Genomic DNA, 57,671 nt, shown 5'->3' with positions numbered 1-57,671 from the left:
TGACGCATCATGAAAAAGGCAATAAGACCTGCAATGGCATAACCTAGAATTACAGATGGGCCAGCAAGTTTAATGGTTTGTGAAATACCGAGAAAGAGCCCAGTACCAATAGAACCACCTAAGGCAATCAGCTGAATATGTCGATTGCTTAGCCCGTGTTTAAGTTGGCTTTGCTGTTGAGTAGACATCAATAATCCATGTATTTTGCAAAAAGATAAAAAGGTGTAAATGTACTTGTCGTTGGCATTAGTCGAATTACAATAAAACGGCAAAATTTAAACGCTATAACTATAATTATTTTTTATGGAATAATGAAATTTTATTTATGAATAAAAAATGACTGTTTGTATTTTGAGCGCAATATGCGGTTTAAAACTGCATTAGAAATAAACATTCATTTACCGTGGGTAAATTTGTCTTTTACTCGTGTGCCGATTAACATAATGGCTTAGAAAAAATAAAAGCATGGCACATGAGATTGACCGTTTGGTATACCCTCCGTAAATTTGTTTATGACAATCTACATGATGAAGAAAATGAAACGCTATTTAGTCGTTGTATCAACTATGCGTTGATTGGTTTGATCATTGGTAATGTCATTGCGGTCTTACTTGAGTCAGTTAATCAAATTTATAAAGATTATCAATGGTATTTTGATATTTTTGAAAATATTTCTATCCTGATTTTTACAGTGGAATATATCTTACGTTTTTGGAGTGTGGTCGAGAAAGATCCATTCGATTCGGAATGGCATCAACGCTGGAAATATATCACGAGTGGAGCCGCGATTATTGATTTACTGGCTATTTTACCCGCATATATCAATTTCTTTGTACAAATAGATTTACGATTCTTAAGAACACTGCGTCTATTACGCTTGTTAAAGCTCACTCGTTATTTTGTGTCCCTACAAATTTTGTTGCGTGTCATTGAGCGTGAAAAAGGTTCATTTCAAGCGGTTATTTTTATTCTTGGTATTATGATTGTGATGGCGGCAGCAGGTATTTACGTGGTTGAAAGTCGGGCACAACCTGAAGTTTTTAGCTCGATTCCTGCGTCTATGTGGTGGGCTGTGGTGACATTGACCACAGTTGGATATGGCGATGTGACACCCATTACACCTGCGGGGCGATTTTTAGGTGCGCTAATTACTATTCTTGGGGTTGGTTTAGCCGCTTTACCTGCAGGTATTCTGGCAAGTGGTTTAGCGAGTGAGTTAGAGCAACGTAAACAACAATTGGAAATACGCTTTCGTGATTTATTATTAAATTGTGAAATCGATATTATTGATGATTCACAAAAGATTGATCAAATTCGTAAAGATGTTGGCCTATCTGTTGATCAGACTAAAGAAATTGTTTTACAACTGATCAATGAACGTAAAGAAAAAGAACTTTTAAAGGAGAAAAGCAAATTTTGTTTTTGTCCTAATTGTGGTTATAAATTACCTGATTAGCTTTTGTAAAATAATGAAAGCATTAATTCTATATTGGTATTTGTTTAAGCCAATAATTAATCAAAAAAGATTTTATTGATTATATGAAGTGAAATTTTTAAATGTATGGCAAGAAATTTCGCCAAATAAGCACATTATTGGGAAAAATTAATAAATTGAACAAGGTGATAATTTAAATGAAATTTTTTTAGATGCAATATTTTGATAGTTGAGTTCTCTTTATGAATCTTTAAAAAGTATTGTAGATATCAATGTTTTTATCTTTAAAGAAAATTGCCGTCATATCTAATTCTTGATTCAAAATATTTTCAGATATTATTGTTTTGACTTTTAGATAAAAATTATTCATGTATTTTATGAAATTGTTGAAAAATGTTCACCTGTAATTTTGTTCATTAAATTCATGTCATACTGAATATTATTTACTTTGTTGTTTAGTTAATTGGATCTCACTGAAGACTTAGTTCGATAATTCACTTGAAGTATTTTACTTCATCGAGACATTCAAAGTATTGCTTTGAATTTTTACTCAGATAAAGCTTTGCTTTATGGACTCCCTCGCTCATGCTAGAAATTCGTCACCTTAAAACCTTAACTGCCTTACGTGAGCATGGCTCACTTGTTGCTGCTGCCAATGATCTATGCTTAACGCCATCAGCAATTTCTCATCAACTCAAAGAGTTAGATCATTGGTATGGGGTAGAGGTGGTCAATCGCCGTTCACGTCCTGTGACATTTTCCAATGTTGGACAACGTTTACTGAAACTCGCTGATGATGTTTTGCCACAAATTCATATTACACAATCAGATATTACTCGGATTGTGCATGGGCAAACGGGACGTATTATTTTTTCATCAGAATGTCATAGTTGTTTTGATTGGTTGATGCCATTGTTGAATCAATATCGCCATCAATATCCTGATGTAGATCTCGATTTTGCTTCAGGTTTTGAGGCAAACCCGCATGAATTATTACAAAACGGTGAGTTTGATTTACTCATTACCGCAGATCCTATTGCCTTAAAAGGTATTGAATATTTTCCAATTTTTGAATATGAATCACGTTTGGTTTTGTCAAATACCCATCCTTTGGTACGTGCTGAACAAATTACCGTACAAGAACTTGCAGAAGAAACCCTCATTACATATCCTGTCGATAAACATCGTCTAGATATTATGGCGAAACTTTTTCTTCCTGCGAACATTCAACCGAAACATATTCGTACAACCGATTTGACGCAAATGCTGATTCAATTGGTTGCAAGTGGGCGAGGAATTGCTGCATTGCCTGATTGGGTAGTCAATGAATATGAGCAGAAGGGTTGGGTAACATCACGACGTTTGCACTGCGTTGGAAAAACAGGATTACGCCGTACTTTATATGCAGGTTATCGTATTGAAGAGATGGAAAAGAGCTATTTTGAAGGATTTTTAAAACAACTAGATAAATTTGCACAAAAACGTCATCAATATTACAGTGCTTAAATATTCAATAAAAAGCCTTTTCCTTTAAAACGGAGAGGGCTTTTTATTATGAATTTGTTTTTGTTTAAAATAACTATTTTAAAAAATTTAATAATATTTGACTAGATTTAGAGTTGTAGTATTAAGAATGACTTTACCTGCGATATTTGGGTTATTTAATCTCTAACCGTGATAATAGTTAAAAAGTGGATATACTTTAAACAATAACCATTTTAAAATATCACATGAAATCTAACTCATTTTTAGATTTTAATTTTAAATCGATCAGATGTATTTAGGATGATCTATGTCTACGCAACCAAGCTCGCAACAATTAATGACCGTGATTCAAACCCAAACTGCCATTGCTAAATTGGGTTTAGACCTTAATGCGGTAATGACACTTGTTGCTGAGCAAGTTCAAGATATGACACAAGCCAAAGGTGCGATTGTTGAGCTTGCTGAAGATGGTGATATGGTTTATCGAGCAGTGTCGAATGGTGCAGATCAGTTTTTGGGCTTACGTTTAGGCATGCATAATAGTCTGTCAGGGTTGTGCATTGAACAAAATAAAACGCTGTATTGTCAGGACAGTGAACATGATGTTCGCGTAGACCGTGAAGCATGTCGCCGTGTCGGGTTACGTTCCATGGCAGTTGTACCTTTGATTCATGCAGGCGAACCTATCGGCGTATTGAAAATCTATTCAGAACGGGTTGATGCTTTTCAAGAAAGTGATATGAATTTATTGGGGCTTATGTCTGAACTAATTGCAGCAGCCATGTATCACGCTACTCGTTTTGGAGAGCAAGAACTTTATAAACTTGCGACACAAGATCATTTAACAGGGCTTGCCAATCGTGCATTATTCCTAGATTGCTTGCGACAAGGAGTTGAGAAAGCGAAACAAGCAGGTAAAGTCTTGGGCATTTTAATGATTGATATGGATGGGTTAAAACCAATTAATGATCAATATGGACATCGGCTTGGCGATGAGGCTCTCAAAGAAATTGCCCGTAGAATTGTTAATAATACTCGTCAAAATGACTTGGTTGCCCGTCTAGGCGGAGATGAGTTTGCTGTGATTTTAAGTTCAGTTGCCGATCAAGAATTAGCAACATCTGTGATGAATCGGGTTGCACAAGTATGTGGCTTACCCTTTGTGTTTGAAAATATTAAATTAACCATTGGTGCGAGTGTTGGCTTGGCATTTTACCCTGTGGATGCAGCTGAACTTAACCAACTGATTGAATGTGCAGATCAAAAAATGTATGCGCACAAACGACAGAAAAAATCTTTGAGTTTAAGTATTTAAGTTTAGGGATGTATTATTCCTTTCTTTCTCTTAAGAAAGTCATGGCACAAGATTTTCAACCAAGAAAAATTTAAAATTACAGTGCTTTTTCATATATAGTGTAAAAATCATGTGAAAAGATTGTGTAAATGTTCGGTCGCTCTAAGGATATATGGATTATTTGTGCAGGCTTTATTGCTGCAATGCATATTGGAAAATTACCGCCAGTTGTACCTGTTTTACAACAAGAATTACAGATTAGCTTTTTTCAAGCAGGTTTGCTGTTGTCCTTGGTACAAGGTGCAGGGATGTGTTTTGCCTTACTTTTTGGTAGTTATGTAGAAAAATTGGGGTTACGCCGTTGTATTGTTACAGGATTAATGCTGCTGACGAGTGCAAGTATTTTGGGCAGTATAAGCCAAAGTGTAAGTGCATTACTTTTCTTAAGAGTTATTGAGGGTTTTGGGTTTCTATTAGTGACGACAAGTGCGCCTGCATTGATCCGTCAAATTACATTACCTGAGCAAATTAATAAAAAAATGGGGCTCTGGAGTGCCTATATGGGCGGTGGTATGGGAATCGCTTTATTGTGTACGCCCTATTTATTTTTGTTTATGGGATGGCAGGGGGTATGGTTGTTCTTTGCAATGCTGTCCGGACTGATTGCATTCATTATTTATATTCAAATTCCTGAAACGCCTCGACATAGACAAACTGTAGATATTCAAAAACTCATTGCTATGACCTTAAAACATTCTCCTGCATGGTTGTTAGCACTGATGTTTGGTACTTATGCAGGACAGTGGTTGGGTTTGGTCGGATTTTTACCGACTATTTATCAACAGAATCAAATTTCATTACAAATGGCAGGTGTGCTGACGGCTGTTGTTGCCATGAGTAATGCTGTAGGCACTGCATGGTGTGGCGTGTTACTACAACGAGGTATACAGGCAAAATTGTTGATGCAATTTGCTTATGTGGTCTTGATGGTCTGTGCGATTGCTTTTTATTGCTTTAAGCAATTTTTACCTTTTATCGTACAATATGTTTTAGTGTTGAGCTTTTCGTTATTCGGAGGCTATATTGCTGCGATTATTTTCTCTCAGGCAATTCATTTTGCAGCTAAGCCAATTGCCATCAGTACGACAATTGGTTTGGTTTTACAGTTTTCATCTATTTCTCAGTTCATTTTACCCCCAGTAATTGCATTCATTGTTTCAATTTCCGCAGACTCTTGGTTTTGGGTTGGAATCTTAATGGCGACACTATCAGGTTTCGGTATGATTTTATGTCAAAGACTATTTCATCCCAAAACGCTAAATCTTCAACGTGATGCAATTGTTGAGTAAAATTACTTAATTAGTATATAAATACAATGAGTCAATTAAGGCTGGGGTGCTAAGACTAGATTCTTAATATAGGGGTTAAGCTAGATCTATTAAGACTGTCCAATCAATAAAGAGAGTAATCCTGCTGCAATGAGTGGACCAACAGGCACGCCACGTAACAACGCAACGCCTGCAACTGTACCAATCAATAAGCCTGCGACTACATTAGGCTGATTACTCATCAATTTAACACCACGTCCACCAAGCCATGCCACTAAAAGTCCAATGGCAATCGCAAGTAATGACTTCCAACTTAAAAAGGATTTGAGAATTTCCTCTCCTGGGATTTTACCACTTGCAATAGGTGTGAGTACGCCAATGGTTAAAATAATAATACCGACTTCAAGTCCATGAGTTTGTAGTAATGGGAAAAATTGACTCAGTGGTGTGATTCTGAAGACAATCAGCACACCTGCGGCAATGGTGACAGCCGTATTGTGACTGAAAATTCCACAGCCAAGCAACACTAATAAAACAATTAAATTTAAATCGAGATGGGACATATCAACTTCGATAACAAGGACAGCATATTATTGTAACGCTTTTTACTCGCTAGATTGAATTTGAGTTGAGTAAAATGATTAAGACTGAGCATAAAGATTGAAGTTAAGTTGCTAGGGATAGTGGTGTTCAATACTGCGTATAAGATTCTACACGAGGTCATGCCCTAGATCGGGTACACTACCCAGATTCAGAATGTATAGATTCAAAGGATTATGCCGTGTTACTCGAAAAAATGTTGCAATCACAGGGTTTTGGCTCTCGTAAACACTGTCAGCAATTGATTAAAAACGGTGCTGTGACTATCCATGGTGAGGTGATCAGTGATCCTAAGTTTAAACTGGATTTAAATGAATTGACTTATTCGGTCTATGGTCAGACGTGGCAATATCGTGAAAAGGTTTATATTGCGCTAAATAAACCACAAGGTTATGAATGTTCACACCAGTCGACGCATCATTTTAGTGTATTTGATTTATTTGATGATGTATTACTTAACCGAGGTTTACAGTGTGTGGGGCGACTTGACCAAGACACTACAGGTTTATTAATTTTGACTGATGATGGCCAATTTTTACAAGCTTTAACCCATCCTAAAAAGCATGTGCCTAAAGTCTATCAAATGCAAACAGCTGATCTCATAAACACAGAACAGATGGCTCAACTTGAAAGTGGGGTTGAGTTACGCAATGAAAAAGGTATTTTTGCTGCAACAGATGTTAAAGCATTGGCAGAAAGTAAATTACAAATGACTGTACATCAAGGGGTTTATCATCAAGTGAAGCGTATGCTTGCTGCCGTAGGCAATAAAGTTGAAAGTTTACATCGTGCACAAGTTGGTCAACTTAGACTTTCACAATTGGCAGAAGGTGAATGGACGTATTTAACGGAAGCACAAATACTTGCAGCTAAAAACACACTTGAGACATTGGTAGACATTTAGTCGTTTATTTTAGGAAGCAGTGATAGGTCTGAAACTCACTGTCTCTAACAAATCCCATCTGTTCATATAATTGGTGGGATTGATGGTTATTTTTTTGTGTTTCAAGGCTAATGCGCATAGCATTTTGCTGTTGTGCAAATAAAATTGCAGTATCAATCAATTGTTTTGCAGAACCTTGTCGGCGATATATAGGTGTTACGTAAACATCATCTAAAATATAATACGTTGAACAAGCAACTGAAGAAAATCCAAGATATAACAGCACAAAACCTGTAAAGGTTTCATCTTTTACATGAATAAAAATGACACTTTGTTGATTATCAAAACGTTGTTTTAGAAATTGATGAGATTGTTTAATATTGGATGACGAACCATAAAATTGACGGTATTCATCGAAAAGAACAGCGAGTTGATTTAAATCTTCTTGAACAGCACGACGAACAATCATTTAAATGCTCCTTGCAGTTAATTTTAAACTCTGCATTGAGCATAACCAAAAGTGAACGCTAGAAATTTAAAAAATTGTTTAAAAATGCAACACTGTTAAGTTTTGTCGCTTTCATTCAAAATTGCATTCAACTCTGCAAAAATATCATCATCAATTGTAGTATCATCCATTGTTTCTGATGAAAGGGCAGTGGATTGTTCAAGCTTTATTTTTTTTAATTTAAGTAATTGTTCCATATTGATACTTTGATTTTCAATTGCAAATGGAATCGATTTTGTCAGTACGACTTGTTTGAAAAACAATCTGACTGCTTGAGCAGGTGTAATTCCCAACTGCTTAAAAACAGCAAAAGCCTGTTTTTTTTCTTGTGAATCAAGTCGTACTTGGTAGACTTCAGTTTTTCTCATAATTACAGCCAAACAGATTTAAATTCTCAGCCTATTTTAATCAAATTTGCTGTAATTTCAATCGAAAATAGATAAAAAGTATACTTACTGTCATTACAATGGAATCACAATGTCAATTCTTTATTGGAGTGGAAGTGCATAGGTTGTTGTGTGATTGGATCTAAAAAGTATATTTCTTTAGCAAGCAGTTGTAGCGGCGCACTAAAATCGGCTGCATCTTTATGAATGACTTCAGGGTAAAACGGGTCATTCTGAATCGGAATATTCAAGGAATTGAGATGGACTCTAAGTTGATGTTGTTTACCTGTGATCGGTTTAAGTTGATATTTTGCCCAAGATTGATTGTGTTCAAGTAGATTAATTTCAGTGCTTGAATTTACCTGACCGCTAACAATTTTCATCGTATAAAAAGGTTCGCCTTTTTCCATACGTAATTCAACAGTTTGAGGGAACATTAATTCAGCATAATAAGGTGCAATTGCATGATAAATTTTTTGCACTTTTTTTTCTGCAAATAATTGTTGATAGATACCACGGCTACTTGGCTTTTTAGAAAATAAAACCACACCTGCTGTTTCTCGATCGAGTCGATGAATGGGGGTTAAGTCAGGGTTATTGATGGTTTTTTTAAGTCGAACCAATAGTGTTTCCTGAACATATTGCCCCGTTGGACTTATAGTTAAAAAGTGAGGTTTATCAACCACCAATAAGTCCTCATTTTCAAATAGAATTTTTTCTTGAAAGGGCACAAAAATTTCATGTGCTAAAAAGCGATAATAATAAATATGGGTATTGGCTTGAAAGGCACTCTCTAATGTTAAAACATTGCCTTTTAAGTCAAAAATTAGTTGATCATTGAAGCGTTGTTGCCACTCTGTGACTGTAATATGTGGAAATTGTTCACACAGATAGTTAAAAATAGTATTGAAATATTGTGTAGTTTCAGCCAAAAAAACTTTAGATGCAGTGACACCATTCAGCATTGGGGGAGTAAAATCGATGGTTTCTTGCACAGTTTAATGTTCCAAAGATTGAGCAGTTGGATGAAATTTTGGCGTAAAGCCATGACGAAAGGCATTCACTAGAGAAATAGGGGTAAGTACTTTAACCATCGTAGTTGAATCAAATTCAATTGTTGTTTGATAGCCTGTAAATGACCATGTTTGATAAAGTTGATTAGCGACAATCATCACTGCTTGGTCATGCCATTCAAAACAAGTGCCAATCGGAAGTTCTGCCAAAGTTGTTTGAAATGTCACTTTTTCGTGTGCAGAATTTATGCGTTCAAGGTGAAGCTGTTGATCGATGTCTGAAAGCTTAAATTTTTGACCTGAGGCATTGGCATTGACCCAAGCTATTTTAAATTGATTACTACGTTCACGTTGACATTCTGCACATGGGCGATGTCCTGCTGAAAAAGCAGTCGCTTCATCTAAAAAGAAGAGTTCTGAATAGCGTCCTTCACTGAAAATTTTTCGTGTATTACCTTTAAAAGACAATACACAGCTAATCCAAGCCTTGAGCTTCCAAGGGCGAACAATTTGCTGAGATTTATTGTGTAATACGCCTCGATTTCCCATTCGTGTTGCTGTTTTTACAGGATTTTGGTTAAGCCTTGACCACGGATCTACTCTGTTTTGTAAAGTCATGATCAATCCTAAAAGTTGTAAAGAAAATACGAGTTATAATGCGCATTTTACCACGAATAGCATAGTGAGTTATTCATACAGCTATACGCAAATAAGAAACATTATCTTAGGCATTATCTTGGGTATTTGGCATGTGTAATGCTATCATATTGCCGAGTTCAAATCATGTTGTTAGTACAATGCAATATTCATGTAAATTAAGTCTAAGCAATGAGCAAGATACACAAAAAATGGCGGCTATATTGGCGCAGTCCATTGCAAAGGGCGTGATTTATCTTATCGGTGATTTAGGTGCAGGAAAAACCACACTGACCCGTTATTGGTTGCAAGGACTTGGGCACAAAGGTACAGTAAAAAGTCCTACCTATACCTTGGTTGAGCCTTACAATATACAGGGTACAGACGTTTTCCATTTCGATTTATATCGTTTAAATGATCCTTATGAAATGGAATTGATGGGCATCCGTGATTATTTGGATGTGCCAAATGCTTTATTTTTATTTGAATGGCCGTCTAAAGGTGGCGATGAAATTCCGCAAGCAGACCATATTATTGAAATCCTAAAAACAGAGGATGAAATGGGGCGTGAAGTTCAAATAAGCAGTATTTCTGAAGATTTAATCAGTGCCTTAAAGGTGCTTTAAAAGTCTATTAAAAATCTCAGTGAATAAAGTATTCTGCTTTTAAAAGAGATGATCGTTTATTTATTATGCCGTCCATTCGAAATTGAGGTTAATGCATGCAGCGTGAAGAAATCAGTGTCAGACGAATTCATACGCTCAATGCAGCACTTGCGAACCAAATTGCTGCAGGTGAGGTGATTGAGCGTCCGTCATCCGTGGTGAAAGAATTACTTGAAAATTCGATTGATGCGGGCGCAACAGAACTGATTATTCGGATTGCACAGGGTGGCAGTACGCTGATTGAAATCATTGACAATGGTCGTGGTATTCATGCCGAAGATTTAGCGTTGTCCGTGACTCGGCACGCAACGAGTAAAATTCAAACGGCAAATGATTTACACGCTATTATGAGTTTAGGTTTTCGTGGTGAGGCATTGGCATCGATTGCTGCGGTTTCACGTTTGACTTTAACGAGTAGTCAAGATGATTCAGGTGTAGGTTATCAGTTAGAAGTAAATGGTACAGCTTTTGATGGGCAGGATATTCAAGCAGTAGCGACACAGCAGGGTACGCATATCCGCATTCAAGATTTATTTTTTAATGTGCCTGCTCGTCGTAAATTCTTAAAAAAACCCACCACAGAATTTGGTCATATCGAAGAAATTGTGCGTCGTATGGCATTGACACACTTTGATATTCGCTTTGTTTTGGAACATAACGATAGTATTCGCCTTAATTTACCCATTGCAGACAGTGGTGAATTACGTTTTCAACGTGTTCAACAATTGCTTGGGCGAGCATTTACTGAAAACGCATATTGGATTGATGCTGATAGTATTAGTATGCGTTTGTCAGGGTGGCTAGGGCATCCTTCTGATGCACGCTCGCAGGCAGATTTACAATATGTGTATGTCAATGGACGCATCGTAAAAGATAAAACCATTTCACATGCTTTACGTATGGCGTATGACGGTATTTTGCATGGACATCAACATGCAGCATATCTGTTATTTTTAGAAGTTGAACCTGAAAATATTGATGTCAATGTGCATCCAACAAAACATGAAATTCGTTTTTTAAATCAACGTGAAGTACATGAGTTTGTACGCCATTTTGCCAAAAATACGTTGTCTCAATTTCAAACAGCAACGGCTGATTTGTCAAGTGCAATGAAACAGTCTGAAGATGCTTCTGTGCATTGGCAGCCACAGCCACGAATTCAAGAACAATTTGCTTTGCATCGCAATGTGGAATCACAAAATACAGTTAATATACAAGATATAAATAGCCTAAGTAGCACTAACGGTCATGCTTGGCAAGCAGATTCTTCTGAGTCAGCAGAACGTCAAGCGGCATCTCAAGATGGACTCACTGAATTTCGTAGGAATGTACCCATGTCTACAGGTGTGCAACCAGTATCGTATGCGTCTCAATCAGATTCACGAGCGAATTATCAAGGTTCTCAACAACTTAATAATGCACTTAAAAGTTATTTAGCTCCTTTGAGAGAACAATCGAGTTATTCGCCTGAAAATTCTAGTGAAGATTCACCAACGCAATTAAAGCAAAATCGTGTGGATGAGTTTCCGCTTGGGATTGCAATTGCACAATTACATGGCATTTATATTTTAGCGCAGAATACAGAAGGGCTGATCATTGTCGATATGCATGCTGCACATGAGCGAATTTTGCTACAGCAAATGAAAATGGCATGGGATAAACCTGATTTTTGGATATCACAACAATTACTCATTCCTAAAGTCATCAGTATTACGCGCATGCAAGCGACTCGTATCGATGAATTAAAGCCACAATTAGAACGACTTGGACTCGATATCGACCAATATGGCGATGAACAAGTCATTGTTCGAGGTGTACCTGCCATTTTACATAAAGCAGATTTTGGCTCGCTCGTGCCTGAGTTGCTGAATGATCTTGACCCCAATGATGAAGCACAGGCATTGCAACAAAAACGTGATCATTTACTTGCAGGCATGGCATGCCATGGTGCAGTGAGGGCACACCGAATGCTGAGTCTATCTGAAATGAATGCTTTACTGCGTCAGATGGAACAAACTGAATTTGCGAGTCAATGCAATCATGGTCGTCCGACATGGAGAGCTTTTCCATTGTCACAGCTTGATAAATTATTTGCTCGAGGAGAGTAGTTTTACATGTCAAATCAATTGCCCGTCATCAATTTAATGGGACCGACAGCCAGCGGTAAAACGGCTTTGGCTTGCGAACTGTATGAGCGTGGTAATTATGAGTTGATCTCTGTCGATTCAGCGCTTGTTTATCAAGATATGGATATTGGCACCGCAAAGCCAAGCAAAGAAGAACAGGCGCTTTATCCGCATCATCTAATCGATATTATTACGCCACTTGAAGTGTATTCGGCTGCAGAATTTGTGGAAGATGCATGTAAATTAATTGATGAAATTCATGGCCGTGGTAAAACACCGATTTTAGTTGGTGGCACAATGCTGTATTTTAAAGCACTGCTTGAGGGACTTTCGAGTAATTTGCCGAGTGCGGATTATCAAATTCGTGATGAGATTGTAGCAAAAGCAGATCGAGAGGGTTGGCAAGCGATTTATGAAGAGTTAAAAAGCGTTGATCCTTTGGCAGGTGAAAAATTTAAAGTCAGCGATAAGCAACGTATCATTCGTGCTTTAGAAGTTTTTAAAATTACAGGGCAGCCAATTACAAAATTACAATCAGAGCAACCTCGAAATGTACCCTACAGATACAGTTTTCATAATTACGCGCTATTGCCAGATCGCTTAGAATTACATAGTCGTATTGAGCTTCGACTGAAAAACATGTGGGAAATCGGATTTTTAAATGAAGTTGAAGAACTTATGATAAAATACGATCTAAATGAAAATCTTCCTTCAGCTCGATCAGTTGGTTACAGGCAAGCAATCGATTTTTTACTAAAGAGTGACAGGAGTCACAAAAGTAAGTTGGAGATGGAAGACAAATCATTGTTTGCGACACGACAATTGGCTAAACGTCAATACACATGGTTACGTTCTTTGCAAGAAGCACACCAATTTATAACTTTTTCAACAACAAGGCAGGCTCAAGAAGACTTGCGAAACTTACATAGATAAAGCAAAATTTACACACTGTCTTTTTTATAAATTTTAATTGAAAAAACAAAGGCAGTTTTTGCGCTGATTTTAAATTTTTTGGAGTATAAAATGTCTAAAGGTCAAACTTTACAAGATCCGTTCTTAAATTCTCTCCGTAAAGAACGCATCCCAGTTTCCATCTTCCTTGTAAACGGTATTAAATTGCAAGGTCATATTGAATCTTTTGACCAATATGTTGTTTTATTAAAGAATACTGTAAGCCAAATGGTTTACAAACATGCAATTTCTACGGTTGTTCCTGCACGTAACCCTCGTCCTGCTGGCGCACCTGCTGGTGCTCCGGGCGCTGGTGCTCCAGGTGGCTTTGGCGGTCAACAAGGTGGCTTCGGTGGTCAAGGTGGCTTTGGTGGCGGTCAACAAGGCGGCTTCGGCGGTCAAGGTGGCTTCGGCGGTCAACAAGGTGGCTTCGGTGGTCAAGGTGGCTTCGGTGGTCAAGGTGGTTTTGGTCAACAAGGCGGTTTTGGTCAACAGGGTGGTTTTGGTCAACAAGGTGGTTTTGGTGGTCAAACTTCTGACTTCGGTACTGAAACAAAATTTGAAGATTCTCAAGATGACGAAAACAATCGTTAATTTGTGAGATATATTTACACCTTATGTTAAGGGTGTATGAATTCTCGAAAAACACCCGATAAATTTATCGGGTGTTTTTTTATGCATTCATTTTGAAAAAATATAGTTTTACGGTTTATATAGACCATGATCAGTTAGGTGAAGTTTTAAAATACGACGTAATTCCAATACGGCTTCAGGTGTTTCCTGAATAGAGTGTCCGCCTTTAATAATTTTTTCAGACACAGCACCATCTAAATGCGAACTCCGATAAGGCACGATACCATCAGTCATGATGTCAGGATCATTGCTGTTAGTAATGTTGCCCATAATTGAATGATAAATCATGCCTTTTTTCGGCATGACATTCTCAGTTAACTGTGTGAATTTTGAATTATGACTTAAATCACTTGGACCATTTTGAATAAGACCACCATCAATATCTTTGAGAATTTTTTTAGGATTAAGATTTTTTTCATCTATCGAGTCTGCTAAAGCACCTAAGAATGCCCCTGGTAGTTTAATGACTTTACGTGCAGCACGTGTAAACCAACGGTCTGCATAGTCTGTACCCCGATGCGGTGTTGAAATAAAGATTGCACGATTAAAATTGGGAACAGATTGAATATTCAAACGAGCATTAAAAACGGGATCATCTTTAAAACGATTGAATTGTCTGTTTTTTAACATTTTTTGAGCATTATTTGAAAGGTTTTGGTCACTGACCAATAAGCGAGCGATGATTCCACCCATGCTATGACCAATTAACACAGCATCTTTTGCCGAAGCTGATTTTTGATCAATACTTTCAAAGCCTTGATTAATAATCGTATTAATTTGGAAGCGACTTTCTAAGATTGGCATATTAGTAGAATAGAAAATTTGCCAGACTTGATAATGCTCACGTAAAGCATTATCCCCCATAATATCATTGGTTAAACGAATCCATGCTTCTGGACTGCTTGCGAGACCATGAACCAATACAATGACTTTTTTATTCGGGTTATAGGGTTCAAGCATATATAAATGTGGCATGGTTAAGCGCTTATCACGATCAATCAGGCTTAAATAGGCTGCTGCCCCCAAATTGTTTTCTGCTAACCAAAGCCCATAAGGTGCAGAAAAATTGGCTGCTAGAGGATAACTTTTTCCACTGACATCAATTTTTTCAGTGCTGTAAGGGTCAAAAACTTTTAACTTGAAATTAGGGTTGTGTAAGATGCTGTCAACTGACTCATTTCCTTCAGGCTGTGCAGTGATGGAAACTGCCAAGTAGCGAGGCTTGTGAATATTGGGGTTCATGCCGTTACTGTATTTATGGTGTACAGGATCGACAATATATTTATCTTCTTCAGCTTTTGTTGGCTCTTTTAAGATGGTGACAAATTCAGCACCAAAACCATCACGTCTATTGATAGAGCGTAGACCTGAAAAGTTCATATTGTATGTAGATAATAATGCTTCTGGAATATTTTTTTCTAATTCGGGATAGTGAGAAAAATCAAATGTATATGTACTATTTCCTGCTTTAATCACGGATGGTGATTTTGTATTTTGAACTTCAAGAGCAATAAATTTTGCTAAAGCCTGATTGTAGAAATCTCGAATTTGAACCTGACGGTTATTAAAAATACGGTCTTGAGGTTGTCGTTCAGTTTTAAATAAATAAGCATAGCTGTAGCGAATGCTTTTATCGAGCATAGAAAGCTGTTGTGCTTGGCAATCATCATAATTTTTTTGGATGATTTTTTGTTTTTCTTCGGACTTATGTTTGGCGACTAAACTAATTTTACAATTTGAAGACGATGCCAAGGTTAAAGCTTTCGTGAGATAAATTTCACTTGCTGTGGAGAATAGTTGTTCATCTTGAATTTCTTTAATTTCATCGAGTTCATCAATGCAACGATCAGGTGCTTCAGTACAACTTTTCGCTTCACGACCTGTCATCGATAATACATTAAGGCTTGCTTCACTCATTTTTGAGCGTGTCAAAATACTGTCGCGCTCATTAGCAATCGTGACATTAATTTTTTGATTTTTGACGCTAACGACTTGACAGCCACTGAGTAAAAGTGGGCTAAAAACAAGAAGTGTGAGCAGTATATTTTTTTTAGAATGCCGCATATATATGATCTGACAGATAGTACTTTCAGATCATACGATATTTATAAGAGATTTCAATTTTATTCTAAAGAATTTTGCTAAAAAAAATAGACTGATTAATCAGTCTATTTTATAGAAAAATTTTACTTATTTTGATAGAGCTGGGTTTTTCATAATTTGCCAAACATTGTAACGATTTTGTTTGTCAATTTCTAAAATTAAACGATCAGCAACTTCTGCTTCTTCAGGGTATTTAACTTTATAGTTTTTAAGAGCTTGGATCGCATTTTTTTTCTGTTCCATACCCAAGTAAGTATTTACAGTAGAAAGATAAGCTTCTTGAACACCTGCTTTGGTTGCTTTATCTAAATAAGGCATTGCTTCACGCTGACCACCACCTTCAGACAATGAAAAACCAAACCAAAGATTTGCTTCTGGATCGTCTTTGTTGATTTTTAAAATACGCTGTGCATAGTTTAATGATTTTGTAGTGTAGCTTGAACCTAAGTCGAGATTACGACCCATGACACTTGCCTTAAATGCGCGAATGAGAATGTCAAAAGAAGCATTATCATGTGAAGCTAGGGTATCGAGTTGTGTTGAAACTTCTTTTAATTTGCTTTCAAAACCACGACGTTCTTGACGGTCGGTAAATTGTGGTGGGTAATGACGTGCTTTACCTTCAACCATCTGTAAAAAATCATCAATTGCAGTGATATCAATTTCATTTTCACCTGCAAGAACAGCATATTTCATGCCACGCTTTGAGCTGTTTACTGTTGGTACAATGAGCTTGTTGCTGTCTAGAATTAATTTTTTATTTGGGTTATTTGGATCAGTGACTTCAAGTTTTTGGACAGGTTCTGCCGCTGCTTTTTTCAGCTCAAGTTCAAACACAGGAGGCTGTGCATAGTTAAATGGATTTAGTGCATAAAAAGGTGGAGTAATATCGGGTTCTGTATAAATAATCGGTTCGTTATTGACTTTATTTTGTGATTTAACAGGAGCAGTGCCGCAAGCGGAGAGTAATGAGGCGGTGACGAGTACCAATGCCAAAGGCTTAAGAGTCATATCTTTCTTCCAATGATTTGTTGTATAAGTTAAAAATTACATGTTGGTCAGTCTAAGAAAAGAATGGGCAACATGCAACTTCAAAATGATTACGTTATTAAAATTTATACATTAAGCTTTAGATTCATTGTTTTGTGCTTCGCATTCACGGCGCACATCTTCAATAATTTTAAGTTCCTCTTCACTATACGGCTGTTCAGCATCTTGCTGCGGTTTAAAGGTGGGATCAATAAGAGATAAACGCTGACATAAATTATTCATGCGTTTTTCATTTTGAGCCAAGCGTTCAAGTAATACACGCATACCTTCAAGCATTGGATCGGTCACATCTTGCGTTGCAGCATAGGCTTGGAATGCAGGATTTTGATCTGTATTGTCTAAGCGAATATCTGTCTTTTCAGGACATGGCGCATTTTGTGTTTTTGGTTGATCCTTATTGATGAAGCGAGCAGGGTTACCAACCGCGGTCGTATCTGCAGGAACAGCTTTGGTCACTACGGCATTGGAGCCGACTTTAGCATTTTTACCGACTGTAAAAGGACCTAGAATTTTCGCACCAGCACCGACTACTACGCCATCTTCAAGCGTTGGATGACGTTTGCCAGTATTCCATGTTGTACCGCCCAATGTCACACCATGATATAGCGTAACATCATCACCAATTTCGGCAGTTTCACCAATCACTACACCCATGCCGTGATCAATAAAAAAACGTTTACCAATTTTAGCACCGGGATGGATTTCAATACCTGTAGTGAAGCGACTAAAAGAAGACAATAAACGTGCTGAAGTTTTACATTCCTTGACCCATAGCTCATGTGCAACGCGATGCATAATAAGAGCATGAATGCCAGGATATGTAGTTAGAACTTCAAATGTATTGCGTGCTGCAGGATCTCTCGCAAATACAGCTTGGATATCTTCTTTAAGCCATTTCAGCATTATTTTTGATCCTCTTGAGGTTTACTTTTCCATGTACCATTATTAAGGGCTTGTACACGGGTAAAAATACCTCGTAGTAAGTGGTATTCCATTTTATCTAATTGTATACGTCCGAAAAGACGACGCAAGCGTAAAGGCAATAATCTTGGGTTCTTTGGGTCCATAAATTCGATTTCTGCGAGCATTTTTTCGATATGTGGATAAAATTGCTCCATTTGCTCATGAGTAACCAAAGGTTCATCCCAATGCATGTCTTCTGAATCAGTCACATGCATGACTGCTTTGGTATCTTCTTGTTTATCTGCAAGCTCAATTGCTGCTATACGCATTTCATAGCAAATGACTTGAATGGCTTGTGCAACATTGAGAACGCCATAGTCTGTATTGACAGGAATGGTGACATGATAATTCGCCATTGCCAATTCTTCGTTGGTCAAGCCACGATCTTCACGACCAAAAACAATCGCAATTTCTTGTTGCTCATGAATCACCGATTGCATTGATTTTTGTGCAGCAGGGCGAGCATCTAACAGTGGCCAAGGGATGGTGCGGCTACGAGCACTTGTACCAAAAACCAAATGGCAATCTTTAATCGCATCTTCGAGCGTATCGACAATTTCAATCTGTTCAATGAGATCAGCCGCACCCGCAGCTAAAGCATCAATATCAGGATGAGGGTAAGTCTTTGGTGCAACAAGGACGAGTTTTGATAGCCCCATGGTTTTCATTGCACGTAAAGCACTGCCTATATTGGCAGGAAGTGTTGTGTTGACCATGACGATGCGTACATGGCTTAAATGCTGAGAAATTTCAGCATTGTCGATAATATCCATTGTAATTCCACAAAAATAAATCAGGCGGTTAATGTCTGAAGAATGTATCGGGTTTAAATTGATGGGAGAGATCAATTTAAGAATAATTAAATTTTAAAATAAAGATTTAAGTGCCATATTTTAGATGGTGTTGTTAAGAGATTTAAAGAATATTCATCAAGAATACTGACTCAGATCTTCATTGTACTGATCCATTGCATCATCCATGCTGATATTTGTCGCAGGTGGTGGGCTTACCACACGAGCAGGAGGTTGATACGCTGCGACTTTAGCAGCTTTAGATTTCACTTGATATTCAACATGCAGTGATTCTTTACCAAAATAATCACGCATTTTCGATAAAAGTTCATCGAGTGGTGCAACTTTCCATTGCTGTCCGAAATGAAACTCAGCAGTGGCATAATCATAATCAAGCATGATGTGTACAGGAATGTGTTGACACATATCCACATTACAATAAGGTTGTAAAATCTTTTGTAAATCAGATGTCAGTGTTTTTGTTAGTACTTCAGGACTGAGTTTAATTGCAATGTGATTGGCACGTTTTTGACGAATTTCATTGAGATTAAAGGCTTTGGTTAAGCGTCCCATTGGACGATCAAAACCTTCACGTTCATAAATTTCACCCTCAATCACCACGACTTTTTCATTTTGAATGATGTCTTTAAAACGGTTAAAGCGTTCATGGTTGGCAGAGACTTCAATACGTGCTGTACCATCATCCAAAGTCACCATCATGCGGTTCGGAAAATTGGCAATATCGACAACAAGACCTGCAAAAACAGTGGTAACACCACGGCGAGTAGGCGTAAGTTCATTAATACGCTGTGAAATAAAGGCTTTTAACTCAGGGCGGTACACATCAATTGGATGTCCTGTGAGGTATAAACCAAGCGTGTCTTTTTCACCTTTGAGACGAACTTCATCTGACCATGGCTTAGTGGGTTTGGCAGGTTTCCGCTGAACTTCTTCAACTTCACCAAACAAATCCATAATGCCAGTTTCACGGTTTGAACGTGCTTGCTCTGCTGCTTGAACTGCTTCAGGCAGTTGTATCATGAGGCTTGCACGATCAATACCTAAACAGTCTAATGCACCTGAACGAATTAGGGCTTCAAGAGTACGTTTGTTGATTTTCTTTAAATCGACACGATGGCAAAAATCAAATAAATCTTTATACACACCATCATGCAAACGTGAATCAATCACAGATTGCATGGCTTGTTCACCGACACCTTTAATGGCACCTAAGCCATAAATAATAGTTTCAGCATCACTTGCATGAAATTGATAGAACGACATATTAATAGATGGTGGTAATACATTTAAACCATTGATTCGACAGTCATCAATTAAGAATACAATACTGTCGGTATTTTGCATTTCTGATGATAATACCGCAGCCATAAATTCAGATGGGTAATGCGCTTTGAGCCATGCCGTTTGATAGGCAACAAGGGCGTAGGCGGCCGCATGTGATTTGTTAAAACCATAGCCTGCAAATTTTTCCATATAGTCGAAAATATGGTTTGCAGTTTTTTCATCAATATCCTTTTTCGCAGCACCTTCAATAAAGATTTGGCGCTGTTTGACCATTTCTTCGGGTTTCTTTTTACCCATTGCACGGCGCAAAATGTCCGCGCCACCAAGAGAATAGCCTGCGCAGAATTGTGCAGCCTGCATCACCTGTTCTTGATACACCATAATGCCGTAAGTCGGTTCAAGTACGCCTTCAAGTAAAGGATGTAGATATTCAAATTCGCCACCATGCATACGGTAGATAAAGTCAGGAATAAGATCCATCGGACCTGGACGATACAAAGATACAAAGGCAATAATTTCTTCAAATTTGCTCGGACGTGCTTCCTTGAGCATTTTCTTCATGCCGACGGATTCAAACTGGAACACCGCCGTAGTATTGGCATCAGCAAATACGGTGTAGGCTTTAGCATCATCTAAAGGGATATATGTGATATCGAGAGGCTTTTCAGATTGGATGCGTTTATTGATATTTTGTACGGCATCTTCAATTACAGTGAGATTACGCAGTCCTAAAAAGTCGAATTTAACCAAACCTGCGGCTTCAACATCATCTTTATCGAACTGTGCAACACGACCTGTACCATCGGCTTCACATAGAACAGCAGAGTAGTCGGTGATTTTGGTCGGTGCAATCACTACACCACCCGCATGCTTACCTGTATTTCGGGTAATACCTTCAAGTTTGAGCGCCATTTCCCAAATTTCAGCAGCATCATCATTGTCAGGATTTGATGGATTGGTGACGATATCTTTGAGTTGTGGTTCAGCTTCAATTGATTCTTCCAAGGTTAAACCTAAAGGTTTTGTTGGAATCATTTTTGAAATGCGGTCAGCTAAACCATAAGATTTACCCAAAACTCGTGCAACGTCACGAATCGCACCTTTAGCAGCCATTGTACCGAACGTTGCAATTTGTGAAACGGCATCTCGACCATAATGACGTGCCACATAATCAATAACTTTATCTCGGCCTGCGATACAAAAGTCAATATCGAAGTCGGGCATTGAAACACGTTCAGGATTCAGGAAGCGTTCAAAAAGGAGTTCATAACGTAGTGGATCGAGATCGGTAATTTTAAGACTATAGGCAACCAATGAACCTGCACCTGAACCACGCCCTGGGCCTACAGGAACTCCATTGTTTTTAGACCATTGAATGAAGTCCATGACAATCAGGAAGTAACCAGGGAAGCCCATTTTGTTGATGATATCTAACTCATATTTTAGACGTTCATCATAAGGCTGACGAATTTTAGCCCAGTCCTCATCACGCTTTTCAAGTGGATACAGGACATCTAAGCGTTCTTCAAGCCCTACTTCGGATAAATGCTCGAAGTAGGTCTCAATGGTGTGACCTTCAGGAATTGGGTAGTCAGGTAAGTCATTGAAACCTAAACGAAGTGAAACGGTACAACGCTTGGCAATTTGTATAGTATTTTCAATGGCACTTGGAATATCTGAAAACAGCTCAATCATTTCAGCCGAGGTTTTAAAGTATTGCTCAGGCGTATAATTTTTAGGACGTTTGCTATCACCAAGGACATAACCATCGGCAATACAAACACGAGCTTCATGAGCTTCATAGTCTTCAGTACGAATAAAATGCACATCGTTAAGCGCAACGACACCAATGTTGTATTTTGCTGCCAGTTTGACCGCTTCTTGAATAAAGTCTTCTTCCATCGGGCGTTGTGTTCGCGTTAATGCAAGATAAACACGGTTACCAAATTTTTCAATCCACTGTTCAAGCAGAGGTTCAGCTTTTTCAGGATAAGCTGACACCAACATTTCACCGACATCACTGTGCAAACCAAGTAAAACAATAAGGTCTTGTGATTGTTCAAGCACCCATTCTTTTTGAACACATGGGATACTGAGTTGCTGACCTTCAATATAGCCACGAGACACGATTTCAGTTAGTCCACGCCAACCTTTTTTAGTCATGGCTAATAAAGTGGCTCTATGTGAAGCATCATTTAAACGAATCGTACTGCCCAAAATTGGCTTGATGCCTTTGGCTAAAGTCTTGTTATAAAATTTGACCGCAGCATGCAGGTTAGACAAATCGGTAATTGCCAATGCAGGCATTTCATCACTTGCAGCAGCCTTCACTAAATCAGGGATCCGTACGATCGACTCTGTGATCGAAAACTCTGTATGAATACCAAGATGTACAAACTGCATAAAAAGATCCTGTGCTGAAGCAGGCAATATTTTAGCACGCTCTGTGTCTGATATGCTGTTCAAAACTTGAAAAACGTGTTGATGTTATCAAGAACTTGTCATGTTTGAGCATTTTAATTTGCCAAAGAAATCATTTATGATGGTGCACTAGAATAATTTTTAAGTATCTTTTTATACAACTGAAAAATCATAGACTGGGAAAAATTAAAGTTATGAAAATTAAAGCACTCGCATTGTCATTATTTTTAGCATGTTCTATTGTCCCAAATGTTTATGCTGACGAAGCTGTTGAATATAGCGCTGCATTGGTTAAAAAAGCTGAAAAAGGTGATGCTCAAGCGCAGTATGATTTAGGCGAAGCTTATTACCAAGGTAACAATGTTGAACAAGATTACGAACAAGCTTTTGAATGGTATAAAAAGTCAGCGGCAAAAGGAAATTTAGACGGCATTTTTTCAGTGGGTTATATGTATGACAACGGCGAATTTGTCGAAGAAAATAATCCTGAAGCGATGAAGTGGTATTTGAAAGCAGCCAATAAAGGGCATGCATTTTCACAATATTATATTGGTTCAATGCTTGAAGAAGGTGAAGATGGTGTTGAAGCCAATCCTAAAAAATCAATTGAATGGATAAAAAAAGCAGCAGATGGTGGTTATGCACAGGCACAAAATCATTTGGGCTATAATTATGCCAATGGTATTAATGTTGACGAAGACAAAGCTTTAGCGGTCAAATATTATCGTTTAGCTGCAGCTCAGGACTATGATGAAGCACAGAACAACTTAGGTACGATGTATCACTTAGGGGAAGGTGTAGAACAAAATTATGCTGAAGCAATGCGTTTATATAATCTTGCTTATGATCAGGGTAATGAACTCGCAGCTTCAAACATTGGCTTGCTGTATGAAAATGGCGAAGGTGTGAAAAAGGATTATAAAAAGGCAGCAGAATATTATGAGCAAGCCGTTGAATTAGGTGATTCAAGCTCACTAGAAAATTTGGCCGATTTGTATGAAGAAGGTGGTTTTGGTTTGAAAAAAGACATTCGTAAATCAAAAGAATACCGCGCACGGTATGCAGATTAATAAAGACGACAGCATGATATTGATGTGAATATCATATTATTACTTTGAATCGTATAAATAAAAAGTGCCTGAATTTTCAGGCACTTTTTATTTTCAAGGTTTATTTGTGATTAGATTTAACAGGTCTTAATCCTAATAATCCCAAAATATACGCTGAATTTCTTTTGCATCGATAGTTTTAGTCAGCGCAAGTGCAGCAAGCAGTTTAGCTTTTTGTGGATTGAGGTCATGTGCGACAACCCAACCATATTTATCATCGGGTTGTTCTGCGTTACGTAGGACAAAGCCTTGTGGAACACGAGATGAGCGAATGATTTGAACGCCTTGTTTTTGGAGTTCATTCAAGGTCGGTACAATATAATTTGCTACAGAACCATTGCCTGTTCCTGCATTGATAATCGCTTTTACACCTGCTTTAGCAAAAGCATTATAGGCATCAGGGAGCATATTGCCTGAGCCATAAACAATTTGTACTGGAGGGAGGTTGTCGCCTTTGATATTTTCAATATTAAATTCTGAACTGTTGTTATGGCGTTTTACTGTATTACGGAACCAATAGGGCTTGCCTTCAACAAGCATACCAAGCGAACCCCATTGGCTTGTAAAAGCATTGGTGTGAATATTGATCGATTTTGTTACATCTCTAGCTGCAAAAATATCATCATTCATGAGAACAAAAGTACCTTTGCCTTTTGCACTGTCATCAGCAGCGAGCGCAACTGCACTATAAAGGTTCAATGGACCATCAGCAGAGAGTGCAGTTCCGGGGCGCATTGACCCAACTACCACAATAGGTTTGTCAGAATGAATGACTAAATTAAGAAAAAATGCAGTTTCCTCAAGAGTATCTGTACCATGTGTAATGACGACACCATTTACATCGGGTTTTTTCAATAAATCATTAACTTGACGAGCAAGAGACAATAATTCCTTGTCGGTAATACTTTCAGATGCGACTTGCATCGCCTGCACGCCTGTGACATTGGCAAGGTTTTGTATTTGTGGAACAGCATTGAGTAATGCATCAACAGGGACTTTTGCCGCTGTGTAAGTCGCACTATTTGTAGAGCTAGCACCTGCCCCCGCAATTGTACCGCCCGTTGCAACGACAACGACATTATTTTTGGCAAAAACCATACATGGAAGTAATAGGCTTAAACTAAGTGTAAGTGCTGAAATTGTTCTTTTCATAAAGATTCCTTTAAAATTCTGTCCATGTTCTAAGCATTTTTTGTACCAACTTTTAAATTAATACAGATGAGTTGTATTTGCCTATACTGATTTTAAAATGTGAAGTTTTAAATGATCATTCAAATTTATAGTGTATGTATTTATTGTTGAATATTGGATAAATAAATTGCTTTATAACGCTATTTTAAAAATAAAATAAAAGGTATATATGATTTTTTAGACAAAAAAGGCACTCAACTGAGTGCCTTTTTGATCATTCTTATTTAACTTAATATTAACATTAACGCAATTTTGCCAAGAAGCGACCTAAACGAGTCATTGCTTCACGAAGTTCATTTTCAGCAGGTAAGAACACCACACGGAAATGATCAGGTGTAGGCCAATTAAAACCAGTTCCTTGAACTAAAAGTACTTTTTCTGCACGTAAAAAATCGAGCATAAATTTTTCGTCATCCTGAATTGGATAAATTTCAGGATCTAGTTTAGGGAAGCAATACATTGCACCTTCAGGTTTTACACAACTTACACCAGGAATTTCATTGAGCATTTCCCAAGCAATATTACGTTGCTCATATAAACGACCGCCGGGACGAATCAAGTCATTAATGGACTGATAACCACCTAAAGCAGTTTGAATAGCATATTGAGCTTGATGATTAGCACATAAACGCATAGATGCGAGCATATCTAAACCTTCAATATAATCTGTAGCACGTGATTTATCACCAGTAATAGCCATCCAACCCGAACGATAGCCTGCAATACGGTAAGCTTTAGATAAACCATTAAACGATACGCACAATTGATCTCCTGCAAGCGCAGCAACAGCAACGTGTTCAATACCGTCATAAATAATTTTGTCGTAAATTTCATCAGCAAATAAAATTAAGTCGTATTTTTTTGCAAGTGCAACAATTTGTTCAAGTACATGGCGTGGGTACACAGAACCTGTTGGATTATTTGGATTAATAATCACAATACCACGCGTATTTGGCGTGATTTTACTTTCCATGTCTGCAATGTCAGGGTACCAATGGTTTTGGTCATCACATTTATAGTGAATTGCTGTACCACCTGATAAATTCACTGCAGCAGTCCATAGCGGATAGTCAGGCATTGGAATAAGCATTTCATCGCCATCATCAAGCAGACCTTGCATTGCCATCACAATCAGTTCAGACACACCATTGCCGATATACACGTCATTGACATGCATGTCTAAAATACCTTTTTGTTGATAGTACTGACAAATGGCTTTACGCGCAGGAAAAATTCCTTTTGAATCAGTATAACCAATCGCATTTGGTAAGTTTAAAGCGACATCTTTAATAATTTCTTGTGGTGCTTCAAAACCAAAAGGTGCAGGATTGCCGATATTGAGTTTAATAATTTTATGTCCGGCTTCTTCCATCTCATTGGCGGCTCTTAACACTGGCCCACGAATGTCGTAGCATACATGCTCGAGCTTTGACGATTTTTTGATTTCGCGTGGAGAAGTGTTACCTAAAACGGACATAATCCCATCCAATTATTTTGAGTTAGAAAAATAGATTACTGAAATATCACAATCTATGTTGAAATTTAGCTGGAATTTTTTTAAATGACAGCGTAAATATGGAAGTACGGAGAGCATGACATTGAATCTCGAAGAATTAAAGGAGTTTAATGATGGGAAAACTCAATAAGACAGACCGTGAATGGCAAAGAGAGTTATCACCAGAAGAGTTTAGGATCACTCGCCAAAAAGGAACGGAAGCTGCTTTTACGGGGAAATATTGGGACACTAAACAACAAGGAACTTACGTCTGTCGTTGTTGTGGAGAAGCACTATTTAGTTCAGATAATAAATACGATAGCGGCTGTGGTTGGCCGAGTTTTTATAAGGCACTTAATGGAACTGCGATAGAAGAGCACGATGACCATACACATGGTATGGAGCGTACAGAAATTGTGTGTCACCACTGTGATGCGCATTTGGGGCATGTCTTTGAAGATGGTCCAGAACCGACCGGATTGCGCTACTGTGTCAATTCCGCTTCACTTGAATTAAAAACACAAGAAAAAAATGATGAGGATACATATCCATGACCAGCATTTATCAATTTGAAGCTGAACTATTGGAAGGGCAAAATAAGTCACTGTCAGATTACGAAGGAAAAGTATTATTGATTGTGAATACGGCAAGCAAGTGTGGTTTTACACCACAGTTTGCTGGTCTTGAAAAATTATATGAACAATATAAAAATCAGGGTTTTGAAGTCTTAGGCTTTCCAAGTAATCAATTCGGAGGACAAGACCCAGGGAGCAATGAGCAAATTGGTGAGTTCTGTCAGCGCAATTATGGTGTGACGTTTCCTATGTTTGCCAAAGTTGATGTCAAAGGTCCTGAAGCCCATATTGTATTTCGCTATTTAACCAATAACAGTAAAGGTGTTTTGGGTAATGGTATTAAATGGAATTTCACTAAATTTTTAATCAATAAAAAAGGGCAAGTGGTGAATCGTTATGCACCGACAACAAAGCCTGAAACGCTAATAGCAGATATTGAACAGGAATTGGCGAAGTAAATTTAAATCATTAGAATACAATTATGAATTTTAGGCGATCAAAGAATCGCCTAATCTTAAAAATTAATCTGCTTGTAGTTAAAGTGAGTAGAGGTGTTGAGTTGATGCAATTCAATTGATGGACTTATTGGACTTATAAGTTATAGGTATTGTAATAAAATTTAATTTTTTTGTAATTTGCGTTATCATCAGACGAAGTAATTAAAACGCCGAACAGGGTCATACTTAGATAACAATGAAAACTAAAATTTTACTTATAATCGTATCAGTAATACTTGTACAAACTACTTTTGCTAGTCCTGAATCGGATAAAAGCAAGCAATTATTAAGTGTGTTAAATCAGAGTACGTTTATGGATGGTTATCCTGACATAAAAGATGATTTTAATGCGGATGAATACGTAAATCGTTATAAGCGGGGATGGGAAAAGGCACCTGTTTTTAATTTAAGTAACAATGAAGTTAAAGCAGGTAAAGAAAATATTGAAGTCAAAATTACCGCTTTTCCTGATGGGCGCATTCAGAATGTAGAACTTTTAGAATCAACAGGTAGTAGTAAAACGGATCAGAAAGTTGTCTCTGCAATTAAAAAAGCTAAATTAAAGGCAATGCCTTATCCTGATGAAAATTTGACTTATAATATTATTCAAAATGTTAAATTACAGTAATTGATGTAAAGACTTAGCTAATTACTAAGATGATATTGATGAAAATTTGTTTGAGCGAATAGTTGTGAATTTGTTTTATTATTTTGGGTGTCTCGGAAACCAATAGTATAGACAATCGTTTAATGAAGTCATTTGAAATTGGCAATATTAAAAATAAAGTTATGATAGGCGTCGATTATTATAAAAATAAAACTGATGGTGTGAATAATGGTTTTGCCCCACCGATAGACATGTTTAACCCAGTGCATCAATCTACACCGTATCATTTTAAATGGACTGCGTCTTGGGGGCTGGAATTCGTTATATCGGTAGTACGAATGATGAACAATATTATGAAGGATATAAGGTGGATCCTTATACGCTATATGATGCGATGCTTAGTTATCCGCTAAATGAGCAGTTTGATGTACAAGTTAATGCGACGAATTTGAGTAATAAGGAATAAGTAAGTGCATGTTCATTCTATTGTTACTATGGGGCTGAATGTGCAGTGGATATGCGTGTAACGTATAAATGGTAATTTGATGAGTATTTAAGTAAAAAATGGGCTGTGTAGCCCATTTTTATTGATCAAATCTAAATACTTAAAGAATAGATTTTAATCGTTTAACTACTTCTGCACATTGTTCAAGATCTGCAACGAGTGCAAGACGGACATGATTTTCACCAGGGTTCCCTTGCTCTGTTTCACGAGATAAATAACGACCTGGTAATACTTTAATGTGAGCTTTTTCCATGAGCATCTTGGCGAAATTTTCATCATTATCGACTTTGAGCCAATAGTAAAAGCCTGCATCAGGTTTTTTCAGTGGTAATAAATGTCCCAATTCTTTTTGGAAAAGATCAAATTTAGCGCGGTATTGAACACGGTTTTCTTCTACGTGGGTTTCATCATTCCATGCTGCAATTGAAGCAAGCTGATGTTGAACAGGCATTGCTGCACCGTGATAGGTGCGGAACTTTAAATATGGTTTCAATAAAGTTGCATCACCCGCAACAAAGCCTGAACGCATGCCTGGTAAGTTTGAGCGCTTAGACAATGAATGGAAAACGACACAATTTTTATAGTCATCACGTCCCATTTCAGCGCAAACTTCGAGTAAACCAACAGGTGCTTCATCGAACCAGAGTTCCGAATAGCATTCATCCGATGCAATTACAAAATTGTATTGGTCAGATAAAGCGATTAGTTTTTTAAATTGTCCTTTTGATAATACGGCACCTGTAGGATTTCCCGGTGTACAGACAAAGAGTAATGCTGTTTTTTCCCAAACTTCGGCAGGAACAGCATCAAAGTCACCTAGATAATCATTTTCTTCGGTGCAGTTGATAAAATAGGGTTGTGCGCCTGCAAGTAAAGTTGCGCCTTCATAAATTTGATAAAACGGATTTGGCATTACCACATAAGGTGCTTCATCACGGTTAATCAAGGCTTGAACAAAAGAAAAAATGCCTTCACGTGTACCAGTAACAGGAATGATGTGATCTTCTGCACTGATATTATTGAGTTTAAAGCGACGAGTTAACCAATTGGCAATACTTTGACGTAATTCAGGTAAACCTTTGCTGTTTGGATAAGTCGAAAGATGTTGGAAGTTATCAATAATTGCTTGTTTGACAAACTCAGGTGCAGGATGCTTTGGTTCACCAATCGACAGAGGAATCTGTGGCAGTGCAGCAGGTTGCACATCCTGAAAAAGTTTATTTAACTTTTCAAATGGATAGGGATGTAATAAAGACAAACTTGAGTTCATGAAACAATTACCAACTTTTGAATTTGAATGAAAAATAGTGAGTAAAATGAGGTGGAAGATTTACTACATATTATCAGGTTGAATACTCATGGTATGCTATTTTTCAAAATTTTATGAAAGATCTTAAATGAAATTTAGTTGTATTTTGATGCATAGATGGCATGAGTAAAAATATTTAAATTTCCTTCTCCTTTCGGGAGAAGGAGGATCTTTCAGAATATTAAAGAGCACATCATAAAGCGTGCACCATTAGAATCGATCTGCAACAGCTAAATTCCACATTCTGAAATAAAAGTTTTCATCATCTTTGTTTTCACAATTGAGCAATTCACCTTCTTTTAACCAAAAATGTAGCTGCGCATAGTTTTTGATTTCACGGTCGCTAATGCGCTGTGCAAGATGATGCGCTTTAATTTCATTTGGATGCTCTAAACCAGCGGCAGCAAGCATTTCTGCAAGTGCTTTCATTGTATTTTGTTGAAAATGAAATACCCGATCTGCTTTGGTCGGAACATCAAGTGCTTTTTGACGTTGAGCATCTTGTGTTGCAACCCCAACAGGACATTGGTTTGTATGGCAACTTTGCGCTTGCACACAACCTACGGCAAACATAAAGCCACGTGCAGAATTGACCCAATCGGCACCCATCGCCATGATGCTTGCAATATCAAAAGCACTGATGATTTTACCACTGGCACCAATTTTAATTTGATCTCTTAAGCCTGCACCAACCAGTGTATTGTGCACAAAAAGTAGGGCTTCACGTAATGGTGTTCCCATGTGATCAATCAGCTCAATTGGTGCTGCACCTGTACCACCTTCAGAACCATCTACTACAATAAAATCGGGTACAATTTTTGTTTCAAGCATAGCTTTGACAATGCTCATAAATTGCCATGGTTGCCCAATACATAGTTTAAAACCGACAGGTTTACCACCCGATAGTATGCGTAGTTTTTGGATAAATTGCATCATTTCAATTGGTGTACTAAATGCGGAATGACTTGCAGGTGATACACAGTCACGATCACGAGGAACACCACGAATCTGTGAAATTTCTTCTGTAATTTTATGTTTGGGTAAAATACCGCCGTGACCGGGTTTCGCCCCTTGTGAAAGTTTAATTTCAATCATTTTAATGACATCGTTGTTGATTGCCTGTTGTTGAAATTTATCAGGATCAAATTTGCCATCAAGTGTACGGCAGCCAAAATAACCACTACCGATTTCCCAAACAATATCACCACCATTTTCAAGATGATAAGGGCTTAAACTGCCTTCACCTGTATCATGGTAGAAATTGCCCATTTTGGCACCTTTATTCAAGGCACGAATCGCATTGGCGCTTAAGCTTCCGAAGCTCATTGCTGAGATATTCATAATCGCTGCACTATAGGGTTGTGAACATTGTTCATTACCAATTTGAATGCGGAAGGTTTTAAAGTCAGCAGGTGTGCGGGGCGCAAGGGAATGGGTTAAAAAGCGATAATCTTCTTGATAGACATCAATAATTGAACCAAATGGTTTATCGGCATTTTCATTTTTTGCACGTTGGTATACAAGGCTACGTTGTGAGCGTGAAAAGGGTAAAGCATCTTCATCAGATTCAATGAAATATTGACGAATCTCAGGTCTAAAACTTTCAAAAAAAAAGCGGAAATGTCCCATAATTGGGTAGTTGCGTAAAATGGCATGTTTGTCTTGGATCACGTCATAGAAGCCCACAACTGTGAGGAAAAGACTAATCACCCAGACAACATTAAGTAAAGTGTCTGAAAAAAAATAATAAATTAAATGAGATTGCTGAAATAAAATGACCCAAGATAAATAAATGGCGATAAAAATGCAGAGAAACCAGACCGAATTACGGGAAAAAAAAGTATTTAAAAGTTTACTTCTTATTGCTTGCGAAGGGCTTGCCATTGTTATTAAGAATCCTGCTAATTATATAGATGATTACGTTGCAATTTAAAAAGAGAATTCTCAAGTATATATTTGTTAGAGCTGAGAATCATTCTAACTTTTTGGCATTTAACAAGAGTTAAAATAAAAACCTGTGCAATCATTAATTGCACAGGTTTTTATGGATTTAGAACGAAAATTTAAGAGACTAATTTAGTCTAAATATAATCTATTCCTCAGTTGGGACTAGCATCATGATTGATTCATTGAGTAGACCTGCAATGTTTTCTAAAACCTCATCATCTGCCAATTCAATATTCAATTCTACGGCTTGACCATCTGCAATTTTTTTCAATGTTGGTGCAAATTGGGCTGAAATACAGATAGATTCACCATTTGCCCAAAACAGTAATACATTGTTTTGCTCAGTATAAATTAAGCGTGAAGCAGGCTCGATTTGCAGTAAATAGCCTTGCTCAAGCACTTCTTCCAAGTCACCTGTACCAATCGATTCTGCTTCAGGAATATTTTCAGGGTATTTAGACTCTGCCATTAGACTCATAATGGCATCTTCTAAAAGGGTAGAGTCATTCAGTTTTGCTAATAATTCAGCTTTGAGGTGGTCTAATTCTACTTGAGTCACTTGACCAATTGGATTTTGATGATTACGTAAGACATCGATCAATGGATTGCGCAGTGATTGATTTGACATAAATTTATCACTAACACGATCCATCATATCTGCAACATTGGGCATGCGGAAACCAAATGAGTAAGTGAGACATTCATCTTCAGCCACGCCAAAGTGTGATAAACCTGGGGGCACATAGAGTAAGTCACCTGGTGCAAGGACTTCATCAAAATGTACGTCTATTTCAGGGAGTAATTTGAGTGGTTGACCCTCGACAAATGCAGAGTCAGTATCACACATTTGACCCAACTGCCAACGACGATGTCCATAACCTTGAACAAGAAATACATCATAAAAGTCAAAATGTTTTCCGACAGAACCGCCTTGAGGTGCATATGACACCATAATGTCATCACGACGCCATTGTGGAATGAAGGGAAATTTTTTCCAAAGTTCAGCTAAATCAAATGAATAATGATCTACAGCTTGAACAAGAAGTGTCCAAAATTTTGGCATTTTTTGGAAATCACCTTTAACAAGTGGTGAATTTTTCACTGTCCACTGATTTGGGTCTTTGTCTTTTTGTTTAATTAAACGAGCAGTTGTATTTTCATCAAGGGCAAGTTCCATCACATCATCAGGAACTAAAATCTCTGAGATTTCTGGCAGGGCATTACGTACCAATAATGGTTTTTTTTGCCAATATTCTGAGAGAAATTGTTCTGCGGTAATTCCGCCTAAAACATCTAAAGGTTGGGACATGAAAATAGCCTAAGCAAAATTAAATCAATATTGAGTGTATTGTCTTATGATCAAAGGGGGTAGTGCAAGTTTTTACAAGTTTATTTAGATCATTGAAAAAAGATGAGATTGGTTTGAGCTTATTTAACTTTCAAGGTAATAAAATTCCGAGTGTTCTCAAAATCCCACACAACTGAATCATTGGCATACCCATCAATGTGGTTTGATCTTGCCCAATCATTTGTTCAAACAGACTAATTCCCAAACTTTCACACTTAAAACTTCCTGCACAGTGCAAAGGGCTATCCAACAGCACATAACGCTGAATTTCTTCAAGACTTAAATCGCGGAACTTGACATGATAATGTTCCGCTAAGGTTTGCTCAAAACCTGAAGCTAAATGTTGCACACTCAATGCTGTACTGAAATAAACATTCTTACCCGAATTTGCCTCCAATTGCTGAATGGCTTTTTCAACAGTCAAAGGTTTACCAATAAATTCTTGCGGTGAATGCTCACGCCAAGCCACTTGATCTGAGCCAATGACAATGGCATGAGGATGATCTTGTGCAATCACTTGTGCTTTTTCAAAAGCCAATCTTTTCGCTAAATCATCTGCATGAGTTTCACCTTGAGGTGACTCATCAATATCGGGAGAAATGCACAGATAATCTAAACGTAGGCGGTTCATCAAGTCTTTACGTGTTTGACTTGATGATGCCAAAATGATCTGAGTTCGGTTATTCATCGAAGATGCTGAATATGACATTAGACTGCATATTCCATAACAACATCTAAGGGTACATAAGATAAAACTGCTTGATGACAGGCTTCCGCTTTGACACGAGGTGCTTGACCATCTTGATAAGCTTGAACCCAACGTGTTACGCAAATGCACCAAAAATCACCAGGTTGTAATCCCGGGAAACCATGTTCAGGTAAAGGCGTGGTTAAATCATTACCAGTACTTAGCGAATAACTTAGAAATTCAGAGGTCATTTCAGCACACATGGTATGTTGACCCAGATCAGAAGGGGAAGTATGGCAAAAACCATTACGGAAATAGCCTGTAATAGGTAGGAAACAACAACTTGCCAATGGCTCACCAAAGACATTTAAACCATTGATTTTTGGATCAGGATGAAAAGACATAAATCACTAAAATAATGCAGAGATTGCTTATAATAATCAAAACTAACAATTTCTACAGCATTTCTACAGCATTTCTACAAAAGTCGCTAACCTTTTTTTCTCTAATCATTTAGAATCAACGCGATTTTAGACTATAAGAGAACGATGCATGAACTTTCAGCGTATGACTGACCTCGATTTAGCAGGCAAGCGTGTACTTATTCGAGAAGATTTAAACGTACCTGTTAAAAATGGCGTGATTACAAGTGATGCACGTTTACGTGCAGCTTTACCGACAATCAAACTTGCCCTTGAAAAAGGTGCAGCGGTAATGGTGTATTCACATTTAGGTCGTCCTGTTGAAGGTGAACCAAAAGCTGAACAATCTTTAGCACCAGTTGCTGCTTATTTGACTGAAGCTTTGGGTCAAGATGTAAAATTATTTACTGATTATTTAGATGGCGTTGAGGTAGCAGCAGGTCAAGTGGTACTACTTGAAAACTGTCGTTTTAACAAAGGTGAAAAGAAAAACAATCCTGAGCTTGCGGCAAAATATGCAGCACTTTGTGATGTATTTGTTATGGATGCTTTTGGTACAGCACATCGTGCAGAAGCATCAACAGAAGGCGTTGCACGTTTAGCGAAAGTTGCAGCAGCAGGTCCTTTACTCGCAGCAGAATTGGATGCTTTAGGTCGTGCGCTTCAAACTCCTGAAAAACCAATGGTTGCAATTGTTGCAGGTTCAAAAGTATCGACTAAGCTTGATGTCTTAACGTCACTTTCTGATTTATGTGATCAATTGATCGTGGGCGGTGGTATTGCCAATACATTCCTTGCTGCAGCAGGTTATAATGTCGGTAAATCATTGTGTGAACATGACTTAATTGACACAGCAAAAGCGATTGCTGCGAAAGTTTCTGTTCCACTTCCTACAGACGTTGTGGTTGCCGATGCTTCTGAAATTAACTTTGATGATTTCTTAGGTTCACTTGCTGTGGCAAAAGCTGTAGTTAAAAAAGTTGAAGATGTTACAGACAACGACATGATTTTAGATGTCGGTCCTGAAACTGCACAAGTATTCGCGGACATTCTAAAAACCTCTAAAACTATTCTTTGGAATGGTCCAGTTGGCGTATTTGAAGTTGATCAATTTGGTGAAGGCACTAAGGCACTTTCATTGGCAATTGCAGAATCCGCAGGCTTCTCAATCGCTGGCGGTGGTGATACTTTAGCTGCGATTGATAAATATGACGTTGCAGACAAAATTGGTTATATCTCTACTGGTGGTGGGGCTTTCCTTGAGTTTGTAGAAGGTAAAACATTGCCTGCTGTTGCTGTACTTATTGAACGTGCTTAAGCATATTCTTTAAAAGTAATATACAAATGATGTATTTAAAAGGTTGGCTTAGGCTGACCTTTTTTGTTTTTGAAGGTTTTGTGACACATTCGTTTGTCATTCATCATTAAGTCATCAAAATGAAATATTGCTGAAATAAAATACATTGTATTCAGTCAGCAATTATTGGAAAAATGTGATGAAATTTAAATTTGTACTTGCAGCATTGATTGCTCTACCTTTCGCTTTAACTGCATGTTCAAAACAAGAAAATGCACCTGCATCTGAACAGGTTGCAGTTTCTAGCGCAGCGACTACAGAATCTGAAACAATATCAGCAGAACAAAAAGCAGCAATTGATGCACTTGACCAACCCGTTTTAGATGAAAAAAATACAGATATTCCTGCTGAAAAAGCTAATGCACCTGCAGATGTGGCAACACATGCGACAGAAGAAGAAGCACCAAAAGCGCAATAATTTTAGTAAATACTATATTTTTAGAAAAAGTCCCTGCCAATGCAGGGACTTTTTTTTGAAATACTACATATTGTTGCTGAATTGAAATACTTCCGCATGTAGAATATGGGGCATTGCTTGGGAGGATATTATGGCTCTTATTTCATTGCGTCAGCTTTTGGATCATGCCGGTGAACACAATTACGGTGTTCCTGCGTTTAACGTAAACAACTTAGAACAAATGCGTGCAATCATGTTAGCCGCAGATGAAACAAATTCACCTGTCATCGTGCAAGCTTCGGCAGGCGCGCGTAAATATGCGGGTGCACCGTTTTTACGTCATTTGATTTTAGCGGCAATTGAAGAATGGCCACATATTCCAGTGGTTATGCACCAAGATCATGGTACTGATCCTGATGTTTGTCAGCGTTCAATTCAATTGGGTTTTTCATCAGTAATGATGGATGGTTCTTTGGCTGCTGATGGTAAAACACCAACGTCATACGAATATAACGTAGATGTCACTCGTCGTACAGTTGCAATGGCGCATGCATGTGGTGTTTCTGTAGAGGGCGAAATTGGCGTTTTAGGTAGTCTTGAAACAGGTATGGCAGGTGAAGAAGATGGTGTAGGCGCTGAAGGCGTACTTGACCATTCTCAACTAGTCACTTCTGTTGAAGAAGCACGTCAGTTTGTTGCTGATACAAACGTTGATGCCTTGGCAATTGCTGTTGGTACTTCACATGGTGCGTACAAATTTACACGTCCACCTACAGGAGACATTTTGGCAATTGAGCGTATTAAAGAAATTCACGCTGCAATTCCAAATACGCATCTTGTTATGCATGGTTCAAGTTCTGTTCCACAAGAATGGCTTGCAATCATTAACCAATATGGCGGAGACATCAAAGAAACTTATGGTGTTCCTGTTGAGCAATTGGTTGAAGCAATCAAACACGGTGTTCGTAAAATCAACATCGATACAGATTTACGTTTAGCATCTACAGGTGCGATGCGTCGTATGATGGCTGAAAAACCAAGTGAATTCGATCCACGTAAATTCTTTGCAGAAACTGTAATTGCAATGAAGCAAATCTGTGTAGATCGTTATACACAATTTGGTACAGCAGGTAATGCTGACAAAATTCGTCCAATTTCTTTAGAGAAAATGGTTGATCGTTATAAATAATTTTTAAAATTATTAAACGATTAGAATAAGAAAAAGCCCACAAAATGTGGGCTTTTTCTTGTAAAAAATGAGTGAATTCATATGGAACTTATCTTTACCGCAGCGACATGTAGTGTCATTGTGTCTATTCTTTTAAAATGGTTTAAAGCACAAAATTATGTGCCTATGCAGATGATTACTGCCAATTATGCGATTGCAAGCCTGCTAGCATATTTATGGTTTAAGCCTGATTTAGCGCATATTTCGGTATCGGAAACGCCATGGTGGCTTATTATTTTACTCGGTATTACACTTCCGAGCGTATTTTTGTGTTTATCGAAATCTTTACAGACAGCAGGTATCGTTAAAACTGAAATTGCACAACGACTAGCGGTAATTTTGTCACTCAGTGCAGCCTATTTTTTATTTCAAGAAAAATTCTCGACCTTAAAAATTATTGGAATTGTTTTGGGTTTAGGGGCTGTGGGTTGTATTTTATATTCACATCAGCAGCAATCCGAAAAATCCACAAAACAAGGCATGTATGCTTTACTCAGTGTATGGTTAGGCTATGCACTTATTGATATTCTACTCAAATATACCTCAAGTTTAGGTGTGCAATTTGCTGTTAGTTTAAATTTAATGTTTTTTATGTCATTGATTTTAAGCATCTTATATTTACTGATCAAAAAAACCAAATGGCATGCTAAAAGTTTATGTGCAGGTTTATTACTTGGATTGTTTAATTTTGCCAATATTGCATTGTATGTCAAAGCGCATATTTTGTTAAAAGATTCTCCTGCGGTTGTTTTTGCAGGGATGAATTTTATGGTGATTTTATTGGGTGTAATTGCAGGCTTATTTATATTTAAAGAAGAAATGAAAACATCAACAGTATTGGGCTTGGTGCTCGGATTAGGTGGAGTTATTTGTTTAGCGTTGGCAATTTAGTATTTTATTCATCACGGTGACCTGAAAGGTAGCAGATTATGCAGTCCAATTTGTTTATAGAAAATATCGAACTTGTTCTCAATAATATTCGTTTAGTTCCATTAAGTTATGAACATGAACAGGGTTTAGCTGAAGCCGTGAAAGATGGTGAATTGTGGAATTTACGGATAACCTCAACACCACATTTTTCAGTAGTCCGAAACTATATTGAAATAGCATTAATACAAAAGGAAAATGGCAGTCGTTATCCATTTACAGTGCTTGAAGAAAATACGGGAAAAATTTTAGGAACAACGAGTTATCACAATATTCTTGAAAATGTAAAACGCTATGAAATTGGTTATACGTGGTATGCGAAATCTGCGCAACGTACGCATGTGAATACGACTTGTAAATTATTGCTTCTCGAATATGCTTTTGAACAATTGAATGTAAATACAGTAGGGTTACGAACGGATCAATTTAATTTTAAAAGTCAGCGAGCGATTGAGCGTCTAGGTGCGAAAAAAGATGGCGTTATTCGTGGAGATACAATGCGAAAAGATGCTACGATCCGAGATACCATCATGTACAGTATTGTGAAAGGCGAGTGGGGTAATGTAAAAGAACATCTGCACTCGTTATTAGCGTTGCGCTGAGTTAAATGGTCTGTTGATTAGAATAAGTATCATCAGAAAATTAAATTAGATTATTTCAATCATATAAGCGATAAATGCCACTAAATTTTTCACAGCCGACTTGTGTCGTTTTGACCACCAAAAGTGCTTTTTGGAAGTTGAGTTGATATTTACAATCATGCTCATTGTCTAAAATTTCATTCTTTTTGTCGGGAGTGGTATAGGCGAGTAAAGAAACAGTTTGGCTTGAAGTACGGTTATTGGGATTACGATAAGCTAAACCTTCAATTTTAATACGATCTTTGCTGAGTTGATGCACTTGTAGATGCACAGGTGATTTGGCCATTTTACCATTTGTATACTTAATAAAATGCTGCGTTAGGCTTTGATTCATTGATGTATAAAAATTCAAGTCTTCAAGGCGAAGTTCAAATTGTGCTTTGACACAAGCGGTATTTTTACATTGTTGTAAGCGACTAAACCACAGGCGATGGGTGTCATCAATGAGGCGAAGTGGGGCATCAGTCACCAAATAAGCAGTTAAATATTTATCATTTAACTGTTCGCGTAAAGGACTAAGTTTGTCACTACAAATGAGCTTCGAATTTGCGAAATTTAGAGTCGAATTACATTGAATAGGCTGTGCATAAGCTGTGCTTAAACCTACAACGCTCAGTAGAAGTACGGTCAGTGGTTTATTAATCAATTTAGTCTCGGTATTCAACAGCATGATCGCTTATACTTTCACAATGTATGCAGATGTACTATAGCGAAATCGCAGGTGCATATACAACAATTAAACGTTTAATTCCGTATCGAAAACAGTTGAGAGGTGTCTAACATGATCATTCCAATCCGTATAGGGCAAGGTATGGATGTACATGCATTTGAACAAGGTGATTTTGTGACACTAGCAGGAATTAAAATTCCACATACACAGGGTTTAAAAGCACACTCTGATGGTGATGTGGTTTTACATGCACTCTGTGATGCTTTATTGGGTGCACTAGCATTGGGAGATATTGGACAACATTTTCCAGATACGGATGCTCAGTTTAAAGGTGCAGATAGTAGAGTATTGCTTAAACACGTTTATCAATTGATTTTAGATCGTGGCTATGTGTTAGGTAATGCCGATATTACTGTGGCATGTGAACGTCCAAAATTAGCGAAGCATAATTTGGAAATGCGTCAAAGTATTGCAGATATTTTAAACGTCGATGTGACGCAAATTAGCGTAAAAGCGACTACGACAGAAAAATTGGGTTTTACTGGACGTCAGGAAGGGATTTTATCGACTGCGACGGTATTGATTATGCACCAAAAATAAGTCTAAAAAGAGAACAGAAATTGAACTCCATTCTCTTTAAGTATTAATTTACATACAGTTTAATTTACACAATATTAAGAAAATTGATCAGCATTCATTAAAGAATGCTGTAAATCTTGTGTTGATTTACGTCCTTGTAATTGTAATGAAACGGCATAAATGAGTCCCGTCCATGTTTCATTTGGTTCCCAAATTTCATGCATTAACTCTTGTGCTGTTGGCATATCCATATCTAAATAATACTGACGGTATAAATAGATCAAGCTACTGACACGTTTATTGGCAGCACAGTGTACCCAAACCATTTTTTCTTGTACCAAATGGGCAATTAAATCCAAAACAAACAGGCACTGATTATCTTCAGGCGTGTCCCATAAAATTGGGATTTGAATATAATTTAATCCAAGCTCAGCACAGATTTTATCTTCATTGTCTAAATTAGGTTCGGCATCGGAAAATGCCAAATTAATGACTGTATCGATGCCATATTCTTTAATGTGTTGAAATTGTTCAGCAGTGGGTTGTCCTGAGCTAAATAAATGCTCGTGGATAAACTGAAAATGGGCAATTTGGCTTAGTTCTTGTTCAAGTGTATTCATAATACTCATACAGACTCTATTTCCCTAACATCATAATGCAAAACGCCATCTATGTAGATGGCGTTTTGTTTGACTTAGCGGTTTGCTAAAAGATCTTTGAGTGCTGCATCCATTTCAAGTAGCGTTTTTTCGGTGGTTTCCCAATCGATACAACCATCAGTGACAGATTGACCATAGACCAAATCGTTTAGGTTTTCAGGAATGTCTTGGCGACCCCCTTTAATATGGCTTTCAACCATTAAACCCACAATAGACTTATTACCGTCTTGAATTTGCTCAGTGATATTTCTTAATACTAGTGGCTGTAAATACGGGTCTTTGTTTGAGTTTGCATGGCTTGCATCAATCATAATTTTATTGCTGACTTTGGCTTTAGCCAATGCATTCTCAGCTTCAGCAACAGAGCCTGCATCATAATTTGGTTTGCCATTACCACCACGTAAAACAACGTGAGCGTATGGATTACCTTGGGTGCGAATAACAGAAACTTGTCCTTCGTTATTTAAACCCAAGAAACTATGACCATGTTTCACCGATTGCATGGCATTCGTTGCAACGGTTAAACCACCATCTGTACCATTTTTGAAGCCTACAGGAGATGAAAGACCTGAAGACATTTCACGGTGTGTTTGGCTTTCGGTGGTACGTGCACCAATAGCAGACCATGAAATTAAATCTTGATAGTACTGCGGTGAATTTGGATCAAGTGCTTCAGTCGCACAAGGTAAACCTTTTTCATTGAGTTCAAGTAAAAGTTTACGACCTAAACGAAGACCTTTTTCAATGTTGAAAGAGTCATTCATGTCAGGATCGTTAATTAAACCTTTCCAACCAACTGTGGTACGTGGCTTTTCAAAATATACACGCATCACGATATATAAAGTATCTTTGACTTTTTCGCTAAGAACTTTTAAACGATCTGCATAATCATGTGCAGCAACAGGATCATGAATAGAACAAGGGCCAATCACGACAAAAAGACGTTTGTCCGAGCCATCTAAAATATTGCGGACAGTTTCACGACCATGTAATACCGTTTGATAGGCTTGCTCATTAAGTGGTAATTCAGCTTTTAATTGTGCTGGAGTTACAAGAGGTTGAATGCTTTGTACATTCACATCATCAATATCTGACTGTGTAATTTGATTTGACTTTACTGTATTCATTGCCGTCACTGGTATTAGATCATACAAAAGTATTGTTAGTAGTCCGAATATAGCATGATTTTATGGATGTTTAACCATCTAAAACATCAATAAAATCTATAGGACCTATAAAAAAATTGTCATCCAGTTTTGTCTATGCATTTGAAATGCGGGTGCTTTAAACTGAAATGGCTGTTGTAACTTGCGTTTGAGATATGATCATTGCTGTTTGTGGTTTCTCTACAGGTTTGCTTTTAACAGGGTGTAGAATAAAGTTAATGCCGAGTGCAAAGAGCGTTATACCTAAAATTTTACGAATCAAACGTTCTGGTAAGCGTGAGCTAATGAGCGTACCAATAATAATGGCAGGAATTGAACCTACAAGTAACCAACCGAGTAGATGGAAATCGACATTGCCTGACGTCATGTGAGCAAAGCCTGCGACAGACGTAAGTAATACTGCATGTACGACATCTGAACCGATAATACGAATCATCGGTAAATTAGGAAACATTAAAATAAGTGCCATAATACCAAATGCACCAGCACCGACTGAAGACAACGTCACAAATATGCCTAAAACAATTCCCATAATGACGACATAAGTTTTTTTACCTTTAATATCGAAATTTTGTTCAAGCTCTGATATTTGTCCTTTACGATATTTCGCAAAGAATTTTTCAATTTGTGCACGAAATACAATTGAAATACCTGTAAGGGTGAGCATAAAGCCCAAGACTGTGGTGAGCACTGCTTTATAATGAGTTGAGCCACTTAAATAATTATCCAATATCCAATGCGTAATAATAGATGCAGGAATGCTGCCTAAAGCGAGCCAAAGGACAATTGGCCATACGATATTGAGTTTTTTAGCATGCACCATTGAACCGCAAAACTTTGAAATTGCGGCATACAGTAAGTCTGTACCAATCGCGATATGTGGCTCAATACGAAATAGGCTAATCAGAATAGGGGTCATCAATGAACCACCTCCAACACCTGTAATACCAACGCAAAAACCAACTAAAACGCCTGCTAAAATAAACTCAATAGGACCAAACATGACTACGGGTGCCAATTATCTAAAAACAGCCGTATGTTATGACTTTTTCATATAAGGGGTTGTCTTGATTGTTCATTTACTTATGCAAAAAAATGCTAAAGTTGTTTTGTAATTTAGTGAGCATTGTATTTTTAACCTCTTTTGGCATGTTTAGTTTTATTTTTTAAATTATTGAACCATAATATAAAAATGAAAAATACTGGTGTCATAAAGATCCATAAACTGACTATGCCAATACTGATTCCAAATTGATCACATAAAATGGCTAATGCAAGAATAATCAAGAAGAATGCAATAAAACGGCTTAACTTTGCATAAGAAATAATCCTGAATTGTATGGGGTGCTTGTGTTTGTTGGCTATGATTTTAACGCTTTGTTTCGAACTACATAAAAACAGTAGGTAACTTGCAAGCCAAATACAGATCAGAATACAGGAGATGAGCAGAATGAACATTATGCTGAAGGCTCCTTAATGCTGTGCTGATCTTGTTGTTTAAGCAATTTTTTTTGCATTTTGAGGGTGGCTTTATGTTGAATAGGTTGTAATTTTTGATGTAAAAATACTGCGCAAAGTGCTAATGCCCAAATTGCTAAGTCAATGCGTAGGAAGTGCCAATAATCTGCGAAAGAATGAATATATTGATGATTCAATAGTTGATAAAGATTCAGTAGAGGTAAACATATCGCTAAAATAATCAATACTTTTAGTTGACTCTTCCACAGCCATTTTTGTGGCGTACAGAGTGCACATATAAAAGTGAGCAACCACACTGAAAAGAAACTATAAATTTCATAATTCGGCGATCCCGCAGGTAAATCAACTAAACGGTTGGTATATAAATAGCTCAGCATCGCAGTGGGTAAGCCAATAATAACACTAACATTTAAACGATTAACTAAATAATGCCCGAAATGAAATTGGTTTTGCTTATTTTGTAGCTGTCTTTTTAAGCTCCACAATAAAAGTCCTGAACCAATCATTGCACAGCCTAACAAGCCTGAAAAGAAGAGTCCAAGCCTTAACAGTGGTTGTGCAAAAGTCGCCATATGTAAGCCATACATACTTGCATTTAAAGTTGCAATTGCGCTGTGATTTCGGGTGTCTTGAAGAAATTGCCCTGTATGTGCATTAAAACTCAGTTGTGCTTGATTACGTGTTATTGAATGATCTTTTAATTCTGTTACGGTGATTTGTGCTTGATCTGTATTGGGTTGTTTAATACTAATATTATCGAATGCAGTTTTACCCCAAAGCTGTTCTGTCTTTTGTAAAAAGTACTCATTTGGTAGCATGCTTGCAGGTTGAGCTGTCGCTTGATTGGGGACTGAAATGGTACGAATTTCTTCAAAATATTGAAATGGATTGTCGGGATAGACCTTTTTTAAGCCATCAGGGAGAAGTACATAGAAAAAAATAGCCAAACCTGTAAAGGTCATCGTCAAGAAAAAGGGGAGTGCAATCACAGATGTGACATTATGAAAGTCTAAATAAGATCGTGGTCCTTTAAAGGCTCTTAAAGTGAAAAAGTCAGTTATGATTTTTTTATGTGTGATAATTCCCGAAATGAGCGTAATGAGCATCATTAGTGCTGCAATAGTCATAATCAGCCGCCCAATCATGATGGGAATGCCAAATAACTGAAAGTGAAAACCATAGAAAAAGTCGCCACCTTGCGTGCTTGAAAGTGTCAGTTCTTTACCTGTATTGGCATCTAATGTTTTACTTTCATATGCACCATCGGCTTTTTGCCAATAAATTTGATTGACAGGATGTTCAGGACTTGCCACGCCAATGTACCAACTTTTTGCATCGGGCGCATGAGTATTGAGGTATTGAAAAGCACTTTGAATAGCTGTGTTTTGTTGTACTTGTATCGTGGCAAATTGTGGTTGCATCCATAGGCTGATGTCGTGACGGTAATAACTAACAGAGCCCATAAGAAAAATAGCGAAGAACAGCCATCCGAAGCTCAAACCGAGCCAAGCATGTAACCATGCCATTGATTGTCTAATCGATTTTTGCATGATTCAAGTCATTCCATCATTAAGGAAAAAATTCAACACGAAAAGCACAGCAAAAAGTGTTGTGCTGACCAGCGTTAATTTTATAAGTGATTGAATACAAAAACTAACAATGACATAAATCGTCATGAAGATGAGTGAAATAAACGCCGATAAATAAATGGCTTCAGCCTTTGGTAATAGACTTTGAAATATGCTAATCCCAAGATTGGATAAGGTGCTCATACATACATAGCCCAACCCAAAAGCGATAATGAAACGGTAGATCACCGCAAGACGATAGCGCCACTGTGAAAATAGAAACATCGAAGGCATTTTAGGGGAGAGTATTTTGGATAAAAACATGATTCTTCTCTGTAAGCTCTATATTTTAGATCATCATATATATTAAAAATTGAGTTTATGCTTTGGAGTGAGAAAAATTCAGCATTTGGATAATGATTCAAATCCAAATGCTGTATAGAGTATTATCAATAGTTAAAATTAATGCACATAAAAATAAAAATTAGTACTTCAATTTCACAGCAACACTATAGTTTGCTGGTGCGCCATAAAACCCTTGGCCATCAGGGAAGTTAAATAAATATTTTTCATTGGTTATATTGTTACCATTGGCTTGCAGTGTAATGTGATCATTTAACTCATAACTCGCCATTAGGTTAACCAACGCATAAGCGTCTTGTTGAATCGTTCCTGCTTTTTGTATCACAACACCGTTAGCACTCGATTCCGCAATGTCTAAATGCGTTTTGTCTTGCCACTGAACACCCAAACCGAGTTTTAATTGGGGTAATTGTGGGACTTGGTAGGTTGTCAGTAAATTCAAAGATTGTGTAGGATTAAATGTACGGGCATCTCCACCATTTTTTAGATCTTTTAGACTGAATTGCGTATAACCAAAACTTAGATTTAAATCATCGGTCAGTTGCCCCGCAAAGCCAAATTCATAACCTTGTGAGCGTAAATCACTGACCTGAGTTTTGCGTAGTGTTGGTAAGCCATCAGAATTACGTAATGGGTAGTTATTTTCTTCGGTACGGAAGACTGCCATGCTTGCAGTTAATCGATCATCAAGCCAACTACTTTTCACTCCAACTTCATAACTATCGCCTTCAATCGGCTTGTTAATACTTCCATCAAATGCTTTAGTGGTTTGTGGTCGGAAAATTGAGGTGTAATTCATATAACCTGTATATTCAGGACTAAAGTTATAGGTTAAACCGACATAGGGCAGGACTTTATTTTCATCATAAATGGTGTCTGTGCCATAACTTGCCCCTTTACTTTCAGCTTGAATATAATTCGCACCAAGTAATAATTTGAGATCATCTGTGAAATGTAAGCGTGTAGAAGCATAAATACTCTGATTTTTTTGCTTCATATGCATTTCACCACTCGTTTTGGATAAATTCCAATCAGGTTGGTCTGGTGTCCAACTATCTAAATCTGTAGTGAGGTGATTAGCGTAACTGCCACCATAGCCTAGTTCATTTGCATTATTTTGTGACCATGTGTAGCCTAAAGTTGCTTCATGACGTTGACCTAAAAGAGAATAACTTCCTTTCAATTGAATATCTGCTTGACGAGCTTTGTTATCATCTACGTATATTCCTGGCCACAAATAAACGCCTGATGTACCGTCTGCCCCTGGGTTACCTGATAAAAATAATAGTTTTGAATTACGTTCAGTGTGCTTTTCATCATAAGCAATTTTAACTGACCAATTGTCACCGAGTTTTTGGGTTAACTCAGCAAAATAATTTTTAATATTATTGTCCCAATAAGTCCAATCGGGGCTGAAATTATAATTCCGTGAATAGCTGAGCTGCTCACCTTGGGTATTGATGAGTGGATTTGCACCCCAATTATTGCCGTTAGATTTACTATTGGTTTCGGTATAACCCAATGTTAATAAGGTTCGATCGGTTAAGTCCGCTTCAAGGATTGCACCAATGCCATTTTTTTCGAGTGAATAATTGTCGAGATAGCTATCGCCTGTTTGCTCAAAACCAAATACACGACCTCGTATAGAGCCACTTTTATTCAGCGCTGAGGAGGCATCAGCTTCATAACGTTGGGTATTCCATGAACCATAACTCGCATTTAAGGATGCTTGTAGATCTGAGGTCGGACGTTTACGAATCATATTAATGGTTGCACCAGGATCACCCACGCCATTATTTAAAGAATCTGCACCTTTAACGACTTCAATACGATCAAATTGGAAACTGTCAGGGTTGTCATTATTATAATTGTAGCCTTCAAGTGGAAAGCCCACACCATCAATCAAAATATTTGAAATTTCAAAACCACGAGCCGTATAGCTTGTACGTTCAGTTTCTTGATTGTTCACCATGACACCAGGGGCATTGCGTAAGATGTCGCGTGTATTGGTTAAGGCAAAATCATTGAGTTGTTGGTGTGTTACAACATTAATGGTTTGTGGTGTTTCTTTGAGGGGAATATTAAGTTTCGTTGCACTGTTCGATTTTTGAATGATATAGGCTTTAGTCTTTTCAGAAGATGCTTGATCAGGAGAAGAACTTGCTTGAATCACTTCAGTCGGGAGTTTTTCGGTTGAATCTGCGAAGCTAGATTGAGTTTGGAAAATAGCTAATGTTAATAATGAAAGTTTAAAGTAAGAATGAGAGATGAGCATTAATAAATACTAATGAAAATGATTATCATTAATTTTATTTATTATGGTGTTGGGATACAATACTTTTACAATTGGAAATTTGAATAAAAAATAATGCGGCAATAGGAGTAGTACTGTAGGGAGAATACTCAAAAATGGTTTGAATTGGCGTAAAAATGATGTGCTGATATTAATTTTTTAGTCTTTTACTGTAATAAGAATACAACCATAATGTTAAAAAAGTGTCGAGTATACGTCCATTCATGAGTCATGTTACACTTCAGATGAATACTGCATTTGAGGATATTTTCTTGCAAAATCGGAAGCTTAAAATTGGAATTGTGGTTGGTGAAGTATCGGGTGATACTTTAGGTGTCCAACTGATGCGCAGTTTTCGTGAGCAAGGATTAGATGTGGCGTTTGAGGGCATTGGTGGCCCTCAAATGATTGCGGAAGGTTTTAACAGTGAATATCCAATGGATATTTTGTCAGTGATGGGGATTGTTGAAGTTTTAAAAGATATAAAAAAACTCTTCGCCGTACGTGATGGTTTAGTGGAAAAGTGGGAAAAAGATCCAGTTGATATTTTTATTGGGATTGATGCGCCAGATTTTAATCTACGCTTATCAAAAAGTTTAAAAGCTAAAAATCTACCGATTAAAACAGTCCAATATGTCAGTCCATCTGTTTGGGCATGGCGTCAAGGACGTGTACATGGCATAAAGGCAACGATTGATTTAGTGTTGTGTTTATTTCCATTTGAAAAAAACTTTTATCAAAAGTTTCAAGTACCTGCTGTTGCAGTCGGGCATCCTCTGGCAAGTCAATTGCCTTTACAAAACTCAATTTTAGAAGCAAAACAAGAGCTCGGTTTAGATATTAGTCAAAAGCATATTGCTTTACTACCAGGGAGCCGTCGTGGTGAAATTGAGCGACTCGGACCTTTAGTCCTTGACGCTGCACAAATTTTACAAAAAAAATATCCTGACTACCATTTTATTATTCCTGCAATTAATGATGCTCGTAAACAGCAGATTGAAGGTTTATTGCAAAATTATCCAAAGGCTCTAATCGATCAAATTCACTTATTAGAAAATACTGATAAAGAGTCCAAAATTGGTCGTCAAGTCATGAATGCAGCCAATATTGTAGCATTGGCGTCAGGTACTGCAACACTTGAAGCTTTGTTATTACACCGTCCAATGGTGACGTTTTATAAACTTAATTGGTTGACTTATATTATTGCGAAGTTGATGATCAAAATTCCATACTATTCTTTGCCAAATATTATTGCGGGCAAGAAAGTTATTCAGGAGTTAATTCAGTCAGATGCAACGGCTGAAAAATTGGCGGCTGAAATTGAAAAGTTGATGAATCAAGAAACTGCACAAATTCAAGTTATGCAGTTATTGACTATGCATAAACAACTTTTAGCAGGAAATAGTGAAGATCCTGTTCAAGCCGTTTTAACATTGTTGAAATAAACATATGAAGACTTCTATCCAAAAAGCTCAAGCGAGCGATATTCAACACCTTGCAAAAATCCATCAGCTTACTTTTATTCGTCAAAAGGATTCATATCAATGGATTCTTTCAACTTTTTCTGCATATCCTCGTTATATTTGTTATGTGCTTAAATGTGATGAGCACATATCAGGTTATATCTTTTGGGCGCAAAAATCAGGGTTTCGTCCAGAAGTTATTTTAGAATTAGACCAAATGGCTATCCACCCTGAATTTCAAAGAAAGGGCTTAAGTAAACGGTTGATAGAGGAGTCGTTGATCCTTTTAGAAGAAGAGTTGATGCAAAATCAGCAAAGTATTAAAAATATCTTGGTCAATACGAGTTACGATAATTTTGCTAAAAAAATTTATGAAGATGTTTTAGCTGCAAAAGAAGTTGCAATCATTGCTGACTTATTTCGGTTGCCTGAAGTTTGTTTGAAAAGCGACCGACAAAATTTAAAATTTTTAGATGTTGAATCTTAAAATTATAAAACGTACACCCAATCAGAAAACCCTCTACATTTAGAGGGTTTTCTGATTGGGTGTCATAATATTAATGATTATTCCGCACGAATTTTCAGTTCATAACCTGTATATTTACGAATATTGATCACACCTGTATCCATGATGAGATACTGCCCTTTAATGCCTTGTAATTTGCCACGAATGACAGGGGTTTTATCGAGGTTATGTGATTTAATTTTTTCAGGATAAATATCGACAGGATAGATAAACTCTCGAGGTAATTCATGCTCTAAAATTTCAACATTTTCATTGAAATCTAGGCTCATGCTGAATTCATCACGAATCATTTCAATGTGTGACCCAAATTCATTGAGTAACTCATCACGTGCCTCAATCAAATTTAAAGGTTCAGCTTCACCTTTAAGCAGTTTGCGCCAATCGGTTTTATCGGCAACTTGTGTACCAAACATCACTTCAAGCTGCCCTGATAAACGTCTTGAACCCACTTTCATAATTGGCAATGCTTGTGTTGCCCCTTGATCGAGCCAACGCGTGGGCATTTGACCAAGACGTGTAATGCCTACTTTTAAAGCGCTTGAATTTGCCAAATATACAATATGTGGTTGAAAGCAAACTTCTCGTGCAAAGCTTTCTTCGCGGCATGTACCCAAATGATAATGGCACGTTTCAGGCTTCATAATGCACATATCACATGAAGCTTTGGTTTTCATGCATTTAAAGCAGTGCCCTTGAGAATATGATTTTGGTGTTTTAGAACCACAGCTTACACAGTAAATGCTACCTGTGGCTTCAAGTTCAATTTCTTGCCCAAGCTGAAATGGACGTTCGATTTGTGAGCGATCTAGTACAAATTTATATTCAACATTTGCCTTGTGGCTTTGCTGATCAGTTACACTAAGATCTTTCAGATCTGCATGCATTTTATGACAAATGCCTTGTAGTTCCATGTTGTATTACTCTTTCAATATAAGGTGCAGGTATGGCGGAGCAAAATGTCATCACGTCAATGCTAGACGATTTGTCTGCGGAACAACCTATTCAAACTGCATTGTGTATTGGGCAGAATTTAGCGCAATATCAAACAAATCATTCAATTCAATGGCACTATTTTAACGTATCTGAGTTTTTAAGTCTGCCTTTTACACAGCGATATGATCTTGGATTTGTTCTGCTCGATAGTGACGAATTTGCCAATATTAGCGACACGCAAAAAGCACAAATGCTCGTTAAACTCCGAGATTTGTTGGCAAAACGCATTGTCGTAACCTGTAAATTACAAGATGAAAAACTATTACGTTCTCTTGGTTTCACTCAATTGATTGATAAAACTACCCACGAAAGTGATTTTGCTTTGTGGCAGTTCAATATTTTGACTTATAAGCATGTCCCTGATTGGTTTAACTCAAAATTTTGGGCAAACCCTGAAAATTGGAATAAATTCCGTTGGTAATTAAGTGCATCATTACAATATTAAATTAGCACACTACTGAATGAGATTTTTTAGTGGGTATATAGAGTAGACAATCATTGCTACTGAGCTGACATCCGCATAAAATCATATTTTTAAATGAACAGATACAGGACGGCATTATGCTACAAGATTTTATTGAAGAGCAGAAATTGGTCTGTGAAGAATTTGACTCAAGATACATTAAAGTCAATGAAGATGATCTTGTTGCAATTGCAAAACAGACGTTGACTAAAGAACCGATTGTCGGTTTACGTAAAAAGCCAGATGAAGATAAAGTTGCTTGGTTTATTTACGGTGGTGAACTTGAAGATGGTAAAGATTTCTTTGACATTATTACTGTTAAAGAACTTGAAGAAATTTTTCCTGATGCGTTGGTGTATCTTGCGCTAGAAGAAGGTTTTCGTTTTATGATAGATGCAGATGAATATGAAGATGTATGGCGTGAAGGCGCGTTATAAGTTTTGAAAAATACTTGGGATAATGACTGCATTATCCCATTTCTAAATAAAAAAGATGATTAAGCTATGCCAAATAAAACAAGGATGATACAAGTATTATTGAGTACATATTTTTTAGTATGTACAAGTTCTATTTATGCTATTCAACAAATACCTACTCGGTTAGAAATATCAAAAGAACACATGCCACAATTAGGCATTCAATCGGTGGAAGCGAATCAAAAACTTACCCAAGCACAATATGATCAGCAGATTGAACACTATACAGCGCAAGTGAATGCGACCAAATTAATACTAGATGATCCTAATGCTCAAAGTGATGCCTCTGCACAGAAACAGGCATTTTGTAGCCGTATAAAGGCGTATCATCAAATTGCAGAACTTTCTAAGCAAAATATAGAACTTGATATGGCATCTGCTATGCTTATGATTGCCAATAATTTTATTGAAAAGCAACATCAAAGCTTAGTCAATTCAGGAATGACGGAACAAGTTTTTTGTACATCTATGGAAAAGAAGGAATGAATTTAAGTTGAAAAGATGAATTGTCAGATAATGACATAAAAATGGCAGAAAATGATAAGCGGTTATTCATAAAAATACTGATAATAACGCTATTGAAACAAGATGATATTCGATTTTCCCTGGTCAGATATGTTTGTCTCAATCATCAATTCATGATTGATGCCCGACCCGCTGTCATAGGCGGGTTTTTTAATGCACGTGATTTAAGGTGGCTTTAAACATCTTAAAAGTAAAATAGCACTTTTTAAACCTTACAAAAAAATCTATAATTTTCTAAGAAAATCAATTTTATGAAATGGTTTAGCCGTATGAAATGGGATGATATTGGTCAACAACCGTGCTCAATTGCTCGGACATTATCTGTGGTTGGAGATCGTTGGACAATGCTAATTATTCGTAATGCATTTATGGGGTTACGTCGTTTTGATGATTTTCAAGAAAACTTAGGTGTCACTCGGCATGTGCTGTCTGAGCGTTTAAAGCGTTTGGTGGAAAATGAAATTTTACAAAAAGTTCAATATCCTGATCGTGCTGATCGTTTTGAATATCGCCTGACAGAAAAAGGTTTGCAGCTTTATCCTATTTTGCTCAGTATGACCAATTGGGCAGACCAATGGATGGATCAAGGTTTGGGTGCGCCTGTGCAATATCAGCATAAAGGTTGTGGTAAGATTTTTCAGCCTTTATTGACCTGTTCAGAATGTGGTGAAACGATTCAGGCACGTCAAGTTAACGCTATTTTTACCGATGCTTATTATCAAACAGTGCAAAAACAGGCGTGATATTTTGCTATGAAGCTTCAATTTGAAAAGATTAGATCCTATTTTATAGACAATTCGCAGGTTTTGGCACGCCAGCAAGACGACTTAAATGTCGTGCGACTAATCCTGTATTAAACTTTTCCTGCAATACCGCATTGTTGATCTCAGGACTAATGGTTTTCATGAGAAATTTAATCAGTGGGCGAGTCGCAGGAGCGTGTCCAAATTGTGCATAGAACTGACGTACAGCATTTAAGACTTCAAAATGCCAAGGGCTAAGCTCAATCTCAAGACTTTCAGCGAGTTGCTGTGCAACATCTTCATTCCAAAGGGTGTAATCCACCAAATGTCCATCTTGATCCAATTCAAAGTTCATAAAATAGCCTAAGCAGTATGGTCGATTAATTTTAAATAGATGAATAAGGGCTGTCTATATCATCTCATCATAATTTCATAAAAATACTTTTTTATGCTGAAATTTTTAAGTCATTATTTATTTCAAACTAATACACCGCGTAAAATGAAGTACTAAATTCGCCAAGTCATCATAATTGAGTTGTTGAATGTGAGAGGGAAGTGGTATGGGGTTTAATTCAGCATCTTGTTTTAAAATATACAGATATGGATAGGCAGCTAAGCGTTGATCTTGAGCAAACAGTACAGCATCAGCAAATAAAACAATGCTGTCATTTAGACTCATCATTTGCCATAATTGATTCAAAATCATATCTGTTTTAGCAAATTCAGATTGAATAAAATAAAGTGTTTGATCACTCATATGATTGTTCCTATTCATATTTTTAAATTGCAATAATACTGATATTTAAAATGTTCAACATATCAGGAAATGGTGTGATTCAGCAGATATGGCGTTGAAAATGTAGATTACCAATATAGGACATGATCAAATTTTTGAATAAATGTTGTGTTTAATTCTACAAACTCAATGTCTTGTGTAGATGCTTTGATAAAAGCTGATGCTTGTTCAGTTAATTCCACCAAAATAGGCGTTAAATCATAAAACTCAAAGCTATCAATTAAATTTGAGGCAGGTTTAAAGGCATGCTTGAGTGGATCAAATGCTCTTTCAGACTGTAACAGACTTAACGCACCTTGTTTGAGTAAGACTTTCACTTCACAACCAAATGTGGCTAAAACCATAGTGGCAGAAAGACTTTCAGAGACTTGCAGACGGTTTAAGTCAGGCTGCGTTAAAATAACAAGAACATTTTTCACACAATTCCACCCTTCAATTGAAATAATTTCATAAACATAACCACTTAGAATTGAATTAGACGTTCTGTAGATTGAACTGCATCGGCAAGCTCACCGAGTCCGACCAATTCATAGCCTGAAGCAAGATTGTGTGCCTGAATTTTATGGCGTTGTGCATTTTCAGCATCGGTGATACCTCGTGCTAAAGCCGCACTTACACAGACAGGAAGTCGGATCTGCAATTTTTGCCATTCAAGGGTCAGATTACGCTGATCATCGGGAACCCATTGAAATGCATTGGCAACCTGAACGCCATCTTGATAAAAGAAGATACGGACTTCCTCTTTTTTTACGATGAGTGATTGTGCAAGTCCTAAAGCATGCCACGCATGAATTGAACTCGGTGCAGATGTAATCAGCAATAAGGTAGACATTGAGTTTTGATCCGAAGAGTGGAGAAACAAGCTTTGCTATTCTGACTTGATAACAAATAGGTAGTATACAATTATTTTAGTAGGCATCTAAAGAATTTAAAGCTAAATATTAAAAATATTAAAAAATAAATATTTAAAAACAATGATTTATTTACCAGTGGGTTTGTAAAGTGATGATGCGTGGAATGGAAAATAATTGAAAAGCCCTCAATTGAGGGCTCAATCCTTTTAGTTTGAATTGTATTAGATCAATTATAAATCTTAATTTTTAATGATATTTATTGAAAATAACTTCGCCAATTTCATTAATTATTTTTGATCTTTCATCAAGGGTAGTGTTACTTTTTCTTACATAGATACTTATAAATAATGGCTCTTGAGTTGCTGACCACACCATTGATGTTATCCCTCTAATACCATAGTCACTTGCTCCAGAGCGATCTGCTATTGACCAACCTTTTGGTAATCTAGCTCGTAGCAGATTGTCAGCAACTTTATTATCCATCATCCAGCTTTTAAGTTGTTCTTTAGAATTTTTAGAAAGCGTATTCCCAATGAGTAACTTGCTTAAACTTTCACTCATTGCATCAGCAGTCGTTGTATCCCTTAAATCATATTCTGGATTAATAACAAGTTCTGGTTCATACCTATCAGATCTGGTTTTTGTATCACCTAAATCTCTCATGAACTGAGTCAATTTTTGAGGGCCACCAACGGCTGAAATAGTAATATTTGCGGCAGTATTGTCACTATAAGCTGTTGTTGCAGCACAAGCTTCTCTCAGAGTCATATTTTTATTTATTCGTTTAATTGTGACAGGAGAGTATGTAACAATATCTTTTTTATCGATCAATACTTTTTTGTCTAAAGATAATAATTTCTTATCGACATTAGCAAGTACGTTTGCACATGCTAAAGCTTTAACCGTGCTATCTAATGGGAAACGAGTGTCTCCATTTACTGATTCAAGCTTTTTTGAATTAGCATCAAATATAGATACACCGACTTTCCATCCTTCTTTTTCTAATGAGTTTACTTTATCTTCTAATAGTGAAGCATTAGTCGATGTTAGGCATAATGTAGAGATAAGTGTGCCAAGTAAAATTTGACTTTTTGATATTAAATTCATATTAATCATAACCGTAAAAAATAAAAAACTTGAAAAAATAATTTCTTTAGAATTTAGAAAGTGTTGTTACTGATGATGAGGTAATATTTTTATTACTCCTTTTGTGAACAATGATAGGTTACATTTCAATAATAATTATAAGGGATGAGTCTTAGAATTGGTGGGACAATTAAGCTTGATTACATTTTATATACTTTATACAAAATTCTTGATGTTTAATTATCGGTAACTATTTCTTATATGAAACGGGAATAGTTTTCAGTGCATTATCATGGTTTCTTCGATTTACCTAGTGAAGATTGATCTGAATAAAATAGCGTCATTTTTTTCATAAACAATATACGATTAATAGCCACAACTACAACACATGTAATATTATGAACTTGTAAAATAATAATGTTGGAAAGCTGTTACGTATTAGATGATGTAATAGAAATTTTAAGTTACTTTTCACTTTCAATATGTGTGGGTAAGTTATTGAAAATACATAATTAACACTAATATCCTGTAAGGCTTTGACTACTATGAGGAGTGTCTAAACAATGATTTTAGGTTTTATTTAGACACTTTAGTAGGTTTTATTAAAAAAACAATATAATTAAATATTAAAAAACAATGCTTTATATTAATATTGATGTTTTATGAGTATTTAAATCGCTTTATTATCTGCATTAAATTAACCGTATTTTCTTCCATTTCTTTATTTTATAGCTAGAATACAGAGCAATCTGCACCAATTCTGCACCATAAAATGAAAATACCAAAACCGATACAGCGTGGTTCAAGTTGGCGGATTACAGTCACATTTGAAAACAAGAGATATACAGCAACCAGAGACACTGCTAAAGAGTGTGAACATTGGGCTTCATTGAAGCTATTGGAGTTAAAAACAGGAAGGTCTGAGCTTATACAAGGTATAAAACCTGCATATCCATTTCGTCAATTATGTGAAAAGTACTTTCAAGAGCATGGCCGACATATGCGGTCAGCTCGAACAATTCTGATTAAGATAAAAAATCTTGACCGTATTGCGCCAAATATTGCCGATAAATCTATTTACGACTTTAAGCCAACTGATATTGCGTTGTGGCGCAATAATCGTAAAAAAGTAGTAAAGGTGGCAACATTAAGAAATGAGCACGCAATTTACTCGGCTATTTTTACTTATGCAATGAAAGAGCTTTTTTTAATTGAATCGAATGTTTGGCATACAGTGGCAATGCCGGGAAAAGAAAAATCAAGAAACCAACGGATTACACCAGAACAGCAAAATAAGCTGCTCGAAGCTCTTGGCTGGAATGGTTTAATTACACCTGTTGATCCAAAGCAATATGTAGCATGGGCGTTTTTATTTGCACTTGAAACAGCAATGCGACAGGGTGAAATTCTCGCAATGCGCAGAGAAGATTTAAGGGATGGTTTTGTACATCTGCCGATGACCAAAAATGGAGAATCTCGAAATGTACCCTTATCAAAGGAAGCGAAAAGATTAATTTCAATTCTTCCTCTTAATAATGAGTTAGTACCAATTTCGAAACATATATGCTGCATGGCTTGGATAAGAGCCAAGAAAAAAGCAAACCTTGCTCAAATAAACTTCCATGATTCACGGCATGAAGCTATTACAAGGATGGTTAAGGTTAGGAAGTTGCCAGTTGAAGTTTTGGCAAAAATAACAGGACACAAGACCATCGGGATATTAATTAATACATACTACAATCCTGATGCACAAGACTTAGTAGAAATGTTTAACGACAGTGAGAGCTAATTAGCTCTCGGTCTGCCTCTTTTATTTCTTGCTGTCAGTAACTCATGAGCTAAGCGTGAATTATACAAGGCCTTTCCTTTAGTGCCTTGATTAATTGATACAAGCCGATCTCTGATTACATCCACACTAAAATTGTATTTCTTGGCCAACTGAGAAGCAGAAAGAAGTTCGGCTTCTAATTCTTTCAACTCTTTAACAATCCCTCCACCCAAGTTCTGACCAAGCAAAATGTGAGGAGGGGTGTCAGCTTCAATGATAATCGCGTATTTTAGAATTCCCATCATGACACCTCCTTCAAACTTTGAGCGATTGCATCAAAATCAATTTTCGCTTTAGCCCAAATTGCCTCTGCACCATCCTC

58 protein-coding genes (1 of these 58 running past the window's edge) are annotated in these 57,671 nt (G+C 37.1%); 27 read left to right on the top strand and 31 right to left on the bottom strand.

Annotation, left to right across the window (positions count from 1 at the left end; genetic code table 11):
- Positions 1 to 188: the 5' end (the start) of an amino acid permease gene (locus ACK1JC_RS08295; RefSeq protein ID WP_409511391.1), read on the bottom strand. 1,168 nt of this gene lie to the left of the window's left edge; only the first 188 of its 1,356 coding nucleotides appear in the window; it begins with the start codon at positions 186 to 188; the stop codon falls past the left edge of the window.
- A gap of 284 nt (positions 189 to 472) precedes the next feature.
- Here ACK1JC_RS08295 and ACK1JC_RS08290 point away from each other — a divergent pair, with 284 nt between their 5' ends.
- The 4 genes from ACK1JC_RS08290 to ACK1JC_RS08275 all read left to right on the top strand — a co-directional run bounded on the left by ACK1JC_RS08290 (position 473) and on the right by ACK1JC_RS08275 (position 5,563).
- Positions 473 to 1,456, top strand: a complete 984-nt coding sequence (locus ACK1JC_RS08290) for an ion transporter (protein ID WP_409511390.1) — start codon at positions 473 to 475, stop codon at positions 1,454 to 1,456.
- Between the two features lie 564 nt (positions 1,457 to 2,020).
- Positions 2,021 to 2,941 (top strand): LysR family transcriptional regulator, encoded by a 921-nt coding sequence (locus ACK1JC_RS08285; RefSeq protein WP_409511389.1) that lies wholly within the window; start codon positions 2,021 to 2,023, stop codon positions 2,939 to 2,941.
- A 286-nt stretch (positions 2,942 to 3,227) separates the two neighbouring features.
- A complete protein-coding gene (locus ACK1JC_RS08280; protein ID WP_409511388.1) occupies positions 3,228 to 4,235 on the top strand; it encodes a diguanylate cyclase domain-containing protein in 1,008 nt (335 codons plus the stop codon).
- A gap of 128 nt (positions 4,236 to 4,363) precedes the next feature.
- Positions 4,364 to 5,563, top strand: a complete 1,200-nt coding sequence (locus tag ACK1JC_RS08275; protein WP_409511387.1) for a CynX/NimT family MFS transporter — start codon at positions 4,364 to 4,366, stop codon at positions 5,561 to 5,563.
- An 89-nt stretch (positions 5,564 to 5,652) separates the two neighbouring features.
- Here ACK1JC_RS08275 and ACK1JC_RS08270 read toward each other — a convergent pair whose 3' ends face one another.
- Positions 5,653 to 6,105 (bottom strand): DUF441 domain-containing protein, encoded by a 453-nt coding sequence (locus ACK1JC_RS08270; protein WP_409511386.1) that lies wholly within the window; start codon positions 6,103 to 6,105, stop codon positions 5,653 to 5,655.
- A 218-nt stretch (positions 6,106 to 6,323) separates the two neighbouring features.
- On the opposite strand from ACK1JC_RS08270, the gene ACK1JC_RS08265 reads away from it, so the two are divergent.
- The gene (locus ACK1JC_RS08265; RefSeq protein WP_409511385.1) at positions 6,324 to 7,046 is read left to right on the top strand and encodes a pseudouridine synthase; all 723 of its coding nucleotides are present in this window, start codon (positions 6,324 to 6,326) and stop codon (positions 7,044 to 7,046) included.
- Positions 7,047 to 7,050: 4 nt separating this feature from the next.
- Here ACK1JC_RS08265 and ACK1JC_RS08260 read toward each other — a convergent pair whose 3' ends face one another.
- The 4 genes from ACK1JC_RS08260 to ACK1JC_RS08245 all read right to left on the bottom strand — a co-directional run bounded on the left by ACK1JC_RS08260 (position 7,051) and on the right by ACK1JC_RS08245 (position 9,550).
- On the bottom strand, positions 7,051 to 7,494 hold the full coding sequence (locus tag ACK1JC_RS08260; RefSeq protein WP_409511384.1) for a GNAT family N-acetyltransferase: 444 nt from the start codon (positions 7,492 to 7,494) through the stop codon (positions 7,051 to 7,053).
- Positions 7,495 to 7,589: 95 nt separating this feature from the next.
- Complete coding sequence (locus ACK1JC_RS08255) at positions 7,590 to 7,901, bottom strand: type II toxin-antitoxin system RelB/DinJ family antitoxin (RefSeq protein ID WP_409511383.1); 312 nt, start codon at positions 7,899 to 7,901, stop codon at positions 7,590 to 7,592.
- A 104-nt stretch (positions 7,902 to 8,005) separates the two neighbouring features.
- Positions 8,006 to 8,884 carry an RluA family pseudouridine synthase gene (locus tag ACK1JC_RS08250; RefSeq protein ID WP_409511467.1) on the bottom strand — a complete coding sequence of 293 codons (879 nt, stop codon included), beginning with the start codon at positions 8,882 to 8,884 and terminating at the stop codon, positions 8,006 to 8,008.
- Between the two features lie 33 nt (positions 8,885 to 8,917).
- A complete protein-coding gene (locus ACK1JC_RS08245) occupies positions 8,918 to 9,550 on the bottom strand; it encodes a hypothetical protein (protein ID WP_409511382.1) in 633 nt (210 codons plus the stop codon).
- A 179-nt stretch (positions 9,551 to 9,729) separates the two neighbouring features.
- Here ACK1JC_RS08245 and tsaE point away from each other — a divergent pair, with 179 nt between their 5' ends.
- From tsaE to hfq, 4 genes are all read left to right on the top strand, one after another.
- A complete protein-coding gene (gene tsaE, locus ACK1JC_RS08240; protein WP_409511466.1) occupies positions 9,730 to 10,194 on the top strand; it encodes a tRNA (adenosine(37)-N6)-threonylcarbamoyltransferase complex ATPase subunit type 1 TsaE in 465 nt (154 codons plus the stop codon).
- Between the two features lie 95 nt (positions 10,195 to 10,289).
- Positions 10,290 to 12,341: a DNA mismatch repair endonuclease MutL gene (mutL, locus tag ACK1JC_RS08235; RefSeq protein ID WP_409511381.1), complete on the top strand. Its 2,052-nt coding sequence runs from the start codon at positions 10,290 to 10,292 to the stop codon at positions 12,339 to 12,341.
- A gap of 6 nt (positions 12,342 to 12,347) precedes the next feature.
- Entirely contained in the window at positions 12,348 to 13,292 is a 945-nt protein-coding gene (gene miaA, locus ACK1JC_RS08230; protein WP_409511380.1) for a tRNA (adenosine(37)-N6)-dimethylallyltransferase MiaA, read from the top strand.
- A 90-nt stretch (positions 13,293 to 13,382) separates the two neighbouring features.
- Positions 13,383 to 13,904: an RNA chaperone Hfq gene (hfq, locus tag ACK1JC_RS08225; protein WP_409511379.1), complete on the top strand. Its 522-nt coding sequence runs from the start codon at positions 13,383 to 13,385 to the stop codon at positions 13,902 to 13,904.
- A 108-nt stretch (positions 13,905 to 14,012) separates the two neighbouring features.
- Here the strand turns inward: hfq and ACK1JC_RS08220 are convergent, their stop codons facing one another.
- The 5 genes from ACK1JC_RS08220 to dnaE all read right to left on the bottom strand — a co-directional run bounded on the left by ACK1JC_RS08220 (position 14,013) and on the right by dnaE (position 22,558).
- Positions 14,013 to 16,007, bottom strand: a complete 1,995-nt coding sequence (locus tag ACK1JC_RS08220) for an esterase/lipase family protein (RefSeq protein ID WP_409511378.1) — start codon at positions 16,005 to 16,007, stop codon at positions 14,013 to 14,015.
- A 126-nt stretch (positions 16,008 to 16,133) separates the two neighbouring features.
- Positions 16,134 to 17,057 carry an ABUW_2363 family tetratricopeptide repeat lipoprotein gene (locus tag ACK1JC_RS08215; protein WP_409511377.1) on the bottom strand — a complete coding sequence of 308 codons (924 nt, stop codon included), beginning with the start codon at positions 17,055 to 17,057 and terminating at the stop codon, positions 16,134 to 16,136.
- Positions 17,058 to 17,168: 111 nt separating this feature from the next.
- Positions 17,169 to 17,999: a serine O-acetyltransferase gene (gene cysE, locus ACK1JC_RS08210; RefSeq protein ID WP_409511376.1), complete on the bottom strand. Its 831-nt coding sequence runs from the start codon at positions 17,997 to 17,999 to the stop codon at positions 17,169 to 17,171.
- Positions 17,999 to 18,832, bottom strand: coding sequence for an RNA methyltransferase (locus ACK1JC_RS08205; RefSeq protein ID WP_409511375.1), 834 nt, complete (start codon positions 18,830 to 18,832; stop codon positions 17,999 to 18,001). The genes cysE and ACK1JC_RS08205 overlap by 1 nt, the downstream gene beginning before the upstream one ends.
- A gap of 156 nt (positions 18,833 to 18,988) precedes the next feature.
- Positions 18,989 to 22,558, bottom strand: a complete 3,570-nt coding sequence (gene dnaE, locus ACK1JC_RS08200; protein WP_409511374.1) for a DNA polymerase III subunit alpha — start codon at positions 22,556 to 22,558, stop codon at positions 18,989 to 18,991.
- Positions 22,559 to 22,770: 212 nt separating this feature from the next.
- On the opposite strand from dnaE, the gene ACK1JC_RS08195 reads away from it, so the two are divergent.
- Positions 22,771 to 23,646 (top strand): tetratricopeptide repeat protein, encoded by an 876-nt coding sequence (locus tag ACK1JC_RS08195; RefSeq protein ID WP_409511373.1) that lies wholly within the window; start codon positions 22,771 to 22,773, stop codon positions 23,644 to 23,646.
- A 132-nt stretch (positions 23,647 to 23,778) separates the two neighbouring features.
- Here the strand turns inward: ACK1JC_RS08195 and ACK1JC_RS08190 are convergent, their stop codons facing one another.
- Complete coding sequence (locus tag ACK1JC_RS08190; protein ID WP_409511372.1) at positions 23,779 to 24,837, bottom strand: asparaginase; 1,059 nt, start codon at positions 24,835 to 24,837, stop codon at positions 23,779 to 23,781.
- Positions 24,838 to 25,117: 280 nt separating this feature from the next.
- Complete coding sequence (locus tag ACK1JC_RS08185; protein WP_409511371.1) at positions 25,118 to 26,353, bottom strand: pyridoxal phosphate-dependent aminotransferase; 1,236 nt, start codon at positions 26,351 to 26,353, stop codon at positions 25,118 to 25,120.
- 152 nt (positions 26,354 to 26,505) lie between these two features.
- Between ACK1JC_RS08185 and msrB the strand changes: the two genes are divergently transcribed.
- The 4 genes from msrB to ACK1JC_RS08165 all read left to right on the top strand — a co-directional run bounded on the left by msrB (position 26,506) and on the right by ACK1JC_RS08165 (position 28,516).
- On the top strand, positions 26,506 to 26,925 hold the full coding sequence (gene msrB, locus ACK1JC_RS08180) for a peptide-methionine (R)-S-oxide reductase MsrB (RefSeq protein ID WP_409511370.1): 420 nt from the start codon (positions 26,506 to 26,508) through the stop codon (positions 26,923 to 26,925).
- Positions 26,922 to 27,404: a glutathione peroxidase gene (locus tag ACK1JC_RS08175; RefSeq protein ID WP_409511369.1), complete on the top strand. Its 483-nt coding sequence runs from the start codon at positions 26,922 to 26,924 to the stop codon at positions 27,402 to 27,404. Before msrB ends, ACK1JC_RS08175 begins: the two co-directional genes overlap by 4 nt.
- A gap of 235 nt (positions 27,405 to 27,639) precedes the next feature.
- Positions 27,640 to 28,071 (top strand): energy transducer TonB, encoded by a 432-nt coding sequence (locus ACK1JC_RS08170; RefSeq protein WP_409511368.1) that lies wholly within the window; start codon positions 27,640 to 27,642, stop codon positions 28,069 to 28,071.
- Between the two features lie 283 nt (positions 28,072 to 28,354).
- On the top strand, positions 28,355 to 28,516 hold the full coding sequence (locus ACK1JC_RS08165; RefSeq protein WP_409511367.1) for a TonB-dependent receptor domain-containing protein: 162 nt from the start codon (positions 28,355 to 28,357) through the stop codon (positions 28,514 to 28,516).
- Between the two features lie 139 nt (positions 28,517 to 28,655).
- On the opposite strand, the gene dapC is transcribed toward ACK1JC_RS08165, so the two are convergent.
- The 5 genes from dapC to ACK1JC_RS08140 form a co-directional block, all read right to left on the bottom strand.
- Complete coding sequence (gene dapC, locus ACK1JC_RS08160) at positions 28,656 to 29,825, bottom strand: succinyldiaminopimelate transaminase (protein ID WP_409511366.1); 1,170 nt, start codon at positions 29,823 to 29,825, stop codon at positions 28,656 to 28,658.
- Between the two features lie 249 nt (positions 29,826 to 30,074).
- The gene (locus tag ACK1JC_RS08155; protein ID WP_409511365.1) at positions 30,075 to 31,748 is read right to left on the bottom strand and encodes an FMN-binding glutamate synthase family protein; all 1,674 of its coding nucleotides are present in this window, start codon (positions 31,746 to 31,748) and stop codon (positions 30,075 to 30,077) included.
- 208 nt (positions 31,749 to 31,956) lie between these two features.
- Positions 31,957 to 33,120, bottom strand: a complete 1,164-nt coding sequence (locus ACK1JC_RS08150) for a JmjC domain-containing protein (protein WP_409511364.1) — start codon at positions 33,118 to 33,120, stop codon at positions 31,957 to 31,959.
- Between the two features lie 130 nt (positions 33,121 to 33,250).
- Positions 33,251 to 33,847 carry a Maf family protein gene (locus tag ACK1JC_RS08145; protein WP_409511465.1) on the bottom strand — a complete coding sequence of 199 codons (597 nt, stop codon included), beginning with the start codon at positions 33,845 to 33,847 and terminating at the stop codon, positions 33,251 to 33,253.
- A gap of 20 nt (positions 33,848 to 33,867) precedes the next feature.
- A complete protein-coding gene (locus tag ACK1JC_RS08140) occupies positions 33,868 to 34,251 on the bottom strand; it encodes a DUF2237 family protein (protein WP_409511363.1) in 384 nt (127 codons plus the stop codon).
- 148 nt (positions 34,252 to 34,399) lie between these two features.
- Between ACK1JC_RS08140 and ACK1JC_RS08135 the strand changes: the two genes are divergently transcribed.
- The 5 genes from ACK1JC_RS08135 (at position 34,400) to ACK1JC_RS08115 (ending at position 38,780) form a co-directional block, all read left to right on the top strand.
- Positions 34,400 to 35,587, top strand: a complete 1,188-nt coding sequence (locus tag ACK1JC_RS08135; protein ID WP_409511362.1) for a phosphoglycerate kinase — start codon at positions 34,400 to 34,402, stop codon at positions 35,585 to 35,587.
- Positions 35,588 to 35,765: 178 nt separating this feature from the next.
- The gene (locus ACK1JC_RS08130) at positions 35,766 to 36,044 is read left to right on the top strand and encodes a hypothetical protein (protein WP_409511361.1); all 279 of its coding nucleotides are present in this window, start codon (positions 35,766 to 35,768) and stop codon (positions 36,042 to 36,044) included.
- Between the two features lie 130 nt (positions 36,045 to 36,174).
- Complete coding sequence (fba, locus tag ACK1JC_RS08125) at positions 36,175 to 37,212, top strand: class II fructose-bisphosphate aldolase (protein ID WP_409511360.1); 1,038 nt, start codon at positions 36,175 to 36,177, stop codon at positions 37,210 to 37,212.
- An 81-nt stretch (positions 37,213 to 37,293) separates the two neighbouring features.
- A complete protein-coding gene (locus tag ACK1JC_RS08120) occupies positions 37,294 to 38,142 on the top strand; it encodes an EamA family transporter (protein ID WP_409511359.1) in 849 nt (282 codons plus the stop codon).
- A gap of 38 nt (positions 38,143 to 38,180) precedes the next feature.
- Positions 38,181 to 38,780 (top strand): GNAT family N-acetyltransferase, encoded by a 600-nt coding sequence (locus ACK1JC_RS08115; protein ID WP_409511358.1) that lies wholly within the window; start codon positions 38,181 to 38,183, stop codon positions 38,778 to 38,780.
- Positions 38,781 to 38,835: 55 nt separating this feature from the next.
- Here the strand turns inward: ACK1JC_RS08115 and ACK1JC_RS08110 are convergent, their stop codons facing one another.
- A complete protein-coding gene (locus ACK1JC_RS08110; protein WP_409511357.1) occupies positions 38,836 to 39,489 on the bottom strand; it encodes a hypothetical protein in 654 nt (217 codons plus the stop codon).
- A gap of 111 nt (positions 39,490 to 39,600) precedes the next feature.
- On the opposite strand from ACK1JC_RS08110, the gene ispF reads away from it, so the two are divergent.
- Positions 39,601 to 40,089 carry a 2-C-methyl-D-erythritol 2,4-cyclodiphosphate synthase gene (gene ispF, locus ACK1JC_RS08105; protein WP_409511356.1) on the top strand — a complete coding sequence of 163 codons (489 nt, stop codon included), beginning with the start codon at positions 39,601 to 39,603 and terminating at the stop codon, positions 40,087 to 40,089.
- Between the two features lie 74 nt (positions 40,090 to 40,163).
- On the opposite strand, the gene ACK1JC_RS08100 is transcribed toward ispF, so the two are convergent.
- The 5 genes from ACK1JC_RS08100 to ACK1JC_RS08080 form a co-directional block, all read right to left on the bottom strand.
- Positions 40,164 to 40,688, bottom strand: a complete 525-nt coding sequence (locus tag ACK1JC_RS08100; RefSeq protein ID WP_409511464.1) for a protein tyrosine phosphatase family protein — start codon at positions 40,686 to 40,688, stop codon at positions 40,164 to 40,166.
- 74 nt (positions 40,689 to 40,762) lie between these two features.
- Positions 40,763 to 41,854: a 3-deoxy-7-phosphoheptulonate synthase gene (locus ACK1JC_RS08095; RefSeq protein ID WP_409511355.1), complete on the bottom strand. Its 1,092-nt coding sequence runs from the start codon at positions 41,852 to 41,854 to the stop codon at positions 40,763 to 40,765.
- A gap of 157 nt (positions 41,855 to 42,011) precedes the next feature.
- The gene (locus ACK1JC_RS08090) at positions 42,012 to 42,896 is read right to left on the bottom strand and encodes a sulfite exporter TauE/SafE family protein (protein ID WP_409511354.1); all 885 of its coding nucleotides are present in this window, start codon (positions 42,894 to 42,896) and stop codon (positions 42,012 to 42,014) included.
- A gap of 454 nt (positions 42,897 to 43,350) precedes the next feature.
- Complete coding sequence (locus ACK1JC_RS08085; RefSeq protein ID WP_409511353.1) at positions 43,351 to 44,922, bottom strand: PepSY-associated TM helix domain-containing protein; 1,572 nt, start codon at positions 44,920 to 44,922, stop codon at positions 43,351 to 43,353.
- Positions 44,923 to 45,424: 502 nt separating this feature from the next.
- Positions 45,425 to 47,578: a TonB-dependent siderophore receptor gene (locus ACK1JC_RS08080; protein ID WP_409511352.1), complete on the bottom strand. Its 2,154-nt coding sequence runs from the start codon at positions 47,576 to 47,578 to the stop codon at positions 45,425 to 45,427.
- Positions 47,579 to 47,868: 290 nt separating this feature from the next.
- On the opposite strand from ACK1JC_RS08080, the gene lpxB reads away from it, so the two are divergent.
- Positions 47,869 to 49,041, top strand: a complete 1,173-nt coding sequence (gene lpxB / locus ACK1JC_RS08075) for a lipid-A-disaccharide synthase (protein WP_409511463.1) — start codon at positions 47,869 to 47,871, stop codon at positions 49,039 to 49,041.
- A 4-nt stretch (positions 49,042 to 49,045) separates the two neighbouring features.
- The gene (locus ACK1JC_RS08070; RefSeq protein WP_409511351.1) at positions 49,046 to 49,546 is read left to right on the top strand and encodes a GNAT family N-acetyltransferase; all 501 of its coding nucleotides are present in this window, start codon (positions 49,046 to 49,048) and stop codon (positions 49,544 to 49,546) included.
- 77 nt (positions 49,547 to 49,623) lie between these two features.
- Here the strand turns inward: ACK1JC_RS08070 and ACK1JC_RS08065 are convergent, their stop codons facing one another.
- Positions 49,624 to 50,496 carry a DUF2797 domain-containing protein gene (locus ACK1JC_RS08065; RefSeq protein ID WP_409511350.1) on the bottom strand — a complete coding sequence of 291 codons (873 nt, stop codon included), beginning with the start codon at positions 50,494 to 50,496 and terminating at the stop codon, positions 49,624 to 49,626.
- A 32-nt stretch (positions 50,497 to 50,528) separates the two neighbouring features.
- On the opposite strand from ACK1JC_RS08065, the gene ACK1JC_RS08060 reads away from it, so the two are divergent.
- The 4 genes from ACK1JC_RS08060 to ACK1JC_RS08045 all read left to right on the top strand — a co-directional run bounded on the left by ACK1JC_RS08060 (position 50,529) and on the right by ACK1JC_RS08045 (position 52,785).
- On the top strand, positions 50,529 to 50,999 hold the full coding sequence (locus ACK1JC_RS08060; RefSeq protein ID WP_409511349.1) for a DUF6231 family protein: 471 nt from the start codon (positions 50,529 to 50,531) through the stop codon (positions 50,997 to 50,999).
- Positions 51,000 to 51,139: 140 nt separating this feature from the next.
- Complete coding sequence (locus ACK1JC_RS08055; protein ID WP_409511348.1) at positions 51,140 to 51,478, top strand: hypothetical protein; 339 nt, start codon at positions 51,140 to 51,142, stop codon at positions 51,476 to 51,478.
- Between the two features lie 66 nt (positions 51,479 to 51,544).
- Complete coding sequence (locus ACK1JC_RS08050) at positions 51,545 to 52,003, top strand: hypothetical protein (RefSeq protein ID WP_409511347.1); 459 nt, start codon at positions 51,545 to 51,547, stop codon at positions 52,001 to 52,003.
- 308 nt (positions 52,004 to 52,311) lie between these two features.
- The gene (locus tag ACK1JC_RS08045; protein ID WP_409511462.1) at positions 52,312 to 52,785 is read left to right on the top strand and encodes a winged helix-turn-helix transcriptional regulator; all 474 of its coding nucleotides are present in this window, start codon (positions 52,312 to 52,314) and stop codon (positions 52,783 to 52,785) included.
- Between the two features lie 43 nt (positions 52,786 to 52,828).
- On the opposite strand, the gene ACK1JC_RS08040 is transcribed toward ACK1JC_RS08045, so the two are convergent.
- The 5 genes from ACK1JC_RS08040 to bla form a co-directional block, all read right to left on the bottom strand.
- On the bottom strand, positions 52,829 to 53,140 hold the full coding sequence (locus ACK1JC_RS08040) for a TusE/DsrC/DsvC family sulfur relay protein (protein ID WP_409511346.1): 312 nt from the start codon (positions 53,138 to 53,140) through the stop codon (positions 52,829 to 52,831).
- 117 nt (positions 53,141 to 53,257) lie between these two features.
- Complete coding sequence (locus ACK1JC_RS08035; RefSeq protein WP_409511345.1) at positions 53,258 to 53,542, bottom strand: DsrH/TusB family sulfur metabolism protein; 285 nt, start codon at positions 53,540 to 53,542, stop codon at positions 53,258 to 53,260.
- A gap of 107 nt (positions 53,543 to 53,649) precedes the next feature.
- Positions 53,650 to 54,000, bottom strand: coding sequence for a hypothetical protein (locus tag ACK1JC_RS08030; protein WP_409511344.1), 351 nt, complete (start codon positions 53,998 to 54,000; stop codon positions 53,650 to 53,652).
- A 44-nt stretch (positions 54,001 to 54,044) separates the two neighbouring features.
- Positions 54,045 to 54,413 carry a sulfurtransferase complex subunit TusD gene (tusD, locus tag ACK1JC_RS08025; protein WP_409511343.1) on the bottom strand — a complete coding sequence of 123 codons (369 nt, stop codon included), beginning with the start codon at positions 54,411 to 54,413 and terminating at the stop codon, positions 54,045 to 54,047.
- Positions 54,414 to 54,681: 268 nt separating this feature from the next.
- Positions 54,682 to 55,542, bottom strand: coding sequence for a class A beta-lactamase (bla, locus tag ACK1JC_RS08020; protein WP_409511342.1), 861 nt, complete (start codon positions 55,540 to 55,542; stop codon positions 54,682 to 54,684).
- 751 nt (positions 55,543 to 56,293) lie between these two features.
- Here bla and ACK1JC_RS08015 point away from each other — a divergent pair.
- Positions 56,294 to 57,310, top strand: coding sequence for a tyrosine-type recombinase/integrase (locus tag ACK1JC_RS08015; RefSeq protein ID WP_409511341.1), 1,017 nt, complete (start codon positions 56,294 to 56,296; stop codon positions 57,308 to 57,310).
- Here the strand turns inward: ACK1JC_RS08015 and ACK1JC_RS08010 are convergent.
- On the bottom strand, positions 57,307 to 57,591 hold the full coding sequence (locus ACK1JC_RS08010) for a DNA-binding protein (protein WP_409511461.1): 285 nt from the start codon (positions 57,589 to 57,591) through the stop codon (positions 57,307 to 57,309). The two genes, ACK1JC_RS08015 and ACK1JC_RS08010, sit on opposite strands and share 4 nt — an antisense overlap.
- Positions 57,592 to 57,671: the final 80 nt, after the last annotated feature.

The sequence above is a fragment of the Acinetobacter sp. TY2 genome (genome assembly GCF_046269225.1).
Classification (GTDB): Bacteria; Pseudomonadota; Gammaproteobacteria; order Pseudomonadales; family Moraxellaceae; genus Acinetobacter.
Note: the sequence above shows the minus strand (reverse complement) of the source record. Positions and strands in the feature narration are given on the sequence as shown.

Excerpts from the sequence above, each read along its gene's own strand:
- ACK1JC_RS08290 (WP_409511390.1), top strand. The coding sequence starts at position 473 with ATGAGATTGACCGTTTGGTATACCCTCCGTAAATTTGTTTATGACAAT.
- ACK1JC_RS08285 (WP_409511389.1), top strand. The coding sequence starts at position 2,021 with ATGCTAGAAATTCGTCACCTTAAAACCTTAACTGCCTTACGTGAGCAT.
- ACK1JC_RS08280 (WP_409511388.1), top strand. The coding sequence starts at position 3,228 with ATGTCTACGCAACCAAGCTCGCAACAATTAATGACCGTGATTCAAACC.
- ACK1JC_RS08275 (WP_409511387.1), top strand. The coding sequence starts at position 4,364 with ATGTTCGGTCGCTCTAAGGATATATGGATTATTTGTGCAGGCTTTATT.
- ACK1JC_RS08270 (WP_409511386.1), bottom strand. The coding sequence starts at position 6,105 with ATGTCCCATCTCGATTTAAATTTAATTGTTTTATTAGTGTTGCTTGGC.
- ACK1JC_RS08260 (WP_409511384.1), bottom strand. The coding sequence starts at position 7,494 with ATGATTGTTCGTCGTGCTGTTCAAGAAGATTTAAATCAACTCGCTGTT.
- ACK1JC_RS08255 (WP_409511383.1), bottom strand. The coding sequence starts at position 7,901 with ATGAGAAAAACTGAAGTCTACCAAGTACGACTTGATTCACAAGAAAAA.
- ACK1JC_RS08250 (WP_409511467.1), bottom strand. The coding sequence starts at position 8,884 with ATGCTGAATGGTGTCACTGCATCTAAAGTTTTTTTGGCTGAAACTACA.
- ACK1JC_RS08245 (WP_409511382.1), bottom strand. The coding sequence starts at position 9,550 with ATGACTTTACAAAACAGAGTAGATCCGTGGTCAAGGCTTAACCAAAAT.
- tsaE (WP_409511466.1), top strand. The coding sequence starts at position 9,730 with ATGCAATATTCATGTAAATTAAGTCTAAGCAATGAGCAAGATACACAA.
- mutL (WP_409511381.1), top strand. The coding sequence starts at position 10,290 with ATGCAGCGTGAAGAAATCAGTGTCAGACGAATTCATACGCTCAATGCA.
- miaA (WP_409511380.1), top strand. The coding sequence starts at position 12,348 with ATGTCAAATCAATTGCCCGTCATCAATTTAATGGGACCGACAGCCAGC.
- hfq (WP_409511379.1), top strand. The coding sequence starts at position 13,383 with ATGTCTAAAGGTCAAACTTTACAAGATCCGTTCTTAAATTCTCTCCGT.
- ACK1JC_RS08220 (WP_409511378.1), bottom strand. The coding sequence starts at position 16,007 with ATGCGGCATTCTAAAAAAAATATACTGCTCACACTTCTTGTTTTTAGC.
- ACK1JC_RS08215 (WP_409511377.1), bottom strand. The coding sequence starts at position 17,057 with ATGACTCTTAAGCCTTTGGCATTGGTACTCGTCACCGCCTCATTACTC.
- cysE (WP_409511376.1), bottom strand. The coding sequence starts at position 17,999 with ATGCTGAAATGGCTTAAAGAAGATATCCAAGCTGTATTTGCGAGAGAT.
- ACK1JC_RS08205 (WP_409511375.1), bottom strand. The coding sequence starts at position 18,832 with ATGGATATTATCGACAATGCTGAAATTTCTCAGCATTTAAGCCATGTA.
- dnaE (WP_409511374.1), bottom strand. The coding sequence starts at position 22,558 with ATGCAGTTTGTACATCTTGGTATTCATACAGAGTTTTCGATCACAGAG.
- ACK1JC_RS08195 (WP_409511373.1), top strand. The coding sequence starts at position 22,771 with ATGAAAATTAAAGCACTCGCATTGTCATTATTTTTAGCATGTTCTATT.
- ACK1JC_RS08190 (WP_409511372.1), bottom strand. The coding sequence starts at position 24,837 with ATGAAAAGAACAATTTCAGCACTTACACTTAGTTTAAGCCTATTACTT.
- ACK1JC_RS08185 (WP_409511371.1), bottom strand. The coding sequence starts at position 26,353 with ATGTCCGTTTTAGGTAACACTTCTCCACGCGAAATCAAAAAATCGTCA.
- msrB (WP_409511370.1), top strand. The coding sequence starts at position 26,506 with ATGGGAAAACTCAATAAGACAGACCGTGAATGGCAAAGAGAGTTATCA.
- ACK1JC_RS08175 (WP_409511369.1), top strand. The coding sequence starts at position 26,922 with ATGACCAGCATTTATCAATTTGAAGCTGAACTATTGGAAGGGCAAAAT.
- ACK1JC_RS08170 (WP_409511368.1), top strand. The coding sequence starts at position 27,640 with ATGAAAACTAAAATTTTACTTATAATCGTATCAGTAATACTTGTACAA.
- dapC (WP_409511366.1), bottom strand. The coding sequence starts at position 29,825 with ATGAACTCAAGTTTGTCTTTATTACATCCCTATCCATTTGAAAAGTTA.
- ACK1JC_RS08155 (WP_409511365.1), bottom strand. The coding sequence starts at position 31,748 with ATGGCAAGCCCTTCGCAAGCAATAAGAAGTAAACTTTTAAATACTTTT.
- ACK1JC_RS08150 (WP_409511364.1), bottom strand. The coding sequence starts at position 33,120 with ATGTCCCAACCTTTAGATGTTTTAGGCGGAATTACCGCAGAACAATTT.
- ACK1JC_RS08145 (WP_409511465.1), bottom strand. The coding sequence starts at position 33,847 with ATGAATAACCGAACTCAGATCATTTTGGCATCATCAAGTCAAACACGT.
- ACK1JC_RS08140 (WP_409511363.1), bottom strand. The coding sequence starts at position 34,251 with ATGTCTTTTCATCCTGATCCAAAAATCAATGGTTTAAATGTCTTTGGT.
- ACK1JC_RS08135 (WP_409511362.1), top strand. The coding sequence starts at position 34,400 with ATGAACTTTCAGCGTATGACTGACCTCGATTTAGCAGGCAAGCGTGTA.
- ACK1JC_RS08130 (WP_409511361.1), top strand. The coding sequence starts at position 35,766 with ATGAAATTTAAATTTGTACTTGCAGCATTGATTGCTCTACCTTTCGCT.
- fba (WP_409511360.1), top strand. The coding sequence starts at position 36,175 with ATGGCTCTTATTTCATTGCGTCAGCTTTTGGATCATGCCGGTGAACAC.
- ACK1JC_RS08120 (WP_409511359.1), top strand. The coding sequence starts at position 37,294 with ATGGAACTTATCTTTACCGCAGCGACATGTAGTGTCATTGTGTCTATT.
- ACK1JC_RS08115 (WP_409511358.1), top strand. The coding sequence starts at position 38,181 with ATGCAGTCCAATTTGTTTATAGAAAATATCGAACTTGTTCTCAATAAT.
- ACK1JC_RS08110 (WP_409511357.1), bottom strand. The coding sequence starts at position 39,489 with ATGCTGTTGAATACCGAGACTAAATTGATTAATAAACCACTGACCGTA.
- ispF (WP_409511356.1), top strand. The coding sequence starts at position 39,601 with ATGATCATTCCAATCCGTATAGGGCAAGGTATGGATGTACATGCATTT.
- ACK1JC_RS08100 (WP_409511464.1), bottom strand. The coding sequence starts at position 40,688 with ATGAATACACTTGAACAAGAACTAAGCCAAATTGCCCATTTTCAGTTT.
- ACK1JC_RS08095 (WP_409511355.1), bottom strand. The coding sequence starts at position 41,854 with ATGAATACAGTAAAGTCAAATCAAATTACACAGTCAGATATTGATGAT.
- ACK1JC_RS08090 (WP_409511354.1), bottom strand. The coding sequence starts at position 42,896 with ATGTTTGGTCCTATTGAGTTTATTTTAGCAGGCGTTTTAGTTGGTTTT.
- ACK1JC_RS08085 (WP_409511353.1), bottom strand. The coding sequence starts at position 44,922 with ATGCAAAAATCGATTAGACAATCAATGGCATGGTTACATGCTTGGCTC.
- ACK1JC_RS08080 (WP_409511352.1), bottom strand. The coding sequence starts at position 47,578 with ATGCTCATCTCTCATTCTTACTTTAAACTTTCATTATTAACATTAGCT.
- ACK1JC_RS08070 (WP_409511351.1), top strand. The coding sequence starts at position 49,046 with ATGAAGACTTCTATCCAAAAAGCTCAAGCGAGCGATATTCAACACCTT.
- ACK1JC_RS08065 (WP_409511350.1), bottom strand. The coding sequence starts at position 50,496 with ATGGAACTACAAGGCATTTGTCATAAAATGCATGCAGATCTGAAAGAT.
- ACK1JC_RS08060 (WP_409511349.1), top strand. The coding sequence starts at position 50,529 with ATGGCGGAGCAAAATGTCATCACGTCAATGCTAGACGATTTGTCTGCG.
- ACK1JC_RS08055 (WP_409511348.1), top strand. The coding sequence starts at position 51,140 with ATGCTACAAGATTTTATTGAAGAGCAGAAATTGGTCTGTGAAGAATTT.
- ACK1JC_RS08050 (WP_409511347.1), top strand. The coding sequence starts at position 51,545 with ATGCCAAATAAAACAAGGATGATACAAGTATTATTGAGTACATATTTT.
- ACK1JC_RS08045 (WP_409511462.1), top strand. The coding sequence starts at position 52,312 with ATGAAATGGGATGATATTGGTCAACAACCGTGCTCAATTGCTCGGACA.
- ACK1JC_RS08040 (WP_409511346.1), bottom strand. The coding sequence starts at position 53,140 with ATGAACTTTGAATTGGATCAAGATGGACATTTGGTGGATTACACCCTT.
- ACK1JC_RS08035 (WP_409511345.1), bottom strand. The coding sequence starts at position 53,542 with ATGAGTGATCAAACACTTTATTTTATTCAATCTGAATTTGCTAAAACA.
- tusD (WP_409511343.1), bottom strand. The coding sequence starts at position 54,413 with ATGTCTACCTTATTGCTGATTACATCTGCACCGAGTTCAATTCATGCG.
- bla (WP_409511342.1), bottom strand. The coding sequence starts at position 55,542 with ATGAATTTAATATCAAAAAGTCAAATTTTACTTGGCACACTTATCTCT.
- ACK1JC_RS08015 (WP_409511341.1), top strand. The coding sequence starts at position 56,294 with ATGAAAATACCAAAACCGATACAGCGTGGTTCAAGTTGGCGGATTACA.
- ACK1JC_RS08010 (WP_409511461.1), bottom strand. The coding sequence starts at position 57,591 with ATGGGAATTCTAAAATACGCGATTATCATTGAAGCTGACACCCCTCCT.